Source organism: Nocardia sp. NPDC049707 (genome assembly GCF_040674855.1).
Lineage (GTDB): Bacteria > Actinomycetota > Actinomycetes > Mycobacteriales > Mycobacteriaceae > Nocardia.
The window spans coordinates 1-56,160 of record NZ_JBFANN010000042.1; the positions used below are offsets into that span (position 1 = coordinate 1).

A 56,160-nucleotide genomic window follows, 5' to 3' on the forward strand; every position below is an offset into this window, starting at 1 on the left:
AGGACTCAACGCGTCCAGGAACACCAAGTGCTCACCTACCAGCCGGCTACCACCAAGGAGTTTGCCGGATGGCTCACTCCCAGAACTGATTAGGAACCCCGGATGAACGACACCACAACGGCCACCTTGGCTGTCGTGAGCGCAGGAGTGAGCGCCCCGTCCTCGACCAGACTGCTTGCCGACCGGATTGCTCAGAAGGCATTGGATGCCCTCCGCGCCTCCGGAGTGCCCGCCACCGTGACGGTGATCGAACTCGGCCCGATCGCCGTTGATATCGCCCGTTCGCTGGTCTCGGGATTCCCGAACATGGCCGTTCAGGATGCGATCGACAAGCTCGCCGAAGCGGATGCAATCATCGCGAGCACACCGGTGTACAAGGCCGGGATCAGCGGACTTTTCAAGTCGTTCGTGGACCTGATCGACAACGATCTGCTGATCGCCAAGCCGGTGATCCTCGCGGCGACGGGCGGGTCCGCCCGGCATGCGATGGTGGTCGATGAACAGATGCGCCCGCTGTTCGCCTTTCTGCGTACTCTGCCGTTGCCGACATCGCTGTACGCGGCTACCGAGGACTGGAGTTCAGCCGACCTGGGCAAGCGCATCCGCCGCGCGGCAACCGAACTGGCCGTGCTGTTGCGCAGCGGCGCGCCGCGCGAGATCGCCGACGACAACTGGGACGGATATCAGCACCAGTTCGGCGGCAATGCCACCAGAGCCGAGAAGGTCACTGCCGACATCGATTTCGACAGTGATCTGATGCGATTGGCCGCCGGCGGTTCGGTGCGCCACAACCGTGAGCGGCCCGCAACGCCAGTGCCCGCGAGCGACCTCGACGGAACTGCTCCCGGCCCGCACCGCGACGGCAGCAGCAATGACGGCGTTCCGAACAGTTACTCGGACGGTTAGCCGGACGGTGGCGCTAGTCCACGGTTCCGGCTCGCGGTGTATCCAGGATCAGCTCGAGTGTGCGGCCGGCGCCTGCGGCAGCTTCATTTCTTACAACGAATTCGTCGACCGGGTCGTATCGAATGTGCGGGTGCTGGGACACGTCGACGGCAGGACAACGACGCCGAACTCGGGGCGATGGCCTCGACTGCGCAGGTCATGCGCAGATAACCCGAAAGTAGCTACATGGTGTCGGTTCCACCGAGTAGCCTACGATTCCATGAGCGCATGCGAGGTTTGCGGTAACGACTACGCTATGCCGATCGTCGTCGAGGCTCAGGGAAGGCGGCATGTCTTCGACTGCTTCGAATGTGCGATCCACCGTATGGCACCTATCTGCGAGCATTGCGACTGCAAGATCATCGGCCACGGTGTGGAGGCAGATGGTCGATTTTTCTGCTGCGTGCACTGCGCTATGTCCGAGGGGGCCAAAGGCTTGGTCGACCACGTGTGAGGGTGGTGTCGTCCCGGGACCGAGGGGCCTCGTCAATCCGGGCGATTCCCAACGCGATTCGGCTTTGGGCATCGGGGCGCCCACCTACTCCGCTGTCCGGCGATAGCGGCCTTCGCCTCTCCGGCAACTGGCAGAGGCGTACTGATCAGGCGGACCGACGTCCGGTCTTCGTAACGGCCTTCGGAATGCCTGGATGCCCGGCGATCGCTGGAATGGCGGTGTATTCGTCCCGTGCAAGTCTGGCTCACCATCCGGGGCCAAGTAACTCCACACACGACCGCATCGATGCTCTTCCGCAGGTCATGGTCGACACCGGAGCATGGACCAAAGGCTGGGGCTGCGGGTTGATCCCGGAACGCAGGGGCGGCCGCGTCCTCGCCGGGCGCACCGGCGCGATGCCGGCTTCCAGTCCGCGCTGACGTTGGACCGCGCCACCGAAGTTGCGGTGGTCGCGTTGGCCAACGTCATCCGCGGGATCAAGCCTGCTGACCTCGCCGCCGAAATCCTTTGCAAGGCAATCGCATCCCAGCCGACACAACCGCCACGCGAATGGCAGCCTGTGTCGTGCCCACTGGAGACCGTCCGCTTCTCGGCAGCTGGTGGTCGGAAGCCGACGCAGGGAGTAGCCGAGTTCAATGCCGAAGGGATGCTAGGAGATCGGCTGCGTGCCGTGCTGTCGGCTCGAATGCCTCGTTCCTGGGTGCGGGGGTTGTATTACTTGCGTGCAACGCCCGCGTAGGCGGACACTTGCGCGTCCATTTTCTTCGGCGGTGCGACACCGTCCGGGTGCCAGCGGTGCGGCACCTCTACACCGGGATCGATCAGCTCTAGTCCCTGGAAGAACCGCATGAATTCGTCTCGGCTTCGGACTTGGCATGGCAAGCCGCTGCGGCGGTAGATGTCGACCACGGTGGCTATTGCCGTCGGATCGAAGTCTGGCGTGACGTGTGTCATCACTAGATACGAGCCAGGAGCGAGCCCGTCCATCAGAGCATCGACGATTCCGTAGGGATCCTGCTCGTCGGGGACGAAATGCATCAGGGCGTTGAGACTGATCGCGACCGGTTGGGACAGGTCAAGTGTCTCGAGCAATCCCGGTGCGTTGAGGATCTTTTCGGGTGTCGTGACGTCGGCGGAGACGTAGTTGGTGCGCCCCTCCCGTGAGCTGACCATCAATGCCCGGGCGTGGACGAGCACGATCGGATCGTGGTCGACGTAGACGACTCGCGCGTCAGGTGCAACCTGTTGGGCCACCTGATGCAGATTCGGCTCGGTCGGGATACCGGTTCCGATATCGAGGAATTGCCGAATGCCCGTGTTTGCAAGGAACCGTGTCACGCGGTGTATGAAGGCCCTGTTCTTCTGCGCGGCTACCCGCACTCCCGGCCAGATGGCCACTACCTGTTCAGCCGCTTCCTCGTCCGCGCTGTAATGGTCCTTGCCGCCGAGGTAATAGTCATACATTCGGGCGGTGTGGGGCTGATTCTGCCGCAGGTCGACGGGGGAGCCAGGTTCCACGGGTCGGAGTCCTTTCATAGTCGAGGCAACGTCAAGGTAGCAAGCGGGCGGTATGGGGCGTGTCGTCTCAACCTTGTTGGGGGGGTTGCACTTTGCGGCCCACTATAAACGTGTGAGCGCGCCGACCACTGCCATGCAAGTCTACTGGGCGCCTTGGATCCGGCCTCTACTACGGAACCCGAGATCGCAAGCGCTGGACCGAGTTTCGAGCCCTCCCGCAGTCACTGCGCCAGCGTTGTCCGGGCGAGAAGTTGTCTGTGATCGTCGATAACTAGTCCCCGCACAGACGCCGCGAGGCGCTTGGTCGGCGTGAGCGTCGATCCGCTGGCCCGACGGATGGTCACCAGCCGCGGGTTCCAGGAACACACCGCCGTTGGTAGATAGTCTGATTGACCTGCCGATCGAGCATGAGGACGAGAAGCGGAGTGCGGCTGCGGTTTTCGGTGTGGACAAGTTGCGGGAGCTGGTGAAGCAGGCCCGCACAGTGGGCATGCAGTTGACCGGCGAACGCGGCATGCTTGGCCGGTTGACAAAGTTGGTGGTGGAGGGGGGAGATGGACGACGATCTCGGATACGGCAAGCATGAGCGGGCCGGTCACGGCAGCGGTAACTCCGGCAACGGCCGCCGATGACCGAGGCCGGGCCGGTGGAGATCGCGGTCCCGCGCGACCGTACGGGAAGTCTCCAGCCGCGAATCGAGTGGCGGCTGACCGAGATCGAGGACAAGGTGATCTCGTTGTCGGCCAAGGGCATGACCACCGGCGACATCAGAGCTCACCTGCGTGAAGTGCATGAGGCGGAGGTGTCGAAGGCGACGATCTCGGCGATCACCGACCGGGCGCTCGAGGCGATGGCCGACTGGCAGTCACGTCCGCTGGACTAGGTGTTCATCGACTGCATCCACGGCAAGATCCGGGAGGACAACGTCGCCACCGACCCGATCTACGTCGCGCTAGCGGTCAACCACCGAGGGCTGCCGTGAGGTGTTCGGGCTGTGGGCCGGCGAGCCCGGTGCCCGTGCGGGTGCCGAGCACTGGCCGCGGGCACTGACCCATCCAACCTCCTCAGACGCAACATCCCACCACACGTTGCGTCCACGGGGCCCTCACCGAGATCAAGAACCGTGGCGTGAACGACGTGCTCATGCTGGTCTGCGACGGACTCGAAGACTTGCCCGAGCGCAGGTGTGGCCGAAGACGGTAGTGCGGACGCCCGCCCGCACCACTTCGCTGCCCATCGCCCATCTGGCCCGGCAGTCTCGGCGCGGTCAACCGCGCGGGCGGTCGGCGCAGCAGGCGCGCTGAAAGAGGTGCGCGTCCCGCGGCACTGCCGCCACGACGGGTTGCGTTTCGAACTCGCCCGGAGAATTTTCGTCCGTCCGGCGAGTTGTCCGAACGGCACGAAATCCGGTGTTCAAGGAAGCTCAGGGCGCAGAGCGCGGAGAGCTATCTCGTTGGCAGGCAAACGGAATCGTCAGAGGGTTTACCTGCCGCGGCCACTCGACACTACGAATGGCCGATTTGATCACGGCAAATTCACTGCAATAGTGCGTACTCACCGATGCTCGGCGTAGCGGCACGAAAAGAAATCCGGCCCAGAGGGGCGGCATGGAGGAAGCGGTGATCTACCGAGAATGAATCAGGCGGCGTGCTTGGGCTGGTTCAGGTCCCTGATGCCGGTGATCGAATTGATGATGTTGAGGATCGCGGAGGTGCCGCCATCGAGGGCCGAACTGCCGGAGTCGAGCGTGGCCGAACCGGTGGACGAGCCAGCCGAACCGGTGGACGAGCCAGCCGAACCCGAGGATGAGCCGGCGCCGGCCAAACCCGAGGCGGAGCCGGTGGCGGGGGAGTTTGCGGCGGAGGCCACCGCGACCGGGCCGACGAACAGGGCGGCGGCGGAGAGGGTGGCGACGGCAATGACCTTGCGAGAGAACATGTTCGGAGCTTCCTTTCACAGATGGATAACGACGCCATCACGGCGCGCACAACAGATGTTATGAAGTAGAGATCTGCAAATCCACATTTCCTAATGTGGGATTAATCACCGTTAATAATGGGCTAACGGTATATTTTGCCGAGGTGACGTAATTTGATCTTCATCTCGGATGCGAATTACATGATCAAATTCGGTTGATCTATTCAACGGTGCCGATATGGCGGGCGGATACGATCTCGTGGCGGACCCTCGATCCCCGCAAGGACGGGATCTCGAGCCGACTACGCACTCTGGACTCGATGCCGTCTTGCGCCGTCTCTTCCATGCGCTGCCATCCCGCATCGAAGCGGCCAGATGTGGAAGTTTGCTCGCGGTGGCGGTCCGGTGCCGTGATTTCCCGAGGTCCAGCGAGTACGTTGGCGATCATGCGTACCGAGGGAGATAGCTGGGACATCAATACCAGCGTCGGTTCGACCGCGATGTTCGTCGCTGCGGCCCGTGCCCTGGCCGGTCGGCAGCCCGGCGCGCTGGCCGTTGACCCGCTCGCCGAGGTCTTCGTGCGCGCCGCTGGCGGAGAGTGGGTGGCACTGCTGGACGGCGAGCTGCCGGGCCATCCGCTGTCACAACCCGGATTCGGCCAGGATTTCCAGCAGCATCAGCTCGCCAGGACCAAGTATTTCGACGACTATTTCCGGGCCGCGACGGCCGCCGGGTTGCGGCAGGTGGTGATCCTGGCCGCGGGCCTGGACGCCCGCGCGTACCGGCTGTCCTGGCCCGACGGCACCGTGCTGTTCGAACTCGACCGCCCGCAGGTGCTCGAGTTCAAGCGCGAAACACTGTCGGCCCACGGCGACAAACCGCGCGCCGACCGCCGCGAGGTGCCGGTGGATCTGCGCGCGGACTGGCCGGCGGCCTTGCGCGCACACGGCTTCGATCCAGCGAGGCCGACTGCCTGGCTGGCCGAGGGCCTGCTGATCTACCTGACCGCGGACGCCCAGGATCGGCTGTTCGAGACCATCGACTCGCTCAGCGCTTCGGGCAGCTGGGCGGCCGTCGAGCAGCTGGACCAGCTGCCGGCCGAGGCCGTGGCGGCGATGACGGAGCGCTCCGACAACAACGCCCGCACCGAGTGGTTCAGCCTGATCTACAACGATCCGCGCACCGACACCGCCGAGTGGTTCGCCGCCCACGGCTGGACCGCCGACCGCATCGAACTGCGCGACTACCTGCGTGCCCATGGGCGGCCGGCGTCGAGTGTGGACCCGAACGAGGGCCCGTCCGGTCTGACCAGCCTGGTCACCGCGGTTCGCCCCTAGCGGGCCGTCCGACCAGCTCGCTGGTGGCCGCGCGCCATCACTTTCCGCCGGGATGGCCGACGGTGGACAGGGCGGTGGTCCAGTCGGTGGCGATGGTGTCCTGCCTCGACCCGCCTGTCGCCTGTGAGTTCGCCACCAACCCGACCTCATGACCGCCGCGACAGCGCACCGACCAGCCGCACCGACCACATCCGACTCGCGGGCTGTCGCCGACCTCGTCCCGTACCGGATCCTGGCCGGGCACACACCCGCCGACGCTGAGCAGGCCGTCGCCGGGGCGCTCACGGCGATCGGCGTCTCCCCGAGGCCACGAGGAGCTACGCGATGGCGTTCGCCGCTTATTGCCAGAGCCGCTGACAAGGCAGGGGCTGCAAAGCTTCTCGCATATCCTGGTCGATCAGAATTGTTGCGACTTGCAGTTCGTGCACGGCCTTGGCAAAAGCGTGGGCTGCTACGGAGTCTGCCCAGTAGTGCAGTAATGGCCAACCCGGAAACTTAACTGTGACATGGCATTGCATTACTTCGACGATGTGGCGGACGTGTGGTGCGGGGTCCGAGATCGGTAGTTCCATGAGGATGTTCGCTTGGGCGTAGCTTCGGGTCGGACGCAGGGCCCGGTCGCGGGCATACAGTGGGGTTTACCCGTGCCAGCCGCTTACCGCGCTGACCGATGGAGACTCATTTCTCCGAACCTGCTGGTTCGGCAGCGGGGTCTCCGACCGGTGGTAAGTACATCGGCTTCGTCAACTGCGGAGCCAGTAACAAGAAGTCCAAAGTGTGAGCCAGTTCACCCGATTGGCTTTGTGTGTTCCTCCAATCGACCCGGCGTACCTCCCTGTGGGCCGATCGGGGTGTTGCACCTGCGGTTGCGGTCGTCGCACCGGACAGTGCGCCAGCCAGGAGTCTCGACTAGACGCCACGGTTGCACATGGCTGTGCCACTTATCGCTATCTGCTGCGGGCTGCCACAGATCGCCGCATCATGGGTGATGTGGGTATAGCCCCACGTGTTCCAGCCGAGTTCGTTGTGTTCTCCATGACGTAGACGATGGCGCGAGAGTACGCACAGGTCTCGTTACCTCGGGTCACGAGACCTGTGCCGCGCCCCGACAGGCAAGGAGATTCCCATGGCTATCGGCGACACAATCAGCGGTTCCACCTTCGTTGTCGATCTGGGAAAGTTCGAGGTGGAAACTGTTCAGCAGGTGTGTGGGCTATCGTTCGGGATGGATACGGTCGAGATCAAAGAAGTGACTCGCGCTGGTGAGGTGCTCGTCAGGAGACAAGCGGGCTCTCGCCGCGGCGGGGAGATCACGATCACTCGCGGGGTGGATCGGAGCCAGGTGTTCACCGACTGGATCCAGAAGACCATGACCAAGCGAGATATGGACGATGTTCGCGAAGACATCACGTTGATGGTGCTGGGTCCGGATAAGAAGCCGGTCAAGCGGGTTCACCTCTCGCGCGCATGGGCGTCGGGTTGGCACCGAGATGCGCTGGATGCCGCGAACGGTCCGGTGAATGAAGCGGTGACAATCGCCTACGAAGACATCGTGGTCGAGGACGCCTGAATAGCGTGCGGACCGAGCCGAAGGCGGTCCATGAGCAGCTGGCGAGGGCCGAGGTGGGGAACGGCGCACCGCCCTCGCCAGCTGTCTTCGGGTGGATGGCCGGATCGTACGGTTTCGGATCGCCGCCCGCTGGTCCGGCCCGCCAGGCTGTGCGCACTATGTGCCGCTCATGTCCGGGTCGATCCGACGCAGCGCGGAGGCCAGCCACTCACTCGCGCGGTGCTCGGTTGGCATCGCGGCCAGTCCGTGTGTCGCCTCCTCGACTGCTTCGGCCGTGTGACCGAGCAGAGCCAGAACACCGCCGCGTTGCACAGCCGCGAATCCGGTGCTCCACCAATACATCGATGCGGGGGGTTCGATGCCGTCGGCTGCTTCCACCGCTGCGTCGGCCATGGCCAGCGCGCGCTGTGCTTCGCGTCTATCCCCTTGCGCGGCAAGCAGTTCAGCTCGCCGCATTCGCCCATAGGCGCTGACGATGGGGTGCGCTCCCGCTACCGCCAAAGCGGCGTCCGACAGGGCGACGACCTCGCCGTAATTCCCCGCGCTCACCGTCACGTAGCCGAGGAACCCCAGGCTGTGTGCGAGCCGGTCCGGGTCGCGGGACTCCTTCGCCAGGCTCACGGCGGTGCCGAGGCTACGCCGTGCGGCAACGTCAGCCCCGATCGCGTGCTCCAGCCAGCCCCGGTATTGCGTTACCTCCGACGCGAGCGCCGCCGCCTCGGCGTGCGGCGTGCGCGCCGCACGGGCAAATGCGTCGGTCATGGCGGACATGCCCCGCGCTGCCGGAAGTACCGCCACGGCCCCGGCCGCGTCCTCGATTCGACGGGTAGCCGCCAACATCACTGCCACGTCGGACAGGGCAGTTGTGTCGACGGTGGTCGGCGTTCGCGCCACTACCGTCAGCCGCTCCAAGTCCGTGCCCAGGACCCTCTCGTAGGCGGCGGAGACACCGGCAGGTACCGGACGCTGGCCGGTCTCGATCAGCGACAGGTACGCCTTGCTGTAGTAGCTCCGCTCGGCCATCGCGCGCAACGAGATACCCGCCGCCTCGCGAGCGGCACGCAGAAGCGCACCCGGTTCCATTGCTCCAGCCTAACGGGCTGATGGGGCTGTGGACGCCTGTGAACAGCGAAATCCTGTGCGGCCCAGCTCTTGCCTCATAGCGTCGATCCAGCCCCGCCGCCGGGTCGACTGTGTTCCCCGGCGGTGGGAGCTCGCCAACGACAGGGGACGAAGGGCAGGGAAATGTACGCGCTCGGTTGGATTGATCCGTGTTCGCCGACACCGGAATGGGATTCGGCTCAGGTGCATCGTTTGGCGCGGCGGTTGGGGTATCCGCTGTTGTGGGCCGACCCGAGTTCGGTGTTGGGTCTGGCCGAACAGGTCGAGTCGTCGGGTGCGGATGTGGTGTTGTTGCCGTCGTCCGCGCATGTGGACGCCGTGACGCTGGATCGTGTGATGGCTGTCGCCGATGTCGAATGTGCCGCGCCGCGAACGTCGTTCGGCAGGTGGCCGATGCGTGGGGTGCGCCGGTGAGCGGGGCGCAAGTCGGACTCGTGTTCGTGATCGGGCTGCCGCTCGCGGTGGTCGTCGCAATGATCTTCTGGCTGTCTGACTACGACGAGTGAGACGCCGTTGGAGCCCTTCGCCGGACCGGCCTGACCAGGAGGGCCGATTCTGCATCAGCCCAGCCGGTCGCCCTGGGCCGATGCATGGCTTACGTTGTGGCACAACATGATCAGCGGCTGCAATCGTCCTCGAGTCGGCGGAAGTGATAGAGGCTCGGGATGAAGTCGTGCAGGGTGGGACGGCGAGATGTCAGGTCGCCTGTTCGCCGATGCTGTACTGGTGGCGCAGGCGCTGGACCGCGTCGTCCATGTGTTCGACCAGCAGAGTTCGGGCCTGGCGTACTGGTCCCGAGCCGATCGCGTCGCGCAGTTCGACGTGCTCTCGGGCTTGTTCGCGGAGGTCGGGATACGCTGTTTGTAAGGCGCCCAAGCACATTCGGGTTTCGATCAGTAGGGAGCGGGCCGCTCGGACCAGTCGAGGGCTGCCCGCGCTCTCGACGAGTGCTTCGTGGAAGGCTTGGTCGGCGTCGGAAACGCCTGCGGCGTCGCCATTTTCGGCGGATGCGCGCATGGCGGTGACGCTGGGCTCCACAGCCGCATAGGCGATATCTCGGCGGCCGTCGAGGATGAGGGCGAGTGCGCCGCCTTCGATGGCGGTTCTGGCGCGGTAGATATCGACGACGTCGTTGATGGTCAGTTCGATGACGAAGATGCCGCGGTTGCGGATGCTGTACAGCAGACCCTCGGTGAGCAGGCGCTGCAATGCCTCGCGGACGGGGCCGCGGGATACCCCGAATCGGGTTGCGAGGTCGGCTTCGCCGAGTTGCGCGCCGGGGGCGAGGTTGCCGCGCATGATCGCCTCGCGGAGCCGGTCGGCGATCATTTCCGCCGTCGACTGCCGGTTCACCGGCTCGAAATCAACGACCGACATGAATATGCCTTTCCGCGAAGAGGGAGCCGAGCGTGGCGGATGCCGGCGCTTCACCGATCAGCCGCAGGCCCTCCCAGATGGTGACCTGATCGGCCGTCAACACAATCTTGCCCAAGCGTGCTTCGAGTTCCGGCACTACCCCGAGGGTATGCATGCGCCCTCCTGCGGCAGCGCATCCCACACCGCCGCGCAGATCCGCGTTGCTTCCGCGTCGAGCAGTCGGGCTCGGCAGGTCACGCCCGCCTTGGTCAGGGTGATCGAGATGTAGCGGGCCATCGGTTCTCCCCTCCTGGTCACCCGGCGAGTTCGGTGAGCACGGTCGACCAGATCGCGAGCGCGTCGTCGATCTGGGCATCGGTCACGATCAGCGGCGGGATCATCCGCACCACGTTCATATAGGCACCGCAGGTGAGCAGCAGCAGCCCCTTTTCGACCGCGAGCCGCTGGACCGCGATGGCCGTCGCGGTATCGGGTTCGCCTGTGGCGGTGGTGAATTCGGCACCGCAGAGTAATCCGAGGCCACGCACATCACCGATCGCCTTGGTTGCGTTGTCGCGCAGTCCGGTCAGCAGTTGTCCGCCGCGTGCGGCGGCATTGGCCACCAACCCCTCCGATTCGATGACCTCGAGTGTGGCGATCGCCGCCGCACAGGCCACCGCATTGCCGCCATAGGTGCCGCCCTGCGAGCCGGGCCAGGCCTTGGCCATCAGCTCGCGCGGCGCCGCGATTCCGGATAGCGGGAACCCGCTGGCCAGGCCCTTCGCCATGGTGATGATATCGGGGCGGACGCCGAAGTGCTGATGTCCGAAGAACTTTCCGGTCCGGCCGAAGCCGGTCTGGATCTCGTCGAAGACAAGCAGAATGCCGTGCCGGTCCGCACGTTCGCGTAGCCCGCGGAAGAACGCGGTGTTGCCGGGGATGTAGCCGCCCTCGCCGAGCATCGGTTCGACCACGAATGCGGCGGTTTCGGCGGGGGAGGTGATGGTGGCGAAGAGGTAGTCGAGTTCGCGCAGTGCGAAGTCGGTGGCTTCGGCCTCGGTCCAGCCGTAGCGGAATGCGGTGGGAAACGGTGCCACATGCACACCGGACATCAGCGGGCTGAATCCGGCGGAGAAGCGGGTGCCCGAGGTCGTCATGGTCGCCGCTGCGACGGTGCGACCGTGGAATCCGCCGTGGAAGACAACGATATTCGGCCGTCCGGTGGCCTGGCGGGCCAGGCGCAGCGCGGCCTCGACCGCCTCACTGCCGGAGTTGGCGAAGAACAGCGTGTCCAGGCCCTCGGGCAGCACCGTGCCGAGGCGTTCGGTGAGTTCGAGCAGCGGCCGGTGCATGACGGTGGTGAATTGGCCGTGGATCAGCTTGGCGACCTGGGCCTGGGCCGCCGCGACCACGTGCGGGTGGCAGTGACCGGTGCTGGTTACGCCGATGCCCGCGGTGAAGTCGAGATAGCGGCGGCCGTCGGTGTCATAGAGGTAGCAGCCCGATCCATGGTCGACGGTTACCGGGGTGGCTTGTTTGAGAACGGGGGATAGCTCGGTCATGATCCGCCTCCAGGGCGCGTATCCACGATCTATCTATTGTTGGATTGTTGACAATATGCATAACACGGCCACGGGGTTCGCAGCAATGGCCGAAGGCGCGAACAACACGCCATATGGACTGGTCGGCTATGTTTTCACCGAAAATCTGCGGCGTGGATTACGAGTGTGTGAAGCATTGGAAACCGGATTGGTCGGGCTGAATCAGGGAGTAGTTTCCAATCCCGCCGCGCCCTTCGGCGGCGTGAAAGAATCCGGGCTCGGCCGCGGGGGCGGACGCATCGGCATCGACGAATTCCTGGAGACCAAGTACATCGGAGTGCAATTGTGAATGCATCGCTGGGCGATTCCATGCCGAGTGGCGGGCGGGCGACGGGTGGGGCGAACTGTCGGATCGCGACCCGCGACCACCAGTGAGTTCGGCCGCCCCATTGCCCGCCGCGCGGCCGAATTGGTCGAGACCGGTTCGGTATTCGCGCAACGTTGGGCCGGTATCGTCATGTGACCGCAATGAATTCGGCAGGGCGACCGCAAAGTTCATCCGCGACCATGGGGCAACTCGTGTGTCTGCGGAAGGACGGGGTCATGAAGTTCGAATTCGGGGGTGCGCGCGGTCGATTGCGTCGCGCCATGGCCGCGGCGGTGGCCGCGGCCAGCCTCGTGATGGTAGCGGGCTGTGGACTGGGCGGCGATGATGCGGCGGCGGTGACCTACGAGGATGCGAAATCCTCGGGCAAAATCAAGGTCGGCTTCGCCAATGAGGCGCCGTGGGCATTCCTCGGTGCGGACGGCCAGTTGACCGGATATGCGCCGACCGTCGCCCGCGCGGTATTGAAACGACTCGGCATCAATGAAATCGAAGGCGTGGTCACCGATTTCGACGGACTGATCGACGGCGTTCGGGCCAAGAACTACGCATTCGTTGCCGCGGGCATGTTCATCAACCCCAAGCGATGTGAGAGCTCGGCATTCGCCACTCCCGACTACCAAGTCGGCTCGGCATTCCTTGTGCCGGAAGGTAATCCACGCAGTATCAACCGGTTCGAGGACATCACCCGGGATAACGTGAGGATAGCTACGCTGGGCGGTGCGGTCGAGAACGGCTATGCGCAATCCGCCGGTGTGCCATCCCAACTGATCGAGCCGATGGCCAAACAGGACGACATCCTGCGCGCGGTGCGCAATAACGACGTCTACGGCGCGGCGATGCTGGATGTCACCGCCGGATGGCTGGTGAAGAACAATCCGGACGCCAAGCTGGCGGTCGGACCGTCCTTCCGCTTCGGCACCAGACCGGATGTCGGCACCTTCAACTTCCGTATCGGCGACGACAAGTTCCGCGAGGACTTCAATCGCGAACTGCGCGCACTCCACGAAAGCGGTGAATGGTTGAAGCTGGTAGAGCCGTTCGGCCTGACCAAGGCGAACGAGGCGGATCCGGCGGCCACGGCCGAGCAGTACTGTACGGCCTGACCTCGTGTCGTCACATTTCTCGACCTACCTCGAGCGGGTACTCCAGGGTCTGCCCTTCACGCTGTGGGCGGCGGTCGGCGGTATCGCGCTGACCGTCGTGCTGTCCTTTGTCGCCGGGATCGCCATGCTGTCGCCGTATCTGCCGGTGCGGTTCGTCACCCGCAGCTATGTGGAGGGGTTCCGGGGCAGCTCGGAGGTGGTGCAGCTGTTTTTCTTCGCGGTGGCGATTCCGATCTTCTTCGGGGTATCGCTGGGGGCAACGGCGAAGGGGCTGCTGGTCATCGGCATTGTCGTGCTCGGTCTCAACCATGGTGCCTATGGCGCCGAAATCGTCCGGGGTGCGATCGGATCCGTGCCGCGGGCACAGCTCGAGGCCGCGATCGCGCTGAATCTTTCACCGGCGCAACGCATGTGGCGAGTCATTCTGCCGCAGGCCGTGGTGGAGATGCTGCCGTCGTTCAACAATCTGTTCATCCAACTCGTGAAAGCCACTGCGCTGCTGAGCTTTATCGCGGTGCCGGAGGTATTCAAGAAGGCCGATGAACTGCGTGCGGTGCCCGAATTCTCCCGCGAACTCGGTCTGATCTATGCGATCCAGTTGGTCGTGTACCTGCTCATCGCGGTGGTCGTCACGGTGATCATGCGGGCGCTGGAGCTGATGGCGGCCCGGCGGGTCGGGCGGCGGCCGCAGCGATCGAGCAGCCGACTCTCGGCACATGTGGGGGTCTGATGGAGAAATGGCGGTGGGACCGCTTCTTCGACGCCTTTCCCTTCATTTGGGATGGGCTGCTCGTCACGATCCAGTACACCCTGCTCGGATCGCTGGTCGCTTACCTACTCGGTCTGATTTTCGCGGTGATCCGGCGGCTGCGGATTCCGGTGGTCGATCAGCTGCTGTGGGCATTCATCGAATTCATCCGCAGTACACCGCTTTTGGTGCAGATCTTTGTTCTCTACTGGGTGGTGCGTCCGGATCTGCTCGGCGGGCTTTCCGTCGACACCCAGCGTCTGGTGGTCGGTGTGACGGCACTCGGCGTGCACTATGCCTGCTACACCTCGGAGGTGTTCCGCGCGGGCATCGACGCGGTGCCCGCGGCGCAATGGGAGGCGGCCACCGCACTGAATCTGCCGCGCACGCGCACCTGGGTCGATGTGATTCTTCCGCAGGCCGTGCCGCGCGTGCTGCCCGCGCTGGGCAACTACACGATCGCCATGTTCAAAGAGGTGCCGCTGCTGTCCTCGATCGTCATCCTCGACATGGTCTATCAGGTCAAAACCGAGTACGCGGCCGATACCGGTGGCGCGGGACCCGAGGCCTGGTTCGCGGCCGGTCTGACCTTCCTCGCGCTGAGCTATCCGTGCTCGATCCTGGTACGAAAGTTGGAACGACGTGTCTGAACCGATGATCCGATTCACCGGTGTGGAAAAGCGCTACGGCGCTACGCTGTGCCTGGACAAACTCGATTTCGCCATTGCGCCAGGCGAATTCGTCAGCTTGATCGGGCCGTCCGGCTCCGGCAAGACCACGATTCTGCGTCTGCTCATGGGACTCGAACGGATAGACGCGGGCACCATCGAGGTCGGTGGCGAACTGCTCAGCCACCAGCGGCGCGGCGACAAACTGGTGCCCGCCGGTACGACCCACCTGCGCCGGATGCGACGCAAAATCGGCATGGTCTTCCAGCAGTTCAATCTGTTCCCGAATATGACCGTGCTACGCAATGTCACCGAAGGTCCGATCCGCGGTCTCGGTCAGTCCAAGGACACCGCCGAGGAGCGGGCGCGAAAGTTGCTCGAACTGGTCGGGCTCACCGACAAAATCGACGCCCGTCCCGCACACCTGTCCGGCGGCCAACAGCAGCGAGTCGCTATTGCCAGGGCGCTGGCCATGGAGCCGGAAGTGCTGCTGCTCGATGAGGTGACTTCGGCGCTCGATCCCGAGTTGGTGACCGGAGTGCTGCATCTGCTGGCGGATATCGCGGCCGATACCGAGATCACGTTTCTCTGCGTAACCCACGAAATGCGGTTCGCTCGAAAGGTTTCCGATCGCGTGCTGATGTTCGACGCCGGGCGGGTGCTCGAGGACGGTGACCCGGAAAAGATCTTCACCGCTCCCAGCCACGATCGGACGCGCGAATTCTTACAGGCGGTATTGGATGAAAACTGAGCGCCGATCTTCCACAATCTGATGCATGACCAAGCCGTGTCTAGTCCTGCAGCTGCGGCCGGAGCGCCCCGCAGCGGATGACGAATATCGCGCCATTCTGCGCATGGCTGACCTCGAGGTGGGTGACACGGTGCGGGTGCAGATGGACCGGGAATTCCCGGACATCGATCTCGACGATTACTCGGCGGTCATCGTCGGTGGCGGGCCGAGCAATATCAGCAGTCCGGACGCCGAGAAATACGGGTATCAGCGGATATTCGAACCCAAGCTGAAGAAGCTGATGACCGAGATCGTCGGCCGGGATTTCCCGTATCTGGGCGCCTGTTACGGATTGGGTATCCTCGCGGATGTGCTCGGCGGCGAGGTGAGCAGCCAGCAGTACGGTGAGGCCGTCGGCGCGCAGACCATAGAGCTTACCGAGCACGGCCCCGCGGACCCGCTGCTAGTGGGTATTCCGGCAACATTCCGGGCGTTCGTCGGACATAAGGAAGCCTGTCAGGATGTGCCACCCGGTGCGGTGCTGTTGGCCGGATCGGCCGATTGCCCGGTACAGATGATCCGCGTCGGACGAAACGTGTACGCCACCCAATTCCATCCTGAATTGGACAGCGACGGACTGGCATTGCGCATCGAAGTCTACCGGCACGCAGGCTATTTCGAACCGCATGAGGCCGAGGAGCTGATCGAGCTCGGTCATCGGGAAACGGTCACGGTGCCCAGTGTGATTCTGAGCCGATTCATCGCGCGGTACTGCCGCGGGTAGGGCCGATTACCGGTCGGAATCGAGCTCGCGATGACGCGCTCGATGTTCGGTGCGCGAGTTGCTCCGCAGTGTCCAGCCAGGTGAGTCGGGGCGGCGCACTTCGGTAACCATCGGCCAGGCTCCGGTGGTCGTTGCCGTCGTTTCGCGCCGGACGGGCAGCGCTTCACGGGAGCTGCGTTCGTCGACTTCGGCGAGTCCGACGACCACCGTCAGCATCATGATGACCAGCGTGACGGTCACGATCAGCGGTGTCACCAGTTGCAGGGGTTCGATGCCGCTGGCGTCGACCTGGTGCTCGGCATCGCTGGCGTGCATGGATGTCATGCCGATGTAGTGCATTCCGCACACCGCCACACCCATGATCATTGCGGCGCCGATGGTGGCGAACAGACCGCGGACATGCAGCATGAACCACAGCGCCGCGGTGGCCGCGACCACCGCGATCACGATCGACACCGCGACCGTCCCGAGGTCGTATTCGACGTGCGCAGTGGTTTTCATCGCGTACATGCCCAGGTAGTGCATGGCGGCCACGCCGAGTCCGGTGATGGCGCCACCGATCGGAAGTGCCACGAATTCGTTCCGTCCGCGCACGACGATCGATAGCCCGACCCATACCACCACGATCGCGATGACCGCGCTGAGCAGCGTCATCGGTATGTCGTAGCGAATGGTGGCGCCGCGGATGGCGAAGCCGAGCATGGCGGTGAAATGCATGACCCAAATGCCCGCGCCACCGAGGGAGACGGCGGCTGTGGCGAGCCACCCGCTCGGCGATTCGGAAGTCCGGGCGTGGGTCACACAGCGCAGTGCGAGGACGGATCCGATGAAGGACATGAGGTAGGCCGCGACCGGGGTGAGCCAGCCGTGGCTGAAATGATCGAGTTCCAGCATGTGTACTCCGCGGTCACCACTCGTGGCGATGGGGCCGGACGCTGGTCGGAAGTGGCAACCAGCTGTCTGTCCGGAGCAGCGGCAGTAAACCAGTGAACATCAGGTGGAACCTCTCGATCTGCGGAAATTTACACTGTCGTTTCCGCTGGCCGCTGACGATAGCCAGGTTGGTCGGTGGTAGCCAACTCGGGTGTGAGATCACAGCTGACGCATGAGCCTCCGGACAGCGATTGTCCAGCGCTCGGTCCTGCGGGCCGGGTTCGCCGGGCCGCCCGACTCGCGCTCGGTATTACCGAGGCGGTTTTCGATTCGCTGTCTGCGCGTCCGCTGCCGAGCGCCCGAGTAGCCATCGCGCGATTCCTGCGCGATGGTGCCGTTCGGATGGTCCACAGCGGGCAACAGCGCGGCCCCTGTCGGAGTCCGATCGTGGTTCCGCCGATGCTCGACAGCAGCCGTTCGACCCGTGCGCAACCGCCGGTCTTCGAACTCGCGAGCGACGTGATCCATAGCAGCTCAACATATTTGCCAGTTGTGCCGGGTTCGCGGTCGGCGCGAAACGACGGGTGGGGCGTTGTGCGCCAATGGCGAGAGAGTCCCTCGCCGATGCTGATAACGTTGGCGCGTCGTCGAGTTCTGAGCAGCTGTGGGCCGTCCGATGATTGTGCATCGAGATCGCCTGTCCTGCAGGGGCCGTGGTTGACCGCAGTCGCTGTGGTCGCCTCGCCAGGGTTCGAGTTCTCGGCGCGGACCTCATGGCCGGGGTCACATACGGTCGGCGTCGCGAGGAGGGCTGAACTGAGTGCTGTGGCCGCAGGCTGTGCTATCGCCGCGGTACTCCCATTGATCCTGGCCTCTTGCTGATCCAACGTCTGGAGTCACGCTTTGACCACGCCACAGTCAACCCGCACCACCGCGACCGGCGGATGCCCCGTACTGCATGGCTCACCGCTCGATGCGGGCGAACCCCGAGTGCGGTTGCATACGCCGGAATTCGCCGCCGATCCGCATCGGGCCTATCGGGAGGCGCGGAGCCTGTACGGGTCGCTGGTGCCGATGGAGTTGGCGCCGGGTGTGCCCGCCACCCTGGTCGTCGGGTATCAGACCGCGGTACGAATCCTCAATGATCCGGAGCATTTTCCGGCGGATCCGCGGTATTGGGAACAGACCGTTCCCGACGACTCGCCCGTCAAGCCGATGATGAGGTGGTATCCGAACGCACTACGCAATGCCGGGCTGGCGCATACCCGCTACCGGCAGGCCTATACCGGCAGCATCGACGGAATCGATCTGCACGAACTGCATTCGAAGGTCGAGAAGATCGTCATCCCGGTGATCAACACCTTTTGTGAGGTGGGTGCGGTCGACCTGGTCACCCAGTACGCGCTGCCGGTCGTCTTCGAGGTCCTCAACCAGATGGTCGGCTGCCCAGCGGAACTGGGGCAGCGGGTCGCGACCGGTACGGCGATGCTCTTCGACACCGTCGAGGCCGCCGCCGGTATGGCGATGCTCAGCGAGGCGCTGATGGAACTGGTGCAACTGCGCCGGGCCGACCCCGGCGACGACGTCACCTCGCGGATGGCGCACCATCCGTCCAGGCTCGACGATACCGAGATGCTGTGCCAGCTGATCAGTTTCTACGGCGCCGGCATCGAGCCGATGCAGAATCTGATCACGAACACCCTGCTGCTGATGCTCACCGACGCCCGGTTCGGCGGCGAAATGCTCGGCGGTAGCCTCTCGACCCGCGACGCGCTCGACGAGGTGTTGTTCAACGACCCGCCGATGGCCAACTTCAGCATCACTTATCCGCGTCAGCCGATCCTCATCGACAACACCTGGTTGCCCGCCAATCAGCCGGTCGTGGTGAGCCTTTCGGGCTGCAATAACGATCCGGCGATCCGCGGCGGCGATCGCACCGGCAACCGCTCACATCTGGCCTGGGGCGCCGGGCCGCACGCCTGCCCCGCGAAATCCGTTGCCTACCTGGTTGTTCAGGACGCGATCGATCAGCTGCTCGACGCACTCCCGGAGCTGGAGTTGGCCGTGCCCGCGGACGAATTGGCTTGGCGGCCCGGACCGTTCCACCGGGCGCTCGCGGCACTGCCGGTCGTCTTCCCCAAGTCCCCTCCGCTGCCCGTGTTCTAACAAGGCGTCTGTGAACTCCGGGGAGTCTCGACGCCGTCCTTCTCGGCCTCCGATGTCAACTCCCGATGTGGGTGTGGGCACCGGCGCCCGCGTCATCCGGGCTGATTTCACATGGCGCCTTCACACCGCACGTGACACACCCCGACCAGCCACCAAGTTCTCGGATGCTATTCAAGGAGATAACGATGGAGCATGAACCGATAGTCCTGGATCTGACCGGCGTCGATATCCAGGGCGAGAACGAGCGGATCCGGGAGCGTGGGCCGGTCGCACTCGTCGCCCTGCCCGGCGGCGTGCCCGCATGGTCGGTGACCGACGCCGCCGTGCTCAAGAGTCTGCTCGCCGATCCACGGGTGTCGAAAGATCCTCGGCAGCACTGGTCTTCGTTCATCAATGGCGAGATCACCGAGGAGTGGCCGCTGCTGCCGTGGATCTCGGCCGGCAATATGTTCACCGCGTACGGCACGAACCACCGCCGCCTGCGCCGGCTGGTCTCGCCCGCATTCACGCACCGTCGCACCATGGCACTGCGTCCGCGGATCGAGGCGATCACCGAGAGGCTGCTGGACAAACTCGCGGCCACGCCGAAGGGCGAAGCGGCCGATCTGCGCGAAGGTTACGCCTATCCGGTGCCGATCGAGATCATCACCGAAATGATGGGCGTGCCTGAACATCTCGGTCCCGCGTTGCGCAAACACGTCGACGGCTTCTTCGACACCTCGTTCGGGCCCGAAGAGGCGCAGGCCAACTACCTCGAAATGTACCGCCTCGTCAGCGAACTCGTGGCCTACCGGCGCGAGACCCCGGGTGACGATGTCACCAGTGTTCTCATCGCCACCCGCGACGAGGACGATGGCTCGCGGCTGAGCGAGAAGGAACTCGTCGATACGCTGATGCTGGTCATCAATGCCGGTCACGAAACCACGGTCAATCTGCTCGACCAGGCGATCTTCATCCTGCTCACTCATCCCGAGGAGCGTGCCGATCTGGTCGAGGGCCGGGTGCCCTGGTCGGATCTGGTGGAGGAGACGCTGCGCTATGAGGCGCCGGTCGCGCACCTGCCACTGCGCTACGCGGTCGACGATATCGAGCTCGGTGAGATCCGAATTCCCAAGGGCGAGGCGATTCTGGCGTCCTATGCAGCCGCGGGCCGCGATCCGAACCTGTACGGTGCCACCGCCGCGACCTTCGACCTGCACCGGGTCAATAAGGAACACCTGTCCTTCGGGCACGGCGCGCACCACTGCATCGGCGCCTCGCTCGCCCGGCTCGAGGCGACGATCGCCCTTCCGGCGATCTTCGAGCGCTTCCCGAATATGCGACTGGCCGTGGATCCGGCGGAATTGGCGTCGGTCGGCAGTTTCATCTCGAATGGACACCGCACGCTGCCGGTTCTCCTGGACGGGGAATAGATCGTTGTCGGGGGTGCTGCAAGTGGGCACCCCACCAGCGCGGTGCCCGCGCCGACGACGATGAGCAGCATCGTGAACAGCTGACCCGCACCGGTGCGCGGGTGAACCTCGCGAAAGCCGACTGATTCGGCGTAACGGGCTCACGCGAGGATGTCCACCCGCGGCAACGGTCACATCCGGCAATGGCCGACGTGCGTCAGGAAATTGTCGGTTGTTCCTGGGGCGGGATCGGGGAGGTGGCGCCGTCGATCGCGCCGACCGCGGCGCCGACGGCCGCGCCGACCGCCGCGGCCGGTGCGGCGATCACCCCGTAGCCGATGGCCGCGCCGATGACAGGGACGACCAGCAGTCCACCGGGGAGGAAGGGGATTCCGGCGATAAAACCCGAGACCGCGCCGACCATCGCACTGGTGGCGGCGAGCGGGCTCGCCAAGGTAGCGCCCACGCTCGCGCCGATGAGGGCGTCACCGATCACCGCACTGGCCATCCGGTCGGAGCGAGCGCGTTCGAAGCCCATCGACTGAATGCCCTGGGACAGTTGGGTTTCGGTACCCGCGGACGCATCGTTGATCTGGGCGGCCAGATCGAGTGGTAGGAAGTCCGGGCGATCGAGTTGGAGATTGCCGATGCGGATGCGGTTGTCGGGGATGGTGGATGTTTGTATGCCTGGGTCGGGCTGCGTCGCGTCCACCGGCTCGGTGGCGGCGGGCTTCGGATCGGCCACCAGTGTGATGGCGCTCCGCAGCGGCGCGGCAGCGAATGCGATGTTGTTGTCGACCGGAGCCGATGGCTCGACGACGAATCCAAACGGGGTGGGATTGCCCAATGATTGCGAGTCAGCGGTCGCGGGTGTGGCGCTGATCAGGATGGCGGACAGCGGAACCGCACTGGCTGAAGCGAGTGCGACGGTTCGCCGATGTATTGGGCGAGTCCGCGCTGCCTGTCGATGTTTGCCCATAAGTAACCTCATTCCGAATGTCGATGCTTACTTACCTACATTCGGAACGGCCGATCTTTCGGATGAATATGCGTTGGGCAATTTTCGGGTCCGCTGCCATATCGCCATGCCTTTCCGCAATCAGGTCCCGCCCCTGCGGACCCCACGAACATGCCTCGGCCTCTCGAACAACCGACTTTTACGGATCAGCTCGCCTGGACTCAAGCGACGCCAACCAAGCGCGCGGCATTGGCCGATTCGTCGTCGTCGGCCTTGTTCGCGGCCAACTCCGCGGCCACCCGCTCGCGGTAGCGGGTGATCTCGCGATCCGTGGTCGCGCTATCCCAACCGAGTCGGGCGCCCATGCGGAAGGCCACCGCCGGTGCGGCGGTCAGTCCGCGGTCGGCCGTCTCGATCGAGATGCGGGTGCGGCGGGTAAGGACATCGTCGAGATGCAGTGCGCCCTCATGGGTCACCGCGTAGACGACCTCGGCGCCGAGGTATGCACCGGCACCGGGAAGTGGTCCGGCCAACGCCGGTTCGGCCGCTATGAGGTCGAACAGCTCGGAGACGCCCGACCCATAGCGACCGAGCAGGTGCTCGACGGTCGCGACGGGCAGACCGGCCCGCTGCGCGACGCTGTCCACATCGGCCGCCAGTTCCGCGTAGCCGACGGCACCCAGCAGCGGCAGGCGTTCGGTCACCGACGGTGCGGCCGCACGACCGAGCCCCTTGCCGGCGGCATCCACCACGTCGGCGGCCATCACCCGGTAGGTGGTGTATTTACCGCCCGCGATCACGAACAGACCCGGAACCGGTTCCGCGACCGCGTGTTCCCGCGAGAGCGTCGCGGTGTCGGCGGATGCGCCCGACAGCAGCGGTCGCAGACCTGCATAAGTGCCGACAATATCGTTGCTGGTCAACGGCTCTCGCAGCACAGCATTCAGATGATCGAGGATGTACTGCACATCGGCAGCGCTGGCAACAGGATGGTTCTTATCCAGCGTCCAATCGGTATCGGTGGTGCCGATGATCCAATGCCGGGCCCACGGGATCACGAACAGCACACTCTTCTCGGTCCGCATGATCAGACCGGTGCCCAGGTCGAGTCGCCCGCGCGGTACCAAGATGTGCACCCCCTTCGACATGCGTACGTGGAATGGGAAATCCACGCCGGTCATCTTGTTCATCTCGTCGGTCCAGACGCCGGTCGCGCTGATCACCCGGCGGGCGCGCACGGTGTATTCGCGACCGGTTTCCACATCGGTGACATGCGCGCCGATCACCCGCTCACCGTCGCGCAGCAGTCCGGTGACCTTGGTGCGGGTGAGTACCGTCGCGCCGTGCTGGGCGGCGGTGCGAGCAATGGTCATGGTGTGGCGGGCGTCATCGACCTGTGCGTCGAAGTAGCGGATCGCACCGATCATCGCATCGTCGCGCAGGGCGGGCGCCAATTCCATTGCGCGCGCGTGCGACAGGTGCCGGTGCATGGGCAGCGCCCTGGCCCCGCCGATGGTGTCGTACAGTGCGACGCCCGCGCCGATGTAGGCCCGCTCCCAGACCCGGTGCTGCAGTGGCAGCAGAAACGACACCGGGCGCACCAGATGCGGGGCCAGCCGGTGCAGCAGCAGGCCGCGCTCCTTCAACGCCTCGCGCACCAGCCAGAAGTCGAGCTGTTCCAGATAACGCAGGCCGCCGTGGATGAGCTTGCTGGACCGGCTCGAGGTGCCCGCCGCGAAATCCCTTGCCTCGACCAGGGTGACGGTCAGGCCGCGGGCGGCGGCATCGAGGGCGGCACCGGCGCCGACCACGCCGCCGCCGATAACCAGTACGTCGATTTCGTTGTCGCCCAGTGTTTTCAATGCATCGGCGCGGTAGTTCGAGTCCAAACGTACGGACACGGGATGTCTCCTTGTTTCGGTGCTGAGTCTTCGAGCGGGGTCACCGCTAACGATTGCTTGCAGATCGCCCGAAAGGGTCAGTCGTCGACGTCGATCCAGTCGAGCGTGCGCGCGACCGCCTTTTTCCAACGGGCGTAACCGCGTTCGCGCTGCTCCGCGGTCCAGGCGGGAGTCCAGCGCTTGTCCTCGCGCCAGTTCTGTACGAGTTCGTCGGTGTCGCTCCAGAATCCAACCGCCAGCCCGGCCGCATAGGCCGCGCCGAGTGCGGTGGTCTCCGCGACCACCGGCCGTGAGACCGGCACATCGAGGAAGTCGGCCTGCAACTGCATACACAGTTCGTTGGCCGTGATGCCACCGTCTACGCGCAAGGTGTCCAGGCGCACACCGGAATCGGCCTCCATGGCCTCGACGACATCGCGGGTCTGATAGCAGATCGACTCCAGCGTCGCCCGCGCCAGATGGGCATTGGTGCTGTACCGCGACAGCCCGACGATCACCCCACGCGCATCCGAACGCCAATACGGTGCGAACAGTCCGGAGAACGCGGGCACGAAGTACACTCCACCGCTGTCCTCGGCCTGCCTGGCCAGCGATTCGCTTTGCGCCGCACCGGAAATGATGCCGAGCTGATCGCGCAACCACTGCACGGCCGAGCCGGTGACCGCGATCGAGCCCTCCAGCGCGTACACCGGCTTCTCGTCGCCGAACTGGTAGGCGATGGTGGTGAGCAGTCCGTGCCGGGAGCGCACGAGTTCGGTTCCGGTATTGAGCAGCAGGAAGTTTCCGGTGCCGTACGTGTTCTTGGCTTCGCCGGGGCGGAAGCACACCTGACCGACGGTGGCCGCCTGCTGATCACCGAGCACACCAGCCAGCGGCACCGCGCCGCTGAACGGTCCGTCCGCGCGGGTCCTGCCGAACAGTTCCGGATTCGACGAGGGCGCGATGGTCGGCAGCATGGCGCGCGGAATTCCGAACAGTGACAACAGTTCGTCATCCCAGGCGCAGGTCTCCAGATCCATCAGCATGGTGCGGCTGGCATTGGTCGGATCCGTGACATGCACGCCGCCGTCGATGCCGCCGGTGAGATTCCACAGCAGCCAGGTATCGGTGGTCCCGAAGATGGCCTCGCCCTTGTCCGCATCGGCGGCGACGCCGGGCACATTGTCGAGGATCCAGCGCAACTTGCCACCGGAGAAGTAGGTGGCGGGCGGCAAACCCGTCTTGCGGCGGATGATTTCGCCGTGACCCGCGCGCTCCAGTTCGGCGGCGATCTTGTCGGTGCGGGTGTCCTGCCAGACGATGGCATTGCAATACGGCCGCCCGGTCCGGCGATTCCACACCACGGTCGTTTCGCGCTGATTGGTCACCCCGACCGCGGCCAGCTCGCTCGCGGTGAGATTCGCCTTGTTCAGCGTGGACACGATGGCCGAACGGGTGCGCTCCCAGATCTCGGTCGGATCGTGCTCCACCCACCCCGGGCGCGGCAGGATCTGCTCGTGCTCGAGCTGGTGCCGGGCGATCTCATTGCCGCCGTGGTCGAACACCATGAAGCGGGTGCTCGTGGTGCCCTGATCGATGGCGCCGACGTACTGGCTCATCGCCGTCCTTTCGGAAAGCCGGCCGCGGTCGCGGCCGCCGGAGGCGACGTTACGACCGGATCGCCGAAGCGGACATAGCGAGCGTTCGACAATGTCGAACGGTTGTTGCTGGCCATCGCCAGGTGGCGTCACTGCTGTCCAGCAAGAGTGGAGGTCGCTGGGGTGCAGGTCACACTGCGCGGCGCGGGTGTTGCTCGTCGGACCGTGCGTGTTCGACATTGTCGAATCGGCAGGTTCCGGGATAGGTTTCCGCGTATGCCCGGCCCGATTCAGTCGATCGAACGAGCGGCGGCCGTCTTGCAGCTGCTCGCTCGGGGTTCGGGCCGTCTCGGGGTCGGCGAAATCGCTGGTGCGCTCGGGTTGGCCAAACCAACCGCACACGGCATCCTGCGCACATTGCAGGGTGTCGGATTCGTCGAACAGGATCAGGCCAGCGGCAAGTACCAGCTCGGCGCGGCCGTACTGCATCTTGGTACCAGTTATCTCGACAGCAACGAACTGCGCTCGCGGGCGATCAACTGGGCCGATGCCCTGGCCGCGCGGACCGGGGAGTCGGTGCGCATCGGTGCCGCGGCGGACGAAAGCGTGGTCGTCGTGCACCACGTCTTCCGGCCGGACAACACCGAACAGGCACTCGAGGTCGGTGAACTGCTACCGGCGCACGCGACCGCGCTCGGCAAGGTGCTGCTCGCCTATGACGCCGAGCTGGCCGCCGCCGTTCGCCGTGGTGAATTGGCGCCGCACACCCGGCGCACCATTGTCGACCGGGTGGCGTTCACCCGGGCGCTTGCCGCGGTCCGGCAGGCCGGATGGGCCGGGGAGACCGAGGAATTCCGCCCCGGGGTGGCCGGTATTGCCGCGCCGATCCGGACGCACGGTGGACTTGTGGTCGGTGCGATCGGGATCAGCGGTCCGGTCGACCGGCTCTGCGATCCGCAACTGCGGCCCCGGCCGACGTTGGTCGGGCACGTCCGCGACGCCGCGCACGCGGTGTCACGGGATCTCGTCGCCGGACACTGACTTTCGTCCGGCTCGACCGTATGCACCGAACCGAATTTTCGCCCGACAGGAAGTAACCGATGGCGCAACGCTATGTGCTGGCGATCGACCAGGGCACCACATCCACCAGGTGCATCCTGTTCGATCAGCGCGCCCGCCTGGTGGGCGTCGCGCAGCGCGCACACCGGCAACACTATCCGCGGCCCGGCTGGGTCGAGCAGGATGCGCTGGAGATCTGGCGCAATGTCGAGCGGATCGTGCCGCAGGCCCTGCGGGATTCCGGCATCGCCGCGGAACAGGTTGTGGCCCTTGGCATCGCCAATCAGCGCGAGACCACCGTGGTATGGGATCGCCGCACCGGTGTGCCGATCCGGCGGGCGGTTGTCTGGCAGGACGTGCGCACCGATGAGCTGGTGTGTGAATTCGAGCGCAAGCCCGGTGCGGAACGGATTCGCGAACTGTGCGGCCTGCCGTTGGCCGGTTACTTCGCCGCGCCGCGGCTGCGCTGGCTGCTGGATACCATTCCGGGACTGCGGGATCGAGCCGAGCACGGGGACGTGCTGTTCGGCACCATGGAGACCTGGCTGATCTGGAATCTGACCGGTGGACCGGACGGCGGTGTGCATCGCACCGATGTCACCAATGCCAGCCGCACGCTCTTGATGAATATCGCCGCACTCGCCTGGGATCGAGAACTGTTGGAATTCTTCGGGATTCCGGCCGCGATGCTGCCGAGCATTCAGCCGTCGACCGCGTCCTATGGAACGACAAGCCGGGTGGTGCCCGGCATCCGAATCGCCGCCGCGCTCGGCGACCAGCACGCCGCACTCTTCGGTCAAACCTGTTTCGCCCGTGGGGAAACCAAATGCACCTACGGTACCGGCGGGTTCCTGATGATGAATACCGGGCGCGAGCTGGTGCAGTCCTCGCATGGTCTGCTCACCACCATCGGCTATCAGATCGAACCCGAACCGGTGTACGCGCTGGAGGGGCCGATCGCCGTTACCGGCTCGCTGGTGCAGTGGGTGCGTGACAATATCGGTCTGGTTTCGAGTGCACCCGAGATCGAAACCCTCGCTCGCACAGTCGAAGACAACGGCGGCTGCTATATCGTGCCCGCCTTCTCCGGCCTCTACGCGCCGCACTGGCGTAGTGACGCAAGAGGGCTCATCATCGGCCTGACCTCCTACATCAACAAAGGCCACCTCGCCCGCGCCGTCCTCGAGGCGACCGCCTGGCAGACCCGCGAAGTCGTTGACGCCATGAACGCCGACTCCGGACTCCACGCCCGCACCCTGCGCGTCGACGGCGGCATGACCTCCGACAACCTGCTCATGCAGATCGTCGCCGACGTCCTCGATATCCCGGTCATGCGCCCCTTCGTAGCCGAAACCGTCTCGCTCGGCGCCGCTTACGCCGCCGGACTGGCCGTCGGCTACTGGCCGGATCTCGAGGGTCTGCGCGGCAATTGGCGCCTGGCCGGACAATGGGTCCCCCAGATGGACCCCATCCACCGCGAAGACGAATACGACAACTGGAAACGCGCGGTCGCCCTGAGCTTCGGCTGGTCGCGGTCGAGGCGATAGTGTGCGGTGATCGTGCGGAGTTCGCCGATCCGGAGGCGCGCGAGCATGTGGTCGGCGGGTCCGTCATCGAATCCGGCAGTCTCATCCTGGTTGACCGACCTCGCGGATGTCGCCCTGGCCCGGCGCTTCGTCACCAGTGCCGGCGGCATCTGGAATCCGGATATCGCCCACTATCGTGACCGCGAATTCGTTGGGTGACGTGTCACGCTCGGCCAAACCTGAATCTTGCTTTAGGCTTCGGCGGTGCGAACTTCCTTGCGAACGGCCGTCCTCGGACCGATCACCGCGGTAATCGCGATGGCTGCCGGGCCGATGCCGGTGGCGGTCGCGGAGCCGATTGATCCGGCGTTCTGTGGTACGCCGCTGTCGGCGGACGAACTGGACACCATCGCTCGTCTCTCTGATACCAGCACGCTGACCGGAGATGCGTTACAGCGGTTGGAGACCGCGGTAGCGCGCCACCATGAGATTACCGAAATCCTGGTCGCGCATCGGGATCGGCGCGGGCTGTTTCCGATCGGGCTCGACGGTGTGGAGCAGTCGGCGGTGATGCCATTGCAGCGTGATCCCGGTGCCTTTCGGGATCGGGAATACGCGCATGCGATCAGCCTCGAATTGCTGCGGCGGTTTCTTGTCACTATGCATGCGGCCTTCACCGGCGGGTCGGTCGAGCCGCACTGGGCGCGGTATTTCGAGCTCGCTCGCCGGTGCGAGGTACCGCCCGCTCGCGCCGCCATGGCGGGCTACAACGCGCATTTGACCGTGGATCTCGCGTATTCGGTGGCGACAGTCGCGAGTACGCCGGACAACGCGCACGACTACTTCGAGATTGTCGATGCCATCGCGGCCGCCGGCCAGGTGATCATCGATCGGACCAACGAGATCTACAACGGCGATCTCGGTCCGCTGTGGCGGTTCTATTTCGTCGGCGAGGGGCTGGACCAGCTGCTCGGTGCGGGGGTCGCGACCGGTCCGCTGCTGCGGGCCGCCGATCTCGGATACAACGTGGTGGTCTACGGCAATGGTCTGGCCCTACAGGATCCCGGACTGCACGACGCGACCGCGGCGGAGATCCGGCTGCTCAGCGATTCCGTCGATGCGGCATTGGATATGTTGACACTGTTCAGGGGTCTGTGAGGCGCCCAGGTCGGCCGGGCCAACCATGACCTGCTGCGCACCCTGGACGAAATGTCGGATCGAGTCGTAGACAATGCGGGCTTCTTCGCCCTCACGACATAGATCAGGTGGACGGCGCGCAGCTGTATGCCGGTCTGCTCGGCGCATTCCCGAACTGGCTACGGCTGGCCGGACAGGCGGAATCCTGCGCTGAATCGTGCCGGTCCGCGGTGGATGTCGCGGACTCAGCCGATGACGGCATTCATGATGGTGCCCGCACTGGTGGCGACGACACCGCCGATCATGGCTCCGGCCACCATCTTCGGGGATTCCAGACCGCCGCCGGTCCATTTCTCCCAGGCGAAGCGGCCACCTGCGTAAATAATGGCGCAAACGCCGGCGAGCAGCACGAACCAGGTGAAGTAGCGGACGAGTTGGAGAATCTTGTCGGACACCGGTGGGGCTTCGGGGGTGGGATTGCCGAGCTGCGCCCAAGTGTCGTAAACGGCGGCCAGGATCATCTCGTATTGCTCATTCTGGATGTGGGACAGGGGGTTAACGCACTCTTCCGAGGATGGTATCGGTTTCTCGGCGACCATGCAGTCACGATGTCTGCGACCTCGCGCGACCACTTATTTCTCGGCACCGGCTGATCCCCGAACCCGGTTGTGTCGCCGCTTGACCGATTTATGGCAAATATCTGGCTATACTCCGGCTGATCTCTCTCGAAGTTGTCCGACCTGTCGGGAAGTAGGGAGAAAGCCATGAGTCTGTCGCGGCGATCTGTGCTGCTGGCCGGTGCCGTTACGGGCGCGGGTTTGGTCGCGTGTGGCAAATCGACGGATTCCGATCCTGCGGCGAGTTCCGGCAGTGTGCTGCCCAGCGATTCGCGTTCGGTCGCGACCGACGCCTATATCTATGGATATCCGCTGGTGCTGATGGATGTCACGCTGCAGTCGAATAGCGCAGCTGTACCCGCCAATCGGATGTGGGCCGTCGGCCCGGTGAATCCCACAATGAATTCGGTGGTCATGCCGAATATCGACACCCTTTATGCCACCGCCTGGCTCGACGTGGGCGCCGAACCGGTGGTGCTGCAGGTTCCGCCGATGGACGGCGACCGGTACTGGCTCATGCAGGTCATGGACGCCTGGACCAATACCACCCACAATCCGAGCAGTGTCGCACCACGGGTGCGCGCCGGTCAGGACCCGCCGTACGGCTACGTGATCACCGGCCCCAATTGGTCTGGCGCGCTGCCGGATAACCTGACCAGATTGGCGATGCCCACCGCGACCGCATGGCTGATCGGTCGCATCGAACTGCGCGGTCAGGCCGATCTCGCCGCCGCCGAGAGCGTGCAGCAGCAGGTGCTGCTCGCACCGCTGAGCGCCTGGTTGCGCGGTGAACGGCCGACCCCGGTGATCAATCCCGATACGACCGCCCCGATCGCACCTCCGCAGCAGGTCGCGCGGATGGACGGGCGCACCTTCTTCGACCGGCTCTGCGCACTCATGCTCACCAATCCGCCCGCCCGCGACGATGCCCCAGCGCTGCAGCGGTTTTCGAAGATCGGAATTCGGCCGGGCGGCACGGTCGGCGCTGCCTCGGTCGCGGATCTCGACGCGGCGGTGGCCGCGGGCCAGATGCGCATCCCGGACTACGCCGATCCTCAGGCCAGACGTGTGAACGGCTGGGGTTTCGCGACGAACCTCGGCACCTATGGCACCGATTACTCGCTGCGTGCCGTGACCGCCTGGACCGCGCTCGGCGCGAATCTGCCAGAAGACGCCGTTTATCCGCTGATCACCGCGGATGCTGGGGAGCAGGGTGCGCCGCGCTCGTACCGGCTGCACTTCTCCGCGGGCCACATGCCGGCCGCGCGGGCTTTCTGGTCGCTGACCGCCTACACCGCGGAGCGCTTTCTGGTGCCGAATCCGGCAGGTATCTACTCGGTTGGTCATCAACGTCCCGTCGTGCCGCTGCCGGACGGCTCGCTCGAACTCGCCATCCAGGCCGCGGACCCGGGAAGTGATGTGCCATACGGCAATTGGTTGCCGATCCCGGAAACCGGCACCTTCCGGCTCGCGCTGCGCCTATATGTGCCCGAGGAGCGGGCGCTCGATGGGCGCTGGCTACCGCCGAGTCTGATCCGAGTCGGATGAAGCAGATGCATGAACGTCTCGCGCCGAACCGCGCTCGGGCTTGCCGGGACCGGTATCGGACTGGCGGCCTGCGGAAAGTCCTCGGACAAGACGCCACGAGTTCGACCGTGGCAACCGATGAGGCGCGCGACATGTCCGGCCAGTTCTCGTTGACCACGCGGCTGTACGCGCCGAAAGACGATGCCATCGATGGGCATTGGCAGCCATCCGTTCTGACGGTAATTCTGTAGGAAGCGAGACACCATGGGGCGCTTGGCTTTACCGATTTCGGTCGCCGCTGCGGCGGCGCTGGTATTCGCCGCGCCTGTTGCCGCCGCGGATGTGATCGATGCGGACGGTGTGCCGTCGCGAACCGCGTTCTCCTTCCGTTCGGTGCTGCCCGGTATCCAGTGGGGCACCGCCAACGAATACGAGACGCGTAGCGGATTGTCGCTGGTCAAGCTCTATATGGTCGACTACGCGCTGCGGCGCGGCGATCGGTCGGCGACGGATTTGGCATTGGCAGAGCGGATGATCCGCTATTCCGACGACTCCGCGGCCGACGCACTCGGCGTGAAGTATCCGCAGGCGATCGACGCCATCGCCGCGGAGTACCACCTGACCGGCACCACATCGGGTCCGGACTGGGGGAGTTCGTACACCAGCACCGCCGATGTGGCCACCTTCCTGGCGACCAAGAAGCGCACTGAACCCGGTTCGCCCATCTTCCTGTGGATGGCCGCGGCGAGTGAGCGGGCGGCCGACGGCACCTCCCAGGATTGGGGGACCGCGCGGCTGCCCGGCGTCGAGGGCACCAAATGGGGGTGGTCCGATAGCGGACCGCTGGAGGTGGCCTCGGCATCGTTCGGCGAGAGTTTCGCGGTCGCGGCGCATACCCGCGGCACGCCCGAGGATCAAACCGCCGATGTCGGCGCCACCTTGCCATACGTGCTGATGTCGCTGATGGCACGCATGACGGGATAGGTGGCGGTCAGTCGTCGCCGTCCCAGGTCCAGTGCGGCACCGCGCGGATCGGGTGCAGTTCGTCGTCGGTCTTGGCATGCGAATTCTGTTGTGCCACTTGGGCGCCGAATTCGGCATGCTCGCGTACCGCGGCACGGAAGGCGGGGTCGTCGACCAGCCCGGCCTCCTCGAACGCTTCCAGATACAGCTTGGCGAAGCGATCGCGCTGTTCGTCCGTGATTTCGAGGCCGCGGTGCACGGCGATGATGTAGTCGAAGCCGAGGTTGCGGGTGAAACGGTCCGGGCCGCCGAAGGATTCGGCGGTGAACCAGGTGAGATAGTCGACGTGCGTCGGGCGGCGTTCGGTGAACTGGGTTTTCAGCACCGGATCGGCGAGCACCTTGTCGTAAAAGGATTCTTCGACACGATGCAATGCCTCGTCGCCACCGGCGTGCTCGTACAGGCTGGGCATGAAGGACCTCCGAATAGTGACCTGTTGTGTCCATTACAGGCTGGTCTGCCCGGTCGCGTCCGCGGTTTCGTGATAAGCGATCGGAAGAGATTTATAGCAGTTGGCTATCTACTGTTGACGACTGGGTGGCAACTTCGATTGAAGTTAACGGCATTTACTAAACGCTATTCACAAAGCCTTCGTTGTGTGGTTCGATCGGAATCGGAACGTCCCCACCCAGTGCTTACCCACCCCGCCGACTCCGTCGGCTTACCGTCCCCCGAGGCTTACCCACCCCGCCGACTCCGTCGGCTTGCCATCCCCGAGGCTTACCCACCCCGCCGACCCCGTCGGCTTGCCATCCCCCGAGCGTCGTGAGGTCTGCATCCCAAGTCAGACCGGTAGGAGATAACCGTGACCGTGACCACGCCATCGATTCCCGCGGGATTCGACTTCACCGACCCGGATCTGCTGTCCACCCGCCTGCCCATCCAGGAATTCGCCGAGCTGCGCCGCACCGCCCCGGTCTGGTGGTGCGCCCAGTCCGGACGGGCCAGCGGTTTCGATGACGGCGGCTACTGGGTCATCTCCAAGCTCGACCACATCAAAGAGATCTCGAAGAATCCGGAGGTGTTCTCCTCGCACGAGAACACCGCGATCATCCGGTTCAACGAGGAAACCACCCGCGAGCAGATCGACATGCTCGGCAATATGCTGATGCTGAACCAGGATCCGCCGCAGCACACCAAGACCCGCCGCATCATCTCCAAGGGTTTCACTCCGCGCGCGGTGGAGAGCCTGCGTGCGGCGCTCACCGAGCGTGCTGCCCGAATTGTGCACGAGGCCAAGCAGACCGGCCGCGGCGACTTCGTCGAACAGGTCGCCTGCGAATTGCCGCTACAGGCCATTGCCGAACTGCTCGGAGTGCCGCAGCACGACCGCAAGAAGCTGTTCGACTGGACCAACCAGATGATCTCGTATGACGATCCGGAGTTCGACGGCAATCACCACACCGCCACCGCCGAGGTCATGGGCTATGCCTGGAATATGGCCGAGGAGCGCCGCACATGTCCGGCCGATGACATTGTCACCCAGCTGATCAACGCCGATATCAACGGCGAGAACCTGGGCTCGGACGAGTTCGCGTTCTTCGTGATCCTGCTGTCGGTCGCGGGCAACGAGACCACCCGCAATTCGATCACCCACGGTATGAAGGCCTTCGTCGACAATCCGGAACAGTGGGAGCTCTACAAGCAGCAACGCCCGCGCACCGCGCCCGACGAGATCGTGCGCTGGGCCACCCCGGTGATCGCCTTCCAGCGCACCGCCACGCAGGACACCGAGGTCGGCGGTCAGGAGATCAAGAAGGGGCAGCGCGTCGGGTTGTTCTACAGCTCGGCCAATTTCGACGAGGACGGATTCGCGGATCCGTTCACCTTCGATGTGCTGCGCAACCCCAACCCGCACGTCGGTTTCGGCGGCACCGGTACGCACTACTGCGTCGGCGCCAATTTGGCTCGGCTGCAGATAGATCTGATGTTCAATGCCATCGCCGATGCGATGCCGAATCTGCGTCAGGTCGCCGATCCGGTGCGGCTGCGCTCGGGTTGGTTGAACGGCATCAAGCGCTGGGAGGTCGAATACGCTTGAATTCCGGTATGAACAGTGCCAAGCCGCGGGGGCGGGCACCGGTGGTTTCGGATGCGGATATCCGCCGGGTGGCCCGCGCACTGCTGGTCCAACACGGTCCCGACGCGGTTACCTTGCGAGCCATCGCGCGCGAACTCGGCATCACCGCGCCCGCGCTGTATCGGTATTACAACTCGCGCGAGGACCTGTTGGAGAGCCTGCGCATGGAGTTCTGCGCGGACCTCGCCGCCGATTTGTCCGAACAGATCGCCACGCTGCCCGATGACGGCGTGGTGCAGTTCTTCGCCATCTGCCGGGGATTCCGACGCTGGGCGCTGGCGCACACCAGGGAATTCACCCTGGTGTTCGCCTCGCCGGGCGCGGGCCGCGCGCGCATGCTGCGCCGGTTCGACGAACCGTTCGGGCGGATCTTCCTCGCGGCCGCCGGTCGGCTGCTGGTCACCTACGATGTCGTGACGCCGCCGACCGATGTGATTCCGGCGGAACTGCGCGATGACCTCGTGCTGTTCCAAACCGAGCTGCTGGCAGCGCTTTCGGAGTCCGGGCAGAAGTTTCCGGCCGAAAAACTCGATCTCGGCGTGACGTATCTGATGATCCAGATCTGGGCCCGGCTCTACGGACATGTCACGCTCGAAGTATTCGGGAATTATCCGATCCCGCTGTCGAATCCGGAGATCCTGTTCGATGCGATGCTGGCCGATCTCGGCCGCACCGCCGGGTTGATCAGCGAGTGAGTCGGCCCGACAGCCATTCGGCGTAGCCGATGCCGATCGCGTCGCCCTTTCCGTCCAGGCAGAGGGCGCCGGACCGGAGGGCACGTCCGACGCGACCCGGAATGGGCACCGGGAGCGGCAGCAGCGTGCGACCGGTGTGTTCGCGGTAGATATCGGCCAGTTCGGTGAGGGTGTGCACGGTCGGTCCGGCGATATCCGGAATGCGTCCGGCCGGGCCGTTGTCCACCGCGTCGGCGAGTCGTGTCGCGACGGCGTCGACGTCGATCGGTTGTATCTTCGCGGTCGAGCGCGGTGCGAGCCGCCAGCGCGCCGCCGCGGCGAGGATTTCGGTGACGAGTTCGTGGAATTGGCTGGCGCGCAACAGTGTCCAGGGAACCTCGTCCGTGGTGACCACCTGTTCCTGGTCCACCTTGGCGCGATAGTAGGCGAAGGGGACGAGATCACAACCGACGATGGAGATTTCGACGTGGTGGCCGATACCCGCCTGTTTTTCGGCCGCCAGTAGCCGGCGCACGCCGTCCACCATGACTGATCGGGTCCGGCTGCGGGCGCTCACCGCGTCGACGACGGTGTCGCAGCCGTTCAGTGCGGAATCCAGACCGGTGCCGGTGGCGAGATCCGCGGACCGGTGCTCCAGCGTTCGATCCGCCGGGGCGGTTCGGCTCACCACACGGACCTGATGTCCGCGCGTGCTCAGCTCTCGTACCACCGCGGCCCCCAGTACCCCGGTTCCGCCGATGACCGCTACGTGCATTGATCCTCCCAAACGACGCTGTTCGGTATCGCACGCTACGGCGACACACGGGTCCGCTCAACGTGCTTCTTCGCATAGGCATTCTTCGCCACATCGGCGTTTCGGTGCGTAGGCGCGTGCGGTATCGGCGATTCGGATCAGATGCGGGCACCCTTGGCGCGGTTGCAGGCGCGGCAGAGGATCTGCAGATTGGTCGCACTCGTCGCGCCACCGCGGCTGAGCGGGATGATGTGGTCGAATTCGAGGTAGTGGCCATCACCGCATTCGACGCATTTGCCGCCGTCGCGTTGCCACACCTCGGCCTTGACCTCCTGGGAGATGCTGCGGGTATCGCGCTGGCCGGGCGTGAGGACCAGGCGTTTGGCGACCCGCAGCGCACCCTCCAGTGCGGCCGCGACGTAGTCCGGGTCGTCGACATCGAAGGTGGCGCCACCGCGGGCCGAGGTCGCCGCGACGACCACCGAACGCTGCTCGACATGCACCGAAACCACGCGATTCCACGGCAATTCGGTGCCGGTATCGGTACCGACGAATCGCAGCTTCTTATTGCTGGCGATCAGCCTGCCATCGGTGAGCTTCGGCCCCCTGGCGAGCTGGCGGACGTGCACGGCGGGCAGATCGAGATGCACCTTCTCCTCTGGATCCAGGTGCAGGCCGGGCGTGCGCACTACGGGCAGATCCCCGCCGCGCAACCGTGACAGGGTGTGGCCGCGATACATCCGCCGGCGCAGATCCTCGACCTGCGCTCCGCTGAGCGCCAACTCCGCGATCGCGTACTGGAATGCCTCGAACTCGGTCTGCTCGATCTCGCCGTCCGCGAATGCGAAGGCGACCAGTCGCTCGACGTAGGTGAGCGCCACATCCCGCAGCGCCGCCCGGCCCAGGCCCTCATCAATTCGCTGATACCGCAACGACGCCCACACCGCATCCCACTCCGGACCGCGCGGACCGGCTGTGGTCAGCGCCCGCCGGGCCCGGGTATGCCAGTGCGTCAGAAATTCCTCGATCTCATATTCGCAGCTCTGACAGGACGCGACCCCGCCGAACAGTTTGCGGCGCAGGGGATTTCCGCACCGCTCGCAGCTGCGCGGGCTAGGCGGACGCCGATCGACGGTGGCACCGGTCCACTCGGCCCCATCCCACCAACGCATTCGCGATGGATTCTCGGGATCCGAATGCCAGTTCGCGCGTTCGGGATTCGGCGGTGCCGGTATCGGCGGTTCGACCTCGTGGCGCTGGCGCTGCAGCTCGACCGGCCTGCTTGGTCGCGGCCGGGCGTGGCGTTCGTCGGCTGATTCGGTGGTTCGGGCGGACCGGGGCCCGGCGGCGGTGTGCTGCCCAGCATGATCTCCGCGAGTTGCTCCCAGCGCAGGTGGTCGGGCAGGGGGGTGATACCGCCGGTCGGCGTGGGCGGGGCGAGTGCCGTCATGGTTCGAGGGTGCGGGGTCGAGCTGCTGGGGACCGGCCAGCGCCGTGCCGGTCGAACCGGCGGCCGAGACACGGTGTCGCACTGGCGAAGTGGGCATGGCAGCTGGTTCGGGAGCGCCATCGTCGATGGTGATTCCGAATTCGGTGACGAGGCCGGAGAGCCCGCTGGCCCAACCCTGGCCGATCGCGCGGAAGCGCCACTGGCTCTCGCGGCGGTAGAACTCGCCGAGCATCATTGCCGACACCGCATCGGGATCGGTGATCTCGAACTGAGCGACCGGCCCGTGTGCGGCCTCGATGGTGAGGGTCAGACCCGTGACATCGCCGAAGGTGCCGTCGTCGACCGAGCCGGCGACCACGATCCGCGCCACATCCGATTCGGTGCGCGGTAACGATACGCTCAGTCGCGCAGTTCCCGGTGCCGGCTGCTGATCGAGCGTCACCGCCTGCGACATATGCCGGGGCGCATTGAAGAACACCAGATCCCGATCGGTGCGTACCGTGCCCGCCGCCGCCAGCAACAGCGCATGCGCATCCACCGCATGCCCCGACCGCCATGAAATAACCACGGCAAGAAGGGAAGTCGGCACCGCCGCATTGGCCCCTTTACTGAGTTTCATCGTGCTCGAACTATGCCACGAAGCACCGACACGCCGATTTCGGCGGTCCGCATCTTCGGCGATGCGAGCGAGTGCACGCCGACGTCGGCGAATCGCGACACAGACCGGTCGGTCGGGGATATCCGATCGGAAGGGCCGTGGGTGCGGCAGAGTGGAGGGATGACTACCCCGAAGGGAGGGGGCCGGAAGGCCTCGACTCCGAAGGTGCCGGGTGGGCGGGTGCCGAGTCCCGGCGATATTCTGGCGGCCGCGCAATCGGCGGTGGAGGCGGCACAGTCGGCGGCGAGTCAGGCATTGGATGCCGCACAACTCACGGCTGGTCAGGCCTTCGATGCGGCGGTGCGCCTGCCACCGGCCTCGGCGCAGCTGGCAGCGCAACTCCCGGATCTGATCGCGAGCCTCTCGATCGCCATCGAACGGCTCAACTCCACCATCGATCGGCTGGACCGCACCTTGACGCTGGCGGATCCGGCCTTCGCCGCCTACGATCGCCTGCTGCCCCGCCTGGAGGCGATGATCGGCCTCGGTGAAGACCTCTTCACCGCCCTCGCCAAACTTCCGGGCGTCTCCCTCCTCGGCCGCTTCACCGGCAAACCCGCCGAACCGCCCGCGCCCCCCGAACGCCCGAAACGCATTCGCCGCAAATAACCGGGGCTCAATGGGGTGCGGCGCGGTGGGTGGCGGCGGCCTTGAGCAGGGTTTCGTGGTATTCGTCCTCGGGATCCGAGTCGAGGACGATGGCGCCGCCTGCGCCGATGCGCCAGTGGCCGTCGTGGCGGACCGCGGTGCGGATGACGATATTGAGGTCGGCGGTGCCGGCCAGGCCGAGGAAGCCGATGGTGCCCGAATAGATGCCGCGCGCTTCGGTTTCCAGTTCGTCGATGATCTCCATGGTCCGCAACTTGGGTGCCCCGGTCATCGAGCCGCCCGGGAAACACGCACGCAGACAATCGATCACATCGACATGCGGCCGCAGTGTGCCGCGCACGGTGGAAACCAATTGGTGCATGGTCGTATATGTCTCGGTGGCCATCAATTTCGGCACGTGCACACTGCCGATCTGGCACACCCGGCCCAGGTCATTGCGTAACAGGTCGACGATCATCAGATTCTCGGCCCTGGTCTTGGGACTGTCGGCCAGTTCGCGTCGCAGCCGTTCGTCCTCGGTGGCTGTGGCCCCGCGCGGCGCGGTGCCCTTGATCGGCTTGCTCTCGACCATCCGGGCGCGGTCCACCTTGAGGAAGCGTTCCGGTGAGGAGCAGGCGATTTCGAGATCGTCGAAGCGCAGATACGCCGCGTATGGTGCGGGATTGCAGCGGCGCAGGGTGCGGTAGAAATCGAGTCCGTCCGATTCGGTGGCCGCCACGGACGCGGTGTCGGTTAGGCAGATTTCGTAGGATTCGCCCGCGTGCAGCCGCTCCTGACAGACGGCGATATCGGCGAGATACCGCTCCCGCCCTCGGGTGAACAGCGGTGCGACGGCGGCGGTGTCGGAGCACACGTCGAGCGTGGGCGGATTCGTCCACGTCGGTAGAGCTTCCAGGATCTCGCGGGTATCGCGCAGCCAATCCGCGCCCGCCCGAAGGGCTTCCGGCGCGGGATCGGTGAGCGCGAGCAGATGGGTGCGCCCGCCGACATGGTCCACGACCACGATCCGATCGGCGAATATCCACTGCGCGTCCGGTGTCGAGGCACGATGTGCGGCATTCGCGCCGCAATCGGCCTTCACCTCGTAACCCAGGTATCCGACGAATCCGCAAGCGAAATCGAAAGGCAGATCGGGTAGTTCGGTATGTCTCAGGTGTAGCTGGCCGGCGAGATAGTCGAGAATTTTGCCGGGTACGGTCCGCCGATTTCCATCCGAGGATTCCACCGTGACCTTGTTCTCTCCGACGCGGTAGCGGATCACCTCGGCCAGTGGCCCGCTCGCATCGCCGAGGAAGGAGAACCGATCGAGTCCCGGTTCGATATGTTCGCTGTCGAGCCAGAATGCGGTGGGGGAGTTGCCATATAGCCGCAGGAACGCGGCCTCGGTATCAATCGCCCGCTCGATCACCGAATGCCGCAGCTGCCAGGAGCGCCGGGATTCGCGAAACTCATGTCTGCCCGTCAGCGGCTCGGCGTGCTCGAACGGCGCGCTGATGCTCGACCGAATCCGCTGGCCCGCAGTAAGTTTCGCGAAATTTCCGAGTAGGGCCGCACCGTACTCGCTGGCAATCGATTCGGGATGGAACTGCACCCCCCACTGCGGTCTGCTCCGGTGCCGCACACCCATGATCACCCCATCGGCGGCGACGGCGGTGATCTCGAGGCTGTCCGGCAACGGCCGCTGGGCGCAGAGCGAGTGGTATCGCACCGCGGTGAAACCCTCGGGCAGCCCGGCGAACAACTCGTCGCCGTCGTGCTCGATGTGATCGAGATAGCCGTGCCGCGCGGTGGGCGCGGTCGTCACGATGCCGCCCGCCGCGACGACGATCGCCTGATGTCCCAGACAGACACCGAGCAGCGGCAGTTCGGTCTCGCGGATCACCGCGGCCGAGATGCCGATATCCCGGCCGACATCCGGGCGACCCGGCCCGGGGGAGATGACGACATTGTCGAAGCGCTCCAGCCGCAACCGCGCGATATCGTCGACCTCGTCATTGCGCACGACCGTGGGTTCTTCCCCGTTCACCTCGCTGATCAGCTGATACAGGTTGTAGGTGAACGAGTCGTAATTGTCGATCAGCAGGGTGCGCATTTGTCCAGCAACATTACGCCGTTGGTGTGCTACGCCTGCGCCCTACTATGGCGGGAGCGATGCAGCGTGTGACAGCGTGATGGATATTGACGTCCATGCTCTCAGGCGACAACTGATTGGGAGAGAACATGGGTAACTCATCGGGTACGTCCGGAACCGAGCAGCCCGCTGAACCGCCGGTCCGCGATGCGACTGGTGGGGTGCTCACCGATCGGCCAGAGGTTTGGGGAGGCGGGGGAGCCGTCGACCTTGCCGTCGTCGGCACATGGATGGATGAGCAGGGCCTGCCGGGCGGCGAGTTCGAGGCGGTGACCGCGCTCGGCGGTGGCACGCAGAACATCATGCTGCGCTTCGTCCGTGGCGGTCGGGACTATGTGCTGCGCCGCGGCCCGAAACATCTGCGCGCCAAGAGCAATGACGTCATCCGTCGCGAGGCCCGGTTGCTCGGCGCGCTCGACGGAACCGGTGTGCGCGCGCCGAAGGTGATCGCCGCCTGCCCGGACGAGTCCGTCCTCGGCGCGGTGTTCTACCTGATGGAGCCCATTACCGGATTCAACCCACAGAACGAACTGCCGGAACTGCATGCCGGCGATCCGGAGATCCGGCGCCAGATGGGCCTGTCCGCGGTGGAGGCCATCGCCCGCCTCGGCGCGCTCGACTATCAGGCACTCGGCCTACAGGACTACGGCAAACCGGAAGGGTTCCTGGAGCGTCAGGTCCCGCGCTGGCTCGGCGAACTCGAGTCCTATTCGGCCAATGTGGGTTATCCGGGTCCGGAGATTCCCGGTGTGCACCAGGTCGGGGAGTGGCTGGATCGGAATCGGCCCGCGCAGTGGACACCCGGCATCCTGCACGGCGACTGCCACCTGGCCAACATGATGTTCTCCTACGATGGCCCGGAGGTGGCCGCGATGGTGGACTGGGAGATGTCGACCATCGGAGACCCGTTGCTCGACCTCGGCTGGCAGATCGCGACCCGGCCGGAGCCCGGTACCGCGGGCGCGGCGCTGATCGGCAAGCTCGGTGCCGTCGGCGGTCTGCCGACCCCGGAGGAGATGGCCGAGCACTACGGCAAGTTCTCCGGTCGCGACCTGAGCAATGTCACCTGGTACACCGTGCTCGCCTGCTTCAAACTGGGAATTGTGTTGGAGGGCACACATGCTCGCGCATTCGCGGGGAAGGCGCCCAAGCAGGTCGGTGACTTCCTGCATGCCATCACACTCGAACTCTTCGAGCGGGCGCATCGTCTGATGCAGTGATCAGGTCTGTCGGGATCTTGCCGGTAGCTGGCTGAATATCTATCGCTGAAGATATTCGGCCAATCTAGGGTGTCCGCATGCCAATCGTTCCCGATGCCAAGAACTGGACCTGGGTCCTCGAACGCTCCTGTCCCGAATGCGGATTCGACCCGGAGTCGATCACTTACGCGGCGGTGCCCGCGCTGGCCCGCGAATACGCGAGCCGTTTGTCGGCAACGCTCGGGCGTCCCGACGCCGCCGCTCGCCCCGACGACTCGACCTGGTCGGCGCTCGAATATGCCGCCCATGTCCGCGATGTCTGCCGAATCTTCACCTATCGTGCGGCTGTCACGGCCCGCACCGAGGCGGTGGATCCGAAGGTTCCCGGGTTCGGCGCGAAAGGCGTCGAGGCCGACGACGGTGTCCCGGTGTTCTCGAACTGGGATCAGGATGTCACTGCCATCGCCGATCGATACGGCGAGCAGGATCCGCGCAAGGTCGCCGCGGAGCTGACCGATGCGGCCGAGGCCGTCGCGCGCGCCTTCGAATCGGTTCCCGAAGCCGCCCTCGGCAACCAGGCCCGGCGCAGCGACGGCTGGGTGTTCACGGTCGAATCCCTGGCCTTCTACTTTCTGCACGACGTCATCCACCATGTGTACGACGTGCGTGGCTGAAGTCGGGCAATATCGGAGCAGGACGGGTTCGCGGCCGGGGAGAACTGGAACTCGTTCGGGGGTCCTGTCAATCCGTGTCGACGAATTTTCAACCGAGTACTAGAACGCGTTCCAGTTTTCTCGTAGTGTGGGTGCAGTCACATAGAAGCCCGTGCGTGCGAGAGGTCGACAGGAATGAAGACGAAAGGCGCGATCCTGTGGGGGATCGAGCAGCCGTGGTCGGTCGAGGAGATCGAGGTCGGTGATCCGGTAGCCGGTGAGGTTCAGATCCGGATGGAAACCGCCGGCATGTGCCACTCGGACCACCACATCGTGACCGGTGCGACGCCGATGCCCTCCTTCCCGGTCATGGGCGGCCACGAGGGCGCGGGCGTGATCACCAAGCTCGGACCGAACTGCCCCGCGGATCTGCAGGTCGGCGACCACGTGATCCTGTCGTTCATCCCGGCCTGCGGTCGCTGTCCGGCGTGTGTGAGCGGCAATATGGCGCTGTGCGATCTGGGCGCGGGTCTGCTGATGGGTCAGGCCATCAGCGATGGCACCTACCGCATCCAGGCGCGCGGTGAGAATGTCATCCCGATGTGCCTGCTCGGCACCTTCGCGCCGTATATGACGGTGCACCACACCTCGGTGGTCAAGATCGACCCGAGCATTCCGTTCGAGGTCGCCTGCCTCGTCGGCTGCGGCGTCCCCACCGGCTTCGGTTCCTCCACCCACGTCGCCAAGGTCGAGCCCGGCGAGACCGTGGTGATCGCAGGCATCGGCGGCGTCGGTATGAGCGCGCTGCAGGGCGCGGTGCTCTCCGGCGCGTCCAAAGTCGTTGCCATCGACCCGAACCCGTGGAAGCGCGAGCAGGCGGAGAAGTTCGGCGCGACACACGCCTACGAGAGCATGGCCGCCGCCATCATGCCGCTGATCGAGGCCACCGAGGGCCGGATGGCGCAGAAGGTCATCCTGACCATGGGGGAGATGCACGGCGAATACATAGAAGAGGGCCTCATCCTCACCGCCAAGGCGGGCACCCTGGTCGTCACGTCCATGGGCCGCATGGACGAGAGTGACGTCAAGCTGAACAGCTTCCTGCTGTCCATGCTGCAGAAGACCGTCAAGGGCTGCATCTTCGGCGGCGGCAACGCCCGCCAGGACGCCCCGCACCTGCTCTCGCTGTACAAGTCGGGCCAACTGAACCTCGACGACATGGTGACCCGCCAGTACTCCCTGGAGCAGATCAACGAGGGTTACCAGGACATGCTGGACGGCAAGAACATTCGCGGCATCATCAAGTACACCGAAGCCGACTGGTAAACCGCCGGGTCACCGCTCGGTAAGCTCGGTCGCGATTGCGGAACCGGCTTGCCGAGCGGAGATTTCGGTTGAACGGGGCAGCGCAGTAGTGCCGCGCGCAGGTTGCGGCTGCGTCCGCTCAGTTGATGGCGCGCGCGGCGCGGCGGCGGTACCGACCGTCCCGTGCGGGCGGTGCGGGAACGTCCGGAACGCACGTCTCGTACGCTGAATTCGTGCGGGCATTCGAGCAGATCAAGGACTGGCCGGTTCGGCATGCGGCGGTGGGTGTCGTCACCCGGGATGGAGCGCGGACGGCGGGTGATGCCGAGCGGGTCTTCCCACTCGCCTCGGTGACCAAGCCGCTGGTCGCCTATGCGGTGCTCGTCGCGGTGGAGGAAGGCGCGATCGAACTCGATCAGCCCGCCGGCCCGCCGGGAGCTACCGCCCGGCATCTGCTCGCACATACTTCCGGCATCGCCTTCGATACCACCGAGGTGATCGCCGCGCCGGGTACGCGCCGCATCTACTCCAGCGCCGGATTCGAAATCCTCGCGGCCTTCGTCACGGAGCAGACCGGCATCGCCTTCCCGGAGTACTTGCGCGAGGCCGTATTCGAGCCACTCGGTATGACGGCCTCGGTGCTGGCCGGTCCGGCCGGGCATGCGGCCCGGTCCACCGCAGCCGATTTGGTGCGCTTCGGTGCCGAACTGCTGGACCCCCAGCTGATTTCGGTGCAGACCCACGCCGCGGCGACCACGGTCGCGTTCCCTGGACTCAACGGTGTGCTGCCGGGTTACGGATCGCAGCGTCCCAACGATTGGGGACTCGGATTCGAGATTCGCGACGCGAAATCACCGCACTGGACCGGCGGATCGAATTCCGCAGGTACCTATGGCCATTTCGGGCAGTCTGGCACATTTCTCTGGGTCGATCCCGAATTAGGGGTGGCGAGTATCGCTTTGAGCGACGAGAATTTCGGCGACTGGGCGCGGGAGGCATGGCCCGTCTTTTCCGATGCGGTGATCGCCGAGGTGATCCTCGCCCGGAACTCGGTTGCGAAGTAGAAGTAACGGGTCGGAACACGCCTCCGAAGTAACATGTGTAACTCGGGGCACTCCAGTACACTCGGGCAACGCCAGTACGACGGATCGTTGGGGAAGACGTTTCTCGTCGAAGCTGGAGGTGTCAGTGGTGCGCGCATCGAGTCAGTTCGCCGACGCGACGGCGGGTGTGGTCTATATCCACTCATCGCCGGCCGCGCTGTGCCCACATATCGAATGGGCACTCACCTCGGCCCTCGGCTCACCCGCGAAATTGCGCTGGACCGCCCAACCCGCTGACGGTCAGCTCCGCGCGACCACCGACTGGATCGGTCCGGTCGGTACAGCATCGCGAATTGCCCAATCCTTGCGGTCGTGGCCCGTGCTGCGCTTCGAGGTCACCGAGGACCCCAGCGACGGTGTCGACGGCACGCGCTACAGCTTCGTGCCGACCCTGGGCCTCTGGCACGGCTCCACTTCCGCCAACGGCGATGTCACCATCGGCGAAATGCGCCTGCGCGCCATGCTGCGGGCCAACCGCGAACTCGGCAACTACACCGGCTACGACCTGGATACCGAACTCGACCGCGCCCTCGGCACCGCCTGGGACGAAGATCTCGAGATCTACCGCTGCGGCACCGAATCCGGCGCCGAGGTGACCTGGCTGCGCCGCGACGTCGGCTGAGCGGCCAGCGGCCGCGGTCCGCGCGTGCGGCGATGGCGAGGTGTGGTTCAGTCGATCAGGTGCTGGCCGAGGGCATGGGGTGTAGTTGAGGTTGGCCATCTGTTCGCGGCCGGTTTCCGGATCGAGTCCGACGATATGGACGTCGGACCGATGTCGCGCGAGAACTACTCACGCCTGCGCGCCGCGGCGATCGCGGCGTAAGAATGCGCGGTGCGGGGAGATCAGGCGGCGAACAGGCCGACCAGGGTGCCACTGGCGACGACGTGGTCCGTGATGGCGGATCGGACCACGTCGGCTGTGGTGTCCGGGGTGAATCCGGGCGATCGGTCCAGCGCGTAGAGGCGGAAGAAGTATCGGTGCGGTTCGTCGCCGACCGGCGGCCGCGGACCGCTCCAGCCGATTTCCCCGAAGTCATTGGGACCCGCGACCGCCCTGGGCGGTGGCGCCTCCGCCTGGATACCGGTCGTGGTCGGCGCGATGCCGGTCAGCAGCCAGTGGGTGAACGGTCGGCCGGGTGCGTCCTCGTCCTCGCAGAGCAGGACGAGTTCCGCGGCGTTGGCGGGGATACCACTCCACTCCAGGGGCGGGGCCATATTGCCGCCGTCGTAGGAGTAGCGGTCCGGAATTGTCGCGTGGTCGGAGAACGCGGCACTGTGCAGTTCCGCGCGTACCGGCGTCCGTTGCACGGCGTTGTGGTGGCTGGTGTTCGGCATCATTTTCCTCCGGTCGACGGGCTTTGCTGGTGCGAAGCCGCCCGGAGTCCGAGGTCCGCGCTGTTCCCTCGTACTCGCCGAGCAGCGTCACTCTGCGGATTGCCACTGGACCGTCCGCTAAACCGTGGCCCGAGATCTGCGATGCCGATCAGCGCATGGAGGTCGAACACCACAATCCGCCGCGGCGGACCATGAAACCGCGACGCCGACCGAGGTCCGGATTCGGTTCCTGCTGAATATAACTATCGACACCACGTCCGGCGCTTCTTAGTATGCGTCGTTGTGACCACCAGCGACGAGACCCAGACCGACCCGAGCGCCGACTGGAGCTTCGAGACCAAGCAGATCCACGTCGGACAGGCGCCGGACGGCACCACCAATGCCCGCGCCCTGCCGATCTACCAGACCACCTCCTACACCTTCCGGGATACCGCGCACGCGGCGGCGCTGTTCGGTCTCGCCGAACCGGGCAATATCTACACCCGCATCATGAATCCGACCCAGGATGCTGTTGAACAGCGCATTGCGGCGTTGGAGGGCGGTGTCGCGGCGCTGCTGCTGGCCTCCGGGCAGGCCGCGGAGACCATCGCGATCCTGAATATCGCCGGTGCGGGCGATCACATCGTGTCCAGTCCGCGGCTATACGGCGGCACCTACAACCTGTTCCGCTACTCGCTGCCGAAGCTGGGCATCGAGGTCAGCTTCGTCGACGATCCGGATGACCTGGACCAGTGGCGCGCGGCGATCCGGCCGAATACCAAGGCGCTGTTCGGCGAAACGGTCTCCAATCCGCAGAACCACATCTTCGATATCCCCGGCATTGCCGAAATCGCCCATGCCGCAGGCGTTCCGCTGATCGTCGACAACACCGTCGCGACGCCGTATCTGATCCAGCCGCTCGCCCACGGCGCCGATATCGTGGTGCATTCGGCGACAAAGTATTTGGGCGGCCACGGTACGGCCATCGCGGGTGTGATCGTCGACGGCGGCACCTTCGATTGGACCGGTGGCCGCTTCCCTGGCTTCACCACACCGGACCCGAGCTACCACGGTGTGGTGTACGCCGACCTCGGCGCTCCCGCCTACGCCCTCAAGGCCAGGGTGCAACTGCTGCGCGATCTCGGCTCGGCCGTCTCGCCGTTCAATGCTTTCCTGATCAGCCAGGGGCTGGAAACGCTGAGTCTGCGGATCGAACGGCATGTGCAGAATGCCCAGGCGGTGGCGGATTTCCTCACGGCGCGTCCGGAGGTGACCGGGGTGTCCTACGCCGGGCTGCCGTCCTCCCCGTGGTACGAGCGCGGCCGCACCCTCGCACCCAAGGGCGTCGGCGCGGTGATCGGCTTCGAATTGGCCGGTGGGGTCGATGCGGGTAAGCGTTTCGTCGAGGCGCTCACACTGCACAGCCACGTCGCCAATATCGGCGATGTGCGTTCGCTGGTGATCCATCCGGCCTCGACCACCCATTCCCAGCTGACTCCCGAGGAGCAGCTGGCGGCGGGTGTCACCCCGGGCTTGGTCCGCCTCGCGGTCGGCATCGAGGGCATCGACGATATCCTCGCCGATCTCCGCGTCGGATTCGCGGCCGTGCAGTAATTCGGCGTACCCGGATTACCCACTGCCAGTCGTGCTGCCGGGGTCGCATTGCGCGGCCTCGGCCGCAGTTTCGGCGCCCGTACCGTCCTGCGCGATATCGAATGGGAGATCGCGCCGTGTGCGGTGATCGCGCTGGTCGGACCGTCTGGCAGTGGGAAGTCGACACTGCTGCGGGTCAGGCAGAAGGCACGTAAACCTTTCAGCCGACGCTGCGGGCGAAGTCGATCAGCGCGGCGCTGACTTCGGCGGCGCGTTGCCGTTGAATCCAGTGTCGCGCCCGTCCACGACGATAGAAGCCCGCAGGTCGGACATGATGGCCGCCACCTCGGTCGGCTTCGATCGCCTGTGCCCGGAGAGACGCGAAGTACATCATGCGCGGATCCGTAATGCCCAACTCGCGGGCAGGCGTCTGGCCGTGCGGGGTGAAGTCGATCATCCCGTGGATCGGCGCCCGGAACGCGAGATGGGCACTACGCTGGGTGACGGCGGTCAATGCTCCGGTATCTGCTTGTGGCCGCGCATCATTCGGATCAATTCTCGAAGTACCGGCGCGGATTGCGCACCAGAATCGCCTCGATATCGTCCTCGGTGAGTCCGCCCGCCATGAGTGCCGGAATCACATCCTCGCTGATGTGGCGGTAGTTCCACTGCGGTACGGCCTGAGCCTTGGCAACGGGGTCCATCCAGTCGATGTGGCAGGAGGCATCATGGGCGATAACGATCTTGTCCAGGTACCCGCGCCGCACCAGTTCGACAATGGTGTTGACCCGATCCTCGAACGGCAGCAGGACGTTGAGCCCGAATCGATCCATGCCGAGCAGTGATCCCGCGTCGGCGAGTTCGATGAGATAGTCGATATCGGTGGTGTCGCCGGAGTGGCCGATCACCACTCGGCTCAGGTCGGCGCCCTCCTCGGCCAGCACCCGCTGCGCCACCAGCCCGGATCGGGTGTGCGGGTTGGTATGCACGGTGATCGGCGCACCTGTTTGCGCCGATGCCTGCCCGACCGCACGCATGACCCGCTCGACGCCGGGTGTCAGCCCGGGTGCCTCGATGGCGCACTTGAGGAATCCGGCGCGCACGCCGGTATCCGCGATGCCCTCGGTGAGGTCCTTGACGAACATTTCCACCATGGGTTCGGGCCGGTCGAACAGCAAACCCGGGCCGGTGTAATGGAATTGGAAGGGCAGATCATTGTAGGTGTAGATTCCGGTCGCGACGATGATCCGCAAATCCGTTCTGGCCGCGATCTTCTCGATGCGCGGCAGATAGCGGCCGAGCCCGAGCACGGTCGGATCGAGGATGGTGTCGATGCCGAGGGTTTTCAACTCGTTGAGTTGTTCGACGGCGTCGTCGACACGGGCGTCCTCGTCCCAGTCGGCGTAGTTCTGCCGGTATTCCTCGCCGAGTACGAAGACGTGCTCGTGCACCAGGACGCGGCCGAGTTCGGCGGAGTCGACGGTTCCGGTCGCGGTGGGGATGACGGTCATCGTGTTGCCTTTTCTGTGAAGAGGTTCGGATCGAGAGCGCGCTCGAGGATTTTGCCGGTGGCGCCCTTGGGGAGTTGGTCGGTGAAGGCGAAGCGATGCGGCACCTTGTATGCGGAAAGTCGCTCCTTGGCCCAGGTTCGCAGATCCGCCGGATCGAGTTCGACGCCCAGATACGCGACGACGAATTCACCGACGGTGGGCGCGACCAGCAGTACCCGATCGCCGGCGGCGATACCGGATTCGCGCAGCATGCCACCGTAAGCAGCACTGCGGCTGGCCAATTCGCCGTAGCTGACCTGTGCGTCCGTGGTGAGCAGCGCGATGGCTTCGGGGCGTTCGGTGGCGTGCTGCCAGCAGCGGTCGGCGACATTGGTCCGCTGATCCGATGCGGTCGAGGAAGCCGGATTCGCAGGCATGGCTTGCTCCAGATACACGAGTGGGCGAGAACCGATGTGACCGATGACACGTCAGCGGATCGGAACGCTACGTGAATTCGGCGTCATGTTCAACCGATGTGGTGCCGATCCCGGTTGATCCCGGCGTCGTGCGGTCATGGGGGCCGCATCCGCTGTTACGATCCACCACGTCAGCGAGCCGGACGACAGCGAGTGAGGCAGTGAACGCCGAGGAAGCCACCGAGGATCAGTCCGGTCGGATGCGTCCGCGGAGTAAGCGTGGCATGCGCACCAGGTCCGCGCTGGTGACCGCGGCGCGCGAGGTATTCGAACGCGATGGCTTCCTCGATGCCAGGATCAGCGATATCTCCAAGGCTGCCGGGGTCGCCTCGGGATCGTTCTACACCTACTTCGACAGCAAGGAAGAGATCTTCGCCGCGGTCGTCGAGCAGGTACGCGAGGAAATGCTGCACCCGCACATCCGGGAGCGGGTCGGCATCGATGACCCGCGCGAGCTGATCGCGGCCGCCAATCGCGAGTATCTGCTCTCCTATCGGCGCAATGCGCGGCTGATGGCTGTGCTGGAGCAGGTTTCGAAGATCGATGAGAAGTTCCGGGTGCTGCGCTTCGAGCGCGCCGTGGCATTCGTCGATCGCAATGCCGAGATGATCCGGAATCTGCAGGAACGGGGTCTGGTCGACGCCGAGTTGGATCCCGACGTCACGTCGCTGGCATTGTCGAGCATGGTGAGCCGGATGGCCTACTTCGTCTTCGTCGAGGGGCGGAAGGTCTCCTTCGAGAAGCTGGTGAAAACGCTGAATCAGTTGTGGTTCAACGCTCTTCAGCTGAAGCAAGCCGACTGAGCGAGCGCTGGCCAGGTGGCCGACGCCGCACCACTGTCATTCGTGTGACCCGTATCACCTAGCGTGCGGCAACTTCTGAACTTGACGTCGGAATCAAGTTCGGTGAGTCTGGGGCACGCAGGTCGGGCATCAGGAAAGGCATACGTAATGGGTCGTTTCGACGGAAAAACGGCGATTGTCACCGGAGCCAGCCGCGGTATCGGGCTTGCCATCGCGCAGCGGATGGTGGCCGAGGGCGCGCGGGTCTGTGTGACCGCCCGCAATAAGGACGCGCTGGACGCGGTGGTCGCCGAACTCGGCGGACCCGAGCGCGCCGTCGCCGTCGCGGGACGAGCCGATGACGTCGACCATCAGATCGAGGCCATCGAGCGCACGCTGGAGACCTTCGGTTCGGTCGACTACCTGGTCAACAATGCCGGAATCAACCCGGTATATGGGCCGATGGTCGAACTGGACCTGGCGGCCGCCCGTAAAATCTTCGAGGTGAACTGCCTGGCCGCAATCTCCTGGGTACAGCAGGCGCACAAGGCGTGGCTGGGTGAGCACGGTGGCTCGGTGGTCAATATCGCCTCGGTGGCCGGCATCAAGCCCGCGCCCGGCATCGGGTTCTACGGTGCCACCAAGGCGATGCTGGTGCACATCACCCAGGAACTGGCGGTCGAACTCGGCCCATCGATCAGGGTGAACGCGATCGCGCCCGCCGTGGTCAAGACCCGATTCGCCACCGCACTCTACGACGGTCGCGAGGACCAGGTCGCCCAGGCGTATCCACTCGAGCGTCTCGGCGTGCCCGAGGACATCAGTAGTGTTGCCGCCTTCCTGCTCTCCGATGACGCGGCCTGGTTGACCGGCCAGCTGATCGTCGTAGACGGTGGCGTCACCCTCACCGGGGGCTTGGCGTGAAGGCTTGGCGGGTAACCGAATTGGGCGAACCGGCGCAGGTACTGCGGCTGGTCGAACTGGCGGAGCCCGAACCCGGTCCGGGCCAGGTGGTGGTGCGGACCCGCGCCGCGGCGGCGAACTTCCCAGATGTGTTGATGTGCCGGGGCGAGTACCAGATCAAGCCGGAACTCCCGTTCACTCCCGGCGTGGAACTGTGCGGTGAGGTGGTCGCGGTCGGTGCCGACGTCGACGGCATCGCGATCGGTGACCGGGTGCTCGGCGGTGCGGCGCTGCCCTCGGGTGGGTTCGCGGAACTGGCGGTCATGGACGCCGCCGATGTCTTTCCCGCGCCCGTGTCGCTCGACGATGCCGAGGCGGCCGCCTTCTTCATCGGCTACCAGACGGGCTGGTTCGGACTGCATCGGCGCGCCGGTCTACGGGCGGGGGAGACGCTGCTGGTCCATGCGGCTGCCGGTGGTGTCGGCAGTGCGGCTGTGCAATTGGGTAAGGCGGCCGGGGCCACGGTGATCGGTGTGGTCGGCAATGCGGCCAAGGCCGAGGTCGCGCGGGCGCTCGGCGCCGACATCGTGGTGGACCGCAGCGCGGCGGATTTCGTCTCGGTTGTGCGGGAGGCCACCGACGGCCGCGGCGCGGACGTGGTGTACGACCCGGTCGGCGGTGCGGTGTATCAGCGATCCACCAAGTGCATCGCCTTCGAAGGGCGCATCGTTGTCGTCGGTTTCGCGGGCGGGCAGATCCAGTCCGCCGCACTGAATCACGCACTGGTGAAGAACTATTCGATCCTCGGTCTGCACTGGGGCCTGTACCGCGACAAGGATCCGCAGGCGGTACACGACTGCCATCTGGAGTTGACCGGACTGACCGAGCAGGGTTCGGTGAAACCCCTGATCGGCGAGCGGCTGCCACTGGATGACGTGGCCGCCGGACTGCAGCGTCTTGCCGACGGTAACACCGTCGGTCGTGTGGTTTTCGAACCATGAACGGTGCCAATCGAATTCGACAAGGAGAACCGTAATGAGCAGTGAAACAACCCGTACCGCCATCGTGACCGGTGCCGCGCGCGGTATCGGTGCGGCCGTCGCCAAACGGTTGGCGGCGGACGGATTCACGGTCGCCGTGCTGGATCTCGACGAGCAGGCCTGCAAAACCGTTGTCGCCGAGATCGAATCGGCCGGTGGCCGGGCACTTGCGGTGGGCGCGAACGTCGCCGATGAACAGGCTGTCGTCGCGGCGGTCGAGCGGGTCGCCGCCGAACTCGGCGCGCCGACCGTCCTGGTGAACAATGCGGGCATCATCCGCGACAACATGCTGTACAAGATGACCGTCGACGACTGGGACGCGGTCATGGGTGTGCACCTGCGCGGATCCTTCCTGATGAGCCGCGCGGCGCAGAAGTACATGACCGAGGCCGGGTGGGGTCGCATCATCAATCTCTCCAGCACTTCGGCACTCGGCAATCGCGGTCAGGCCAACTACGCCGCGGCCAAGGCCGGATTGCAGGGATTCACCAAGACGCTCGCGATCGAACTCGGCAAATTCGGCGTGACCGTGAATGCCATCGCGCCGGGCTTCATCGCAACCGAGATGACCGCCGCCACCGCCGAGCGCATGGGTGTTTCGTTCGAGGAGTTCAGCAAGACCCTGGTGGCACAGATTCCGGTGGGCCGCGTCGGCAAGCCCGAGGATATCGCGCACACGGTGTCGTTCTTCGTCAGCGAGGGCGCGTCGTATGTCACTGGCCAGGTGCTCTACGTCGCCGGTGCACCGACGGTCTGAGGCGCGAATATGAAGGTATTCAATGGAATCGGCGAACTCGAGCAGGCCGTCGGCACCCATCTCGGCTACAGCGAATGGCACACCGTCACCCAGGAGCAGATCGATCTGTTCGCCGAGGCGACCGGTGACCGTCAATGGATTCACGTCGATCCGGAGCGGGCCGCGCAGGGACCGTTCGGCACCACCATCGCCCACGGCTATCTGACCCTGTCGCTGGTGCCGATGCTGGTCTGGCAGGTATATCGCGTCGACGGGCTGAAGATGGGAATCAACTACGGCAGCAACAAGGTTCGCTTCCCGTCGCCGGTGCCATCCGGTAGTCGCGTGCGGGCGGGCGTGGAACTGGTGCAGCTCGAGCCGATCACAGCGGGGGTCCAGGTGACGGCTCGGGTGACCATCGAACGCGAGGGCGGCGACAAGCCCGCCTGTATTGCCGAAGCGCTATCGGTGCTCGTGCCCTGATAGAAGTGTGACCGCCGGACATCCGGTGTCCGGCGGTCACTTCGTTCCAGCGAATATGCGAAACGGCCTGTCTCCCCCGCGATATCGCCGGGGAGACAGGCCGCTTCGTCTCAGAAACCGGCTTCGGCGGCGATTCGATCGGCGGTCTGGGCGAGTCCGTCGACCAGACCGGTGGTCGGAATGCCCGCGGCCGCACGGTTGCGGGGGTCGTCGAGGGTGCGGCGGAACACACCCTCGGCAATGATCGCGAGTTTCCAGAGGCCGAGCGCATGCCAGAAGCCGACTGCCCGCCGATCTCGTCCGGTGATCGCGAGATACTCCTCGACCAGTTCGGCGCGGGACGGAAAACCCGGGAGCATGCACATTTCCGTGCCCGGAATGGCCGCTTCGCCGGGCATCGGCCAGTAGGCCAGCAGACTGCCGATATCGGCCAGCGGATCGCCGAGGGTGCACAGCTCCCAGTCGAGTACGGCCGCGATCGCACCGGTCTCCGGTGTGGTGATCACATTGCGAAGGTTGTAATCGCCATGCACGAGCGCGAGTTCGCGCTGTTCGGGAACGGCGGCCCGGAGCCGTTCGGTGAGGCGGTCCACCAGCGGCAGATCTCGGGTTCTCGACTTCTCCCACTGTGCCGACCACCGTTTGAGCTGTCGCTCCGCATACGGTTTGTGACTGGCGAGGTCGGTCAACCCGGTGGCTTGCAGGTCGACGGCGTGGATCTGGGCCAGCGTCCGCACCAGTGACAGCCCGGCGCTGCGGCGCAGGTCTGCGCTGAGTCCTTCGGCGGTCTCGACTCCGTCGATGACCAGTCCGTCGACGAATTCCATGAGCACGAGCGCGATATCGCCCTCGTGCCGGACATCGTGGACGCGCGGTACCGGGACATCTGTGGGCGCCAGGGCCGAGATGACCCGAGCCTCCCGCGCCACATCGTGCGCGGACGCCAGCAGGTGGCCGAGCGGCGGACGCCGCAGTACCCAACGCCGTCCGTCCGCATCGGTGATCAGGAAGGTCAGATTGGACTGGCCGATCCCCACCCGCTCGGCCCGCACCGGCGCGGTACACGCCGAACCGAGCGAGGACACCCAGCCCGCGAACGCGGCCGCATCGATATCGAAGCCGGTCGCGTCCGAGGTGGGTTGAATGAGCCCGTTACTTGTCTGCATTCGTTCCGGTCCGTCCTACGCCCCGCCGCCGGCGCTGGCTCTGAACTTACCGAGTTCGGCGCGCGCGATGGCGCGTTTGTGCACTTCGTCCGGTCCGTCGGCCAGGCGCAATGTGCGTAGGTGCGCGTACATGCTGGCGAGCGGGAAGTCGTCGGTGACACCGGCGCCGCCGTGCACCTGGATCGCCCGGTCCACGATCCGCAGCGCGACATCCGGTGCGGCGATCTTGATCGCCGCGATCTCGATCTGGGCCGCCTTATTGCCGACGGTATCCATCATCCAGGCGGCCTTGAGCGTCAGCAGCCGCGCCTGCTCGATCTCGATGCGGGCTTCGGCGATCCAATCCTGGATATTGGCGCGCTCACTCAGCTTCTGTCCGAAGGTGATTCGCGATTCGGCGCGGGCGACCATCAGCTCCAACGCGCGTTCGGCCATACCGATGGCGCGCATGCAGTGGTGGATGCGGCCCGGACCGAGCCGGGCCTGGCTGATGGCGAAACCCTCACCCTCGCCCTTCAATACATCGGTGACCGGGACCCGGACATCGGTGAAATCGATCTCGGCGTGGCCCTCGCGGTCGGCGTAGCCGAAGACCGGCAGATTACGCATGACCGTGACACCGGGTGCGTCGATGGGCACGACCATCATCGACTGCTGCCGGTGCTTGGGTGCGTCCGGATCGGTCTTGCCCATGACGATGAGCACTTTGCAGTTCTTGTGTAATGCGTTGGACGCGAACCACTTGCGGCCGTTGAGCACGTAGTGGTCGCCGTCGCGTGCCATGCGCAGCTGAATATTGGTGGCGTCCGAGCTGGCGACGGCAGGCTCGGTCATGGCGAAGGCGGAGCGGATGGTGCCCTGCAGCAGCGGTTCCAGCCAGCGCTCCTTGTGCTCCTGGGTGCCGAAGAGGGTGAGTACCTCCATATTGCCGGTGTCGGGTGCCGAACAGTTGCACGCCTCCGGCGCCAGATGCGCGCTGCGGCCCATGATCTCGGCCAGCGGGGCATATTCCAGGTTGGTCAGGCCCGGACCCCATTCGGGATGCGGATGGAAGAGGTTCCAGAGGCCGCGGCCGCGTGCCTCGGCTTTGAGGTCCTCGACGATCTGCGGATGGTGGTGCGGATCGCCGGCGGCCGCCATCTGCTTCTCGTACTCCGACTCGGCCGGGTACACGCATTCGTCCATGAAGGCGCGCAGATCGTGTTGGTACTGCTGGGTGCGCTCGGACGTGGTGAACAGGTCCATCGAGGCTCCGATCGTCGGTGCGAGCTGTCGAAAGCGACTGCGCCGCACAGTGGGTGTATCAGCTGGGGGTTAGTGCGGGCCACAATCGGGCCGCCGTCGATGCGGCGTCGCGGTGCACGATGCCGCCGAGTCCGAGGAGTTCGGCCGCGGTGATGTTCTGCTCGAGGTCGTCGATCATGACGGTCTGCTCGGGTGTGACGCCGAGTCGTTCGCAGCCGATGAGGTAGGCCTGTCGGGATGGCTTGCGGATACCTATCTCCGCGGAGATGGTCACCGCGTCGAACATGGCGGGCAGGTCGAAGCCCGCGTAGCAGTCGTCGCCGAGCGAATTCGACAGCAGCCCCACGCGATGGCCCGCCGCGCGGACCTGCGCGACGAGT

56 protein-coding genes and 3 pseudogenes (1 of these 59 only partly in view) are annotated in these 56,160 nt (G+C 65.2%); 36 read left to right on the top strand and 23 right to left on the bottom strand.

From position 1 onward, the window contains the following. Positions 1-102: 102 nt before the first annotated feature. Entirely contained in the window at positions 103-906 is an 804-nt protein-coding gene (locus AB0J29_RS28915; RefSeq protein WP_364793113.1) for a CE1759 family FMN reductase, read from the top strand. A 1,207-nt stretch (positions 907-2,113) separates the two neighbouring features. On the opposite strand, the gene AB0J29_RS28920 is transcribed toward AB0J29_RS28915, so the two are convergent. Continuing rightward, complete coding sequence (locus AB0J29_RS28920) at positions 2,114-2,917, bottom strand: SAM-dependent methyltransferase (RefSeq protein ID WP_364793116.1); 804 nt, start codon at positions 2,915-2,917, stop codon at positions 2,114-2,116. A gap of 628 nt (positions 2,918-3,545) precedes the next feature. On the opposite strand from AB0J29_RS28920, the gene AB0J29_RS28925 reads away from it, so the two are divergent. Then, entirely contained in the window at positions 3,546-3,800 is a 255-nt protein-coding gene (locus AB0J29_RS28925; protein ID WP_364793119.1) for a transposase, read from the top strand. A 755-nt stretch (positions 3,801-4,555) separates the two neighbouring features. Here the strand turns inward: AB0J29_RS28925 and AB0J29_RS28930 are convergent. Beyond that, positions 4,556-4,855: a hypothetical protein gene (locus AB0J29_RS28930; RefSeq protein WP_364793122.1), complete on the bottom strand. Its 300-nt coding sequence runs from the start codon at positions 4,853-4,855 to the stop codon at positions 4,556-4,558. A gap of 425 nt (positions 4,856-5,280) precedes the next feature. Here AB0J29_RS28930 and AB0J29_RS28935 point away from each other — a divergent pair, with 425 nt between their 5' ends. Together AB0J29_RS28935 and AB0J29_RS28940 are read left to right on the top strand one after the other, a co-directional pair. After that, positions 5,281-6,171, top strand: coding sequence for a class I SAM-dependent methyltransferase (locus tag AB0J29_RS28935; protein ID WP_364793125.1), 891 nt, complete (start codon positions 5,281-5,283; stop codon positions 6,169-6,171). A 1,126-nt stretch (positions 6,172-7,297) separates the two neighbouring features. Then, positions 7,298-7,741, top strand: a complete 444-nt coding sequence (locus AB0J29_RS28940; RefSeq protein ID WP_364793128.1) for a phage tail protein — start codon at positions 7,298-7,300, stop codon at positions 7,739-7,741. Between the two features lie 156 nt (positions 7,742-7,897). Here the strand turns inward: AB0J29_RS28940 and AB0J29_RS28945 are convergent, their stop codons facing one another. Continuing rightward, positions 7,898-8,824 carry a helix-turn-helix transcriptional regulator gene (locus tag AB0J29_RS28945; RefSeq protein WP_364793131.1) on the bottom strand — a complete coding sequence of 309 codons (927 nt, stop codon included), beginning with the start codon at positions 8,822-8,824 and terminating at the stop codon, positions 7,898-7,900. A 162-nt stretch (positions 8,825-8,986) separates the two neighbouring features. On the opposite strand from AB0J29_RS28945, the gene AB0J29_RS28950 reads away from it, so the two are divergent. Next, positions 8,987-9,277 (top strand): hypothetical protein, encoded by a 291-nt coding sequence (locus tag AB0J29_RS28950; protein WP_364793134.1) that lies wholly within the window; start codon positions 8,987-8,989, stop codon positions 9,275-9,277. Positions 9,278-9,559: 282 nt separating this feature from the next. Here the strand turns inward: AB0J29_RS28950 and AB0J29_RS28955 are convergent, their stop codons facing one another. From AB0J29_RS28955 to AB0J29_RS28970, 4 genes and pseudogenes are all read right to left on the bottom strand, one after another. After that, on the bottom strand, positions 9,560-10,240 hold the full coding sequence (locus AB0J29_RS28955; RefSeq protein WP_364793137.1) for a GntR family transcriptional regulator: 681 nt from the start codon (positions 10,238-10,240) through the stop codon (positions 9,560-9,562). After that, a pseudogene (locus AB0J29_RS28960) lies at positions 10,227-10,394 on the bottom strand (maleate cis-trans isomerase); the annotation flags it as partial. The pseudogene AB0J29_RS28960 and the gene AB0J29_RS28955, both read right to left, overlap by 14 nt. An 11-nt stretch (positions 10,395-10,405) precedes the next feature. After that, positions 10,406-10,516 (bottom strand): annotated as a pseudogene (locus tag AB0J29_RS28965) (DUF3830 family protein); the annotation flags it as partial. A gap of 17 nt (positions 10,517-10,533) precedes the next feature. After that, complete coding sequence (locus AB0J29_RS28970; protein WP_364793140.1) at positions 10,534-11,781, bottom strand: aminotransferase class III-fold pyridoxal phosphate-dependent enzyme; 1,248 nt, start codon at positions 11,779-11,781, stop codon at positions 10,534-10,536. A 91-nt stretch (positions 11,782-11,872) separates the two neighbouring features. Here AB0J29_RS28970 and AB0J29_RS28975 point away from each other — a divergent pair. The 7 genes and pseudogenes from AB0J29_RS28975 to AB0J29_RS29005 form a co-directional block, all read left to right on the top strand. Continuing rightward, positions 11,873-12,109 (top strand): annotated as a pseudogene (locus AB0J29_RS28975) (aldehyde dehydrogenase family protein); the annotation flags it as partial. Between the two features lie 45 nt (positions 12,110-12,154). Continuing rightward, the gene (locus AB0J29_RS28980; protein WP_364793143.1) at positions 12,155-12,283 is read left to right on the top strand and encodes a hypothetical protein; all 129 of its coding nucleotides are present in this window, start codon (positions 12,155-12,157) and stop codon (positions 12,281-12,283) included. 80 nt (positions 12,284-12,363) lie between these two features. After that, on the top strand, positions 12,364-13,251 hold the full coding sequence (ehuB, locus tag AB0J29_RS28985; protein WP_364793146.1) for an ectoine/hydroxyectoine ABC transporter substrate-binding protein EhuB: 888 nt from the start codon (positions 12,364-12,366) through the stop codon (positions 13,249-13,251). Positions 13,252-13,255: 4 nt separating this feature from the next. Further along, positions 13,256-13,981, top strand: a complete 726-nt coding sequence (locus AB0J29_RS28990) for an amino acid ABC transporter permease (RefSeq protein ID WP_364793149.1) — start codon at positions 13,256-13,258, stop codon at positions 13,979-13,981. Beyond that, positions 13,981-14,649, top strand: a complete 669-nt coding sequence (gene ehuD / locus AB0J29_RS28995; RefSeq protein ID WP_364793152.1) for an ectoine/hydroxyectoine ABC transporter permease subunit EhuD — start codon at positions 13,981-13,983, stop codon at positions 14,647-14,649. The genes AB0J29_RS28990 and ehuD overlap by 1 nt, the downstream gene beginning before the upstream one ends. A 4-nt stretch (positions 14,650-14,653) precedes the next feature. Further along, positions 14,654-15,418 (top strand): ectoine/hydroxyectoine ABC transporter ATP-binding protein EhuA, encoded by a 765-nt coding sequence (gene ehuA / locus AB0J29_RS29000; protein ID WP_364793244.1) that lies wholly within the window; start codon positions 14,654-14,656, stop codon positions 15,416-15,418. A 25-nt stretch (positions 15,419-15,443) separates the two neighbouring features. Then, entirely contained in the window at positions 15,444-16,181 is a 738-nt protein-coding gene (locus tag AB0J29_RS29005) for a glutamine amidotransferase (RefSeq protein ID WP_364793155.1), read from the top strand. 6 nt (positions 16,182-16,187) lie between these two features. Here AB0J29_RS29005 and AB0J29_RS29010 read toward each other — a convergent pair whose 3' ends face one another. After that, positions 16,188-17,075, bottom strand: coding sequence for an MHYT domain-containing protein (locus tag AB0J29_RS29010; protein ID WP_364793157.1), 888 nt, complete (start codon positions 17,073-17,075; stop codon positions 16,188-16,190). 882 nt (positions 17,076-17,957) lie between these two features. Here AB0J29_RS29010 and AB0J29_RS29015 point away from each other — a divergent pair. Together AB0J29_RS29015 and AB0J29_RS29020 are read left to right on the top strand one after the other, a co-directional pair. Next, on the top strand, positions 17,958-19,220 hold the full coding sequence (locus tag AB0J29_RS29015) for a cytochrome P450 (protein ID WP_364793159.1): 1,263 nt from the start codon (positions 17,958-17,960) through the stop codon (positions 19,218-19,220). A gap of 185 nt (positions 19,221-19,405) precedes the next feature. After that, positions 19,406-20,632 (top strand): cytochrome P450, encoded by a 1,227-nt coding sequence (locus AB0J29_RS29020; protein WP_364793161.1) that lies wholly within the window; start codon positions 19,406-19,408, stop codon positions 20,630-20,632. Between the two features lie 196 nt (positions 20,633-20,828). On the opposite strand, the gene AB0J29_RS29025 is transcribed toward AB0J29_RS29020, so the two are convergent. The 3 genes from AB0J29_RS29025 to glpK (AB0J29_RS29035) all read right to left on the bottom strand — a co-directional run bounded on the left by AB0J29_RS29025 (position 20,829) and on the right by glpK (AB0J29_RS29035) (position 25,068). Further along, entirely contained in the window at positions 20,829-21,590 is a 762-nt protein-coding gene (locus AB0J29_RS29025; RefSeq protein WP_364793163.1) for a hypothetical protein, read from the bottom strand. A 200-nt stretch (positions 21,591-21,790) separates the two neighbouring features. Beyond that, entirely contained in the window at positions 21,791-23,470 is a 1,680-nt protein-coding gene (locus tag AB0J29_RS29030; RefSeq protein WP_364793165.1) for a glycerol-3-phosphate dehydrogenase/oxidase, read from the bottom strand. Between the two features lie 77 nt (positions 23,471-23,547). Beyond that, positions 23,548-25,068: a glycerol kinase GlpK gene (gene glpK / locus AB0J29_RS29035; protein ID WP_364793167.1), complete on the bottom strand. Its 1,521-nt coding sequence runs from the start codon at positions 25,066-25,068 to the stop codon at positions 23,548-23,550. Between the two features lie 255 nt (positions 25,069-25,323). Here glpK (AB0J29_RS29035) and AB0J29_RS29040 point away from each other — a divergent pair, with 255 nt between their 5' ends. From AB0J29_RS29040 to AB0J29_RS29055, 4 genes are all read left to right on the top strand, one after another. Further along, positions 25,324-26,088 (top strand): IclR family transcriptional regulator, encoded by a 765-nt coding sequence (locus AB0J29_RS29040; protein WP_364793170.1) that lies wholly within the window; start codon positions 25,324-25,326, stop codon positions 26,086-26,088. Positions 26,089-26,147: 59 nt separating this feature from the next. Next, complete coding sequence (gene glpK, locus AB0J29_RS29045; protein ID WP_364793172.1) at positions 26,148-27,653, top strand: glycerol kinase GlpK; 1,506 nt, start codon at positions 26,148-26,150, stop codon at positions 27,651-27,653. Positions 27,654-27,896: 243 nt separating this feature from the next. Further along, on the top strand, positions 27,897-28,790 hold the full coding sequence (locus tag AB0J29_RS29050) for a DUF5995 family protein (RefSeq protein WP_364793174.1): 894 nt from the start codon (positions 27,897-27,899) through the stop codon (positions 28,788-28,790). Positions 28,791-28,832: 42 nt separating this feature from the next. Beyond that, positions 28,833-28,892 carry a hypothetical protein gene (locus tag AB0J29_RS29055; protein ID WP_364793246.1) on the top strand — a complete coding sequence of 20 codons (60 nt, stop codon included), beginning with the start codon at positions 28,833-28,835 and terminating at the stop codon, positions 28,890-28,892. 122 nt (positions 28,893-29,014) lie between these two features. Here AB0J29_RS29055 and AB0J29_RS29060 read toward each other — a convergent pair whose 3' ends face one another. Next, positions 29,015-29,290: a hypothetical protein gene (locus AB0J29_RS29060; RefSeq protein WP_364793248.1), complete on the bottom strand. Its 276-nt coding sequence runs from the start codon at positions 29,288-29,290 to the stop codon at positions 29,015-29,017. Between the two features lie 243 nt (positions 29,291-29,533). Here AB0J29_RS29060 and AB0J29_RS29065 point away from each other — a divergent pair, with 243 nt between their 5' ends. From AB0J29_RS29065 to AB0J29_RS29075, 3 genes are all read left to right on the top strand, one after another. After that, positions 29,534-30,934: a DUF1254 domain-containing protein gene (locus AB0J29_RS29065; RefSeq protein ID WP_364793176.1), complete on the top strand. Its 1,401-nt coding sequence runs from the start codon at positions 29,534-29,536 to the stop codon at positions 30,932-30,934. A 107-nt stretch (positions 30,935-31,041) separates the two neighbouring features. Next, positions 31,042-31,164 (top strand): hypothetical protein, encoded by a 123-nt coding sequence (locus AB0J29_RS29070; RefSeq protein WP_364793178.1) that lies wholly within the window; start codon positions 31,042-31,044, stop codon positions 31,162-31,164. 22 nt (positions 31,165-31,186) lie between these two features. Continuing rightward, on the top strand, positions 31,187-31,897 hold the full coding sequence (locus tag AB0J29_RS29075; protein ID WP_364793180.1) for a hypothetical protein: 711 nt from the start codon (positions 31,187-31,189) through the stop codon (positions 31,895-31,897). Between the two features lie 7 nt (positions 31,898-31,904). Here the strand turns inward: AB0J29_RS29075 and AB0J29_RS29080 are convergent, their stop codons facing one another. Then, the gene (locus tag AB0J29_RS29080) at positions 31,905-32,348 is read right to left on the bottom strand and encodes a group II truncated hemoglobin (protein WP_364793182.1); all 444 of its coding nucleotides are present in this window, start codon (positions 32,346-32,348) and stop codon (positions 31,905-31,907) included. Positions 32,349-32,747: 399 nt separating this feature from the next. Here AB0J29_RS29080 and AB0J29_RS29085 point away from each other — a divergent pair, with 399 nt between their 5' ends. After that, entirely contained in the window at positions 32,748-33,977 is a 1,230-nt protein-coding gene (locus AB0J29_RS29085; protein ID WP_364793249.1) for a cytochrome P450, read from the top strand. A gap of 8 nt (positions 33,978-33,985) precedes the next feature. After that, on the top strand, positions 33,986-34,711 hold the full coding sequence (locus AB0J29_RS29090) for a TetR/AcrR family transcriptional regulator (RefSeq protein WP_364793184.1): 726 nt from the start codon (positions 33,986-33,988) through the stop codon (positions 34,709-34,711). Here AB0J29_RS29090 and AB0J29_RS29095 read toward each other — a convergent pair. Then, entirely contained in the window at positions 34,701-35,465 is a 765-nt protein-coding gene (locus AB0J29_RS29095; protein ID WP_364793187.1) for an NAD(P)H-binding protein, read from the bottom strand. The two genes, AB0J29_RS29090 and AB0J29_RS29095, sit on opposite strands and share 11 nt — an antisense overlap. Before the next feature lie 137 nt (positions 35,466-35,602). Further along, entirely contained in the window at positions 35,603-37,513 is a 1,911-nt protein-coding gene (locus tag AB0J29_RS29100; RefSeq protein WP_364793189.1) for a TerD family protein, read from the bottom strand. A 159-nt stretch (positions 37,514-37,672) separates the two neighbouring features. On the opposite strand from AB0J29_RS29100, the gene AB0J29_RS29105 reads away from it, so the two are divergent. Next, entirely contained in the window at positions 37,673-38,161 is a 489-nt protein-coding gene (locus AB0J29_RS29105; protein WP_364793191.1) for a hypothetical protein, read from the top strand. Positions 38,162-38,168: 7 nt separating this feature from the next. On the opposite strand, the gene pabB is transcribed toward AB0J29_RS29105, so the two are convergent. After that, entirely contained in the window at positions 38,169-40,253 is a 2,085-nt protein-coding gene (gene pabB, locus AB0J29_RS29110) for an aminodeoxychorismate synthase component I (protein WP_364793193.1), read from the bottom strand. A 269-nt stretch (positions 40,254-40,522) separates the two neighbouring features. Here pabB and AB0J29_RS29115 point away from each other — a divergent pair, with 269 nt between their 5' ends. From AB0J29_RS29115 to AB0J29_RS29135, 5 genes are all read left to right on the top strand, one after another. Beyond that, positions 40,523-41,512 carry a phosphotransferase family protein gene (locus AB0J29_RS29115; RefSeq protein ID WP_364793251.1) on the top strand — a complete coding sequence of 330 codons (990 nt, stop codon included), beginning with the start codon at positions 40,523-40,525 and terminating at the stop codon, positions 41,510-41,512. Between the two features lie 77 nt (positions 41,513-41,589). After that, complete coding sequence (locus AB0J29_RS29120) at positions 41,590-42,165, top strand: DinB family protein (protein ID WP_364793195.1); 576 nt, start codon at positions 41,590-41,592, stop codon at positions 42,163-42,165. A gap of 174 nt (positions 42,166-42,339) precedes the next feature. Continuing rightward, positions 42,340-43,470, top strand: a complete 1,131-nt coding sequence (locus AB0J29_RS29125) for an NDMA-dependent alcohol dehydrogenase (protein ID WP_364793197.1) — start codon at positions 42,340-42,342, stop codon at positions 43,468-43,470. Positions 43,471-43,682: 212 nt separating this feature from the next. Continuing rightward, complete coding sequence (locus AB0J29_RS29130) at positions 43,683-44,513, top strand: serine hydrolase domain-containing protein (RefSeq protein WP_364793199.1); 831 nt, start codon at positions 43,683-43,685, stop codon at positions 44,511-44,513. A gap of 127 nt (positions 44,514-44,640) precedes the next feature. After that, positions 44,641-45,174 carry a DUF3145 domain-containing protein gene (locus AB0J29_RS29135; protein WP_364793201.1) on the top strand — a complete coding sequence of 178 codons (534 nt, stop codon included), beginning with the start codon at positions 44,641-44,643 and terminating at the stop codon, positions 45,172-45,174. A 221-nt stretch (positions 45,175-45,395) separates the two neighbouring features. Here the strand turns inward: AB0J29_RS29135 and AB0J29_RS29140 are convergent, their stop codons facing one another. Then, a complete protein-coding gene (locus tag AB0J29_RS29140; RefSeq protein WP_364793203.1) occupies positions 45,396-45,890 on the bottom strand; it encodes a YbhB/YbcL family Raf kinase inhibitor-like protein in 495 nt (164 codons plus the stop codon). Between the two features lie 279 nt (positions 45,891-46,169). Here AB0J29_RS29140 and AB0J29_RS29145 point away from each other — a divergent pair, with 279 nt between their 5' ends. Both AB0J29_RS29145 and AB0J29_RS29150 read left to right on the top strand, forming a co-directional pair. Beyond that, positions 46,170-47,480, top strand: a complete 1,311-nt coding sequence (locus tag AB0J29_RS29145) for a bifunctional o-acetylhomoserine/o-acetylserine sulfhydrylase (protein ID WP_364793205.1) — start codon at positions 46,170-46,172, stop codon at positions 47,478-47,480. A gap of 48 nt (positions 47,481-47,528) precedes the next feature. Then, the gene (locus AB0J29_RS29150; protein ID WP_364793207.1) at positions 47,529-47,720 is read left to right on the top strand and encodes an ATP-binding cassette domain-containing protein; all 192 of its coding nucleotides are present in this window, start codon (positions 47,529-47,531) and stop codon (positions 47,718-47,720) included. Here the strand turns inward: AB0J29_RS29150 and AB0J29_RS29155 are convergent. Genes AB0J29_RS29155 through AB0J29_RS29165 form a run of 3 tightly spaced genes read right to left on the bottom strand, consistent with a single transcriptional unit; the run spans position 47,680 to position 49,386 of the window. Beyond that, positions 47,680-47,973 (bottom strand): hypothetical protein, encoded by a 294-nt coding sequence (locus AB0J29_RS29155; RefSeq protein ID WP_364793209.1) that lies wholly within the window; start codon positions 47,971-47,973, stop codon positions 47,680-47,682. The two genes, AB0J29_RS29150 and AB0J29_RS29155, sit on opposite strands and share 41 nt — an antisense overlap. 37 nt (positions 47,974-48,010) lie before the next feature. Beyond that, entirely contained in the window at positions 48,011-48,970 is a 960-nt protein-coding gene (locus AB0J29_RS29160; protein ID WP_364793211.1) for a phosphotriesterase-related protein, read from the bottom strand. Continuing rightward, positions 48,967-49,386 (bottom strand): AMP-binding protein, encoded by a 420-nt coding sequence (locus AB0J29_RS29165; protein ID WP_364793213.1) that lies wholly within the window; start codon positions 49,384-49,386, stop codon positions 48,967-48,969. Before AB0J29_RS29165 ends, AB0J29_RS29160 begins: the two co-directional genes overlap by 4 nt. Positions 49,387-49,649: 263 nt before the next feature. Between AB0J29_RS29165 and AB0J29_RS29170 the strand changes: the two genes are divergently transcribed. The 5 genes from AB0J29_RS29170 (at position 49,650) to AB0J29_RS29190 (ending at position 53,369) form a co-directional block, all read left to right on the top strand. Next, positions 49,650-50,228, top strand: a complete 579-nt coding sequence (locus tag AB0J29_RS29170) for a helix-turn-helix domain-containing protein (protein WP_364793253.1) — start codon at positions 49,650-49,652, stop codon at positions 50,226-50,228. Between the two features lie 147 nt (positions 50,229-50,375). After that, entirely contained in the window at positions 50,376-51,131 is a 756-nt protein-coding gene (locus tag AB0J29_RS29175) for an SDR family oxidoreductase (RefSeq protein ID WP_364793215.1), read from the top strand. After that, positions 51,128-52,111 (top strand): NADPH:quinone oxidoreductase family protein, encoded by a 984-nt coding sequence (locus AB0J29_RS29180; protein ID WP_364793217.1) that lies wholly within the window; start codon positions 51,128-51,130, stop codon positions 52,109-52,111. Before AB0J29_RS29175 ends, AB0J29_RS29180 begins: the two co-directional genes overlap by 4 nt. Before the next feature lie 34 nt (positions 52,112-52,145). After that, positions 52,146-52,907 carry a 3-oxoacyl-ACP reductase FabG gene (gene fabG / locus AB0J29_RS29185; protein WP_364793219.1) on the top strand — a complete coding sequence of 254 codons (762 nt, stop codon included), beginning with the start codon at positions 52,146-52,148 and terminating at the stop codon, positions 52,905-52,907. A 9-nt stretch (positions 52,908-52,916) separates the two neighbouring features. After that, positions 52,917-53,369 (top strand): MaoC family dehydratase, encoded by a 453-nt coding sequence (locus AB0J29_RS29190; RefSeq protein ID WP_364793221.1) that lies wholly within the window; start codon positions 52,917-52,919, stop codon positions 53,367-53,369. A 110-nt stretch (positions 53,370-53,479) separates the two neighbouring features. Here the strand turns inward: AB0J29_RS29190 and AB0J29_RS29195 are convergent, their stop codons facing one another. The 3 genes in view from AB0J29_RS29195 to AB0J29_RS29205 are tightly spaced (at most 58 nt apart) and all read right to left on the bottom strand, a layout consistent with a single transcriptional unit that may run on beyond the window. Further along, complete coding sequence (locus tag AB0J29_RS29195; RefSeq protein WP_364793223.1) at positions 53,480-54,535, bottom strand: phosphotransferase family protein; 1,056 nt, start codon at positions 54,533-54,535, stop codon at positions 53,480-53,482. Between the two features lie 15 nt (positions 54,536-54,550). Beyond that, positions 54,551-55,780, bottom strand: a complete 1,230-nt coding sequence (locus tag AB0J29_RS29200) for an acyl-CoA dehydrogenase family protein (RefSeq protein ID WP_364793225.1) — start codon at positions 55,778-55,780, stop codon at positions 54,551-54,553. Between the two features lie 58 nt (positions 55,781-55,838). Further along, positions 55,839-56,160, bottom strand: partial view of an HAD family phosphatase gene (locus AB0J29_RS29205; protein ID WP_364793227.1) — the 3' portion only. Its footprint extends 311 nt past the window's final position; 322 of the gene's 633 nt are visible here — the last part of the coding sequence; its start codon lies beyond the right edge, outside the window; it ends in the stop codon at positions 55,839-55,841.

Coding starts and splice junctions, on each gene's coding strand:
- AB0J29_RS28915 (WP_364793113.1), top strand. CDS start 103: ATGAACGACACCACAACGGCCACCTTGGCTGTCGTGAGCGCAGGAGTG.
- AB0J29_RS28925 (WP_364793119.1), top strand. CDS start 3,546: ATGACCGAGGCCGGGCCGGTGGAGATCGCGGTCCCGCGCGACCGTACG.
- AB0J29_RS28930 (WP_364793122.1), bottom strand. CDS start 4,855: ATGTTCTCTCGCAAGGTCATTGCCGTCGCCACCCTCTCCGCCGCCGCC.
- AB0J29_RS28935 (WP_364793125.1), top strand. CDS start 5,281: ATGCGTACCGAGGGAGATAGCTGGGACATCAATACCAGCGTCGGTTCG.
- AB0J29_RS28940 (WP_364793128.1), top strand. CDS start 7,298: ATGGCTATCGGCGACACAATCAGCGGTTCCACCTTCGTTGTCGATCTG.
- AB0J29_RS28945 (WP_364793131.1), bottom strand. CDS start 8,824: ATGGAACCGGGTGCGCTTCTGCGTGCCGCTCGCGAGGCGGCGGGTATC.
- AB0J29_RS28950 (WP_364793134.1), top strand. CDS start 8,987: ATGTACGCGCTCGGTTGGATTGATCCGTGTTCGCCGACACCGGAATGG.
- AB0J29_RS28955 (WP_364793137.1), bottom strand. CDS start 10,240: ATGTCGGTCGTTGATTTCGAGCCGGTGAACCGGCAGTCGACGGCGGAA.
- AB0J29_RS28970 (WP_364793140.1), bottom strand. CDS start 11,781: ATGACCGAGCTATCCCCCGTTCTCAAACAAGCCACCCCGGTAACCGTC.
- ehuB (WP_364793146.1), top strand. CDS start 12,364: ATGAAGTTCGAATTCGGGGGTGCGCGCGGTCGATTGCGTCGCGCCATG.
- ehuD (WP_364793152.1), top strand. CDS start 13,981: ATGGAGAAATGGCGGTGGGACCGCTTCTTCGACGCCTTTCCCTTCATT.
- ehuA (WP_364793244.1), top strand. CDS start 14,654: ATGATCCGATTCACCGGTGTGGAAAAGCGCTACGGCGCTACGCTGTGC.
- AB0J29_RS29005 (WP_364793155.1), top strand. CDS start 15,444: ATGACCAAGCCGTGTCTAGTCCTGCAGCTGCGGCCGGAGCGCCCCGCA.
- AB0J29_RS29010 (WP_364793157.1), bottom strand. CDS start 17,075: ATGCTGGAACTCGATCATTTCAGCCACGGCTGGCTCACCCCGGTCGCG.
- AB0J29_RS29020 (WP_364793161.1), top strand. CDS start 19,406: ATGGAGCATGAACCGATAGTCCTGGATCTGACCGGCGTCGATATCCAG.
- AB0J29_RS29025 (WP_364793163.1), bottom strand. CDS start 21,590: ATGGGCAAACATCGACAGGCAGCGCGGACTCGCCCAATACATCGGCGA.
- glpK (WP_364793167.1), bottom strand. CDS start 25,068: ATGAGCCAGTACGTCGGCGCCATCGATCAGGGCACCACGAGCACCCGC.
- AB0J29_RS29040 (WP_364793170.1), top strand. CDS start 25,324: ATGCCCGGCCCGATTCAGTCGATCGAACGAGCGGCGGCCGTCTTGCAG.
- glpK (WP_364793172.1), top strand. CDS start 26,148: ATGGCGCAACGCTATGTGCTGGCGATCGACCAGGGCACCACATCCACC.
- AB0J29_RS29060 (WP_364793248.1), bottom strand. CDS start 29,290: ATGATCCTGGCCGCCGTTTACGACACTTGGGCGCAGCTCGGCAATCCC.
- AB0J29_RS29065 (WP_364793176.1), top strand. CDS start 29,534: ATGAGTCTGTCGCGGCGATCTGTGCTGCTGGCCGGTGCCGTTACGGGC.
- AB0J29_RS29080 (WP_364793182.1), bottom strand. CDS start 32,348: ATGCCCAGCCTGTACGAGCACGCCGGTGGCGACGAGGCATTGCATCGT.
- AB0J29_RS29090 (WP_364793184.1), top strand. CDS start 33,986: ATGAACAGTGCCAAGCCGCGGGGGCGGGCACCGGTGGTTTCGGATGCG.
- AB0J29_RS29095 (WP_364793187.1), bottom strand. CDS start 35,465: ATGCACGTAGCGGTCATCGGCGGAACCGGGGTACTGGGGGCCGCGGTG.
- AB0J29_RS29100 (WP_364793189.1), bottom strand. CDS start 37,513: ATGAAACTCAGTAAAGGGGCCAATGCGGCGGTGCCGACTTCCCTTCTT.
- AB0J29_RS29105 (WP_364793191.1), top strand. CDS start 37,673: ATGACTACCCCGAAGGGAGGGGGCCGGAAGGCCTCGACTCCGAAGGTG.
- pabB (WP_364793193.1), bottom strand. CDS start 40,253: ATGCGCACCCTGCTGATCGACAATTACGACTCGTTCACCTACAACCTG.
- AB0J29_RS29115 (WP_364793251.1), top strand. CDS start 40,523: ATGGATGAGCAGGGCCTGCCGGGCGGCGAGTTCGAGGCGGTGACCGCG.
- AB0J29_RS29120 (WP_364793195.1), top strand. CDS start 41,590: ATGCCAATCGTTCCCGATGCCAAGAACTGGACCTGGGTCCTCGAACGC.
- AB0J29_RS29125 (WP_364793197.1), top strand. CDS start 42,340: ATGAAGACGAAAGGCGCGATCCTGTGGGGGATCGAGCAGCCGTGGTCG.
- AB0J29_RS29140 (WP_364793203.1), bottom strand. CDS start 45,890: ATGATGCCGAACACCAGCCACCACAACGCCGTGCAACGGACGCCGGTA.
- AB0J29_RS29160 (WP_364793211.1), bottom strand. CDS start 48,970: ATGACCGTCATCCCCACCGCGACCGGAACCGTCGACTCCGCCGAACTC.
- AB0J29_RS29165 (WP_364793213.1), bottom strand. CDS start 49,386: ATGCCTGCGAATCCGGCTTCCTCGACCGCATCGGATCAGCGGACCAAT.
- AB0J29_RS29170 (WP_364793253.1), top strand. CDS start 49,650: ATGCGCACCAGGTCCGCGCTGGTGACCGCGGCGCGCGAGGTATTCGAA.
- AB0J29_RS29175 (WP_364793215.1), top strand. CDS start 50,376: ATGGGTCGTTTCGACGGAAAAACGGCGATTGTCACCGGAGCCAGCCGC.
- fabG (WP_364793219.1), top strand. CDS start 52,146: ATGAGCAGTGAAACAACCCGTACCGCCATCGTGACCGGTGCCGCGCGC.
- AB0J29_RS29190 (WP_364793221.1), top strand. CDS start 52,917: ATGAAGGTATTCAATGGAATCGGCGAACTCGAGCAGGCCGTCGGCACC.
- AB0J29_RS29195 (WP_364793223.1), bottom strand. CDS start 54,535: ATGCAGACAAGTAACGGGCTCATTCAACCCACCTCGGACGCGACCGGC.
- AB0J29_RS29200 (WP_364793225.1), bottom strand. CDS start 55,780: ATGGACCTGTTCACCACGTCCGAGCGCACCCAGCAGTACCAACACGAT.